Consider the following 55740-nt stretch of genomic DNA (forward strand, 5'->3'; position numbering starts at 1 on the left):
ATGAGATCGCCCCGGCCCGCTCCCAGGCCGCTCAGAAGCGGGCGGCCTAGGCTCGCACGGGACAGCAGCCCGATGGAAGCCGAGGGGACGCCAGCAGATGACGACCGAATCGACGGCCGCCGACGGATCCTGGCTGGGCTGGCTGATCGATGCCGTCGTGTCGTTGATGGATGTCATCGGTCCGGTCGGCGCGGGGATCGCGATCGCATTGGAGAACCTGTTCCCGCCGCTGCCCAGCGAGGCGATCCTGCCCATGGCGGGACTTGCGGCCCATCAGGGCGCCTTCGCGCTCTGGGAGGCGATCGTGTGGACGACGCTCGGGTCCCTCGTCGGCGCGATGGCGCTGTACGGCCTGGGGGCCTGGCTCGGCCTTACCCGGTTGCGTCGCATCGCGGATCGGATGCCGCTGATCTCAGTCGGAGACGTGGATCGGACGGTCGCCTGGTTTCAGCGACACGGCGGCAAGGCGGTGTTCCTCGGCCGGTTCATCCCCATCTTCCGCAGTCTTATCTCGATCCCAGCCGGGGTCCTGAGGATGCCGCTGCCCCGATTCGCACTGCTCACCGTCGCGGGCAGCCTGATCTGGAACACCGTGTTCATCCTGTGCGGATGGTTCCTCGGCAGCGGCTGGCACGTGGTCGAGCAATATGTGGACGTAGCGCAGAACGTCGTGATCGGCGCGGTAGCCATCGCCGTGACGGTCTTCATCGTGCTCCGTCTCCGACGCCCCCGTACCGAGCGGACAGCGCGACATGCGTCCGCGTCGGACGCCCGGACGGGCGAGGTCCCGCTGTCCAGCGAGCTCTGACCGGGCGGTTCGCTCAGCCGTCGAGCAGGTCGGGACGTCGGGCGCGGGTCCGCTCGATCTGCTGCTCGCGCCGCCAGGCGGCGATGGCGCCGTGGTTGCCGCTGAGCAGGATGTCGGGCACCGACCGCTCACGCCAGATCGACGGCTTGGTGTACGACGGGTACTCGAGAAGCCCGTCCTCGTGCGACTCCTCGACCAGGCTCTCTGGGTTGCCGACGACGCCGGGGATGAGCCGACCGATCGCCTCGGTCATCGCCATGACAGCGACTTCGCCGCCGTTGAGCACGTAGTCGCCGAGGCTGATCAGACGCACTTCGCCGAGCGAGGCGGCGTACTCGAAGACCCGCTCGTCGATGCCCTCGTAGCGGCCGCAGCCGAAGATCAGGTGCTCGCGCGTGGCGAGATCGCGGGCGGTCGCCTGCGTGAACACCTCGCCCGCCGGTGAGGGGAAGATGATGGTCGGCCGCTCAGCGGTTCCTGAGCCAGCGGAGCGAGACGAAGGGCGCTCAGGAACCGAGGAAGAAGCGAGCTCATCGAGCGCAGCACCCCAGGGCTCCGGCTTCATGACCATGCCCGCTCCCCCGCCGTACGGAGTGTCATCCACGGTGCGGTGCCGGTCGTGCGTCCAATCGCGCAGGTCGTGCACCTGAAGGTCGAGGATGCCGGCATCCTGCGCCTTGCCGAGCAGTGAGAGCGTCAGGCCGTCGAAGTACGACGGGAAGATCGAGACGACGTCGATGCGCATGATCGCGTCACTCGGCGGCGGAGCCGCCGTCAGCGTTCGTCTCGGCGGCCGCATCCGCGGTCGGGAGCTCCTCGAAGAGTCCGGGCGGCGGGGTGACGACGATGCGCCCGGCGGCGACGTCGACGGTCGGCACGATCGCCTTGACGAACGGCACCATGACCTCGCGGTCCGCTGCCTTGACGATCAGCAGGTCCTGCGCGGGCATGTGCTCGATGCGCACGACGCGGCCGATGACCTGGTCATCACGCACGACGTCGAGACCGGCGAGCTGGTGGTCGTACCAGGCGTCGTCCTCGACCTCGTCGGGGTCCTGATCGATCCAGAGAATGGCACGCACGAGCGATTCGGCGGCGTCACGGTCCTCGACATCGTCGAAGAAGACGACGGAGCTGCCGTTCATGACGCGGTACTCGCGCACAGTGAGGGTCTTGCCGTGCCAGACGGAGGCCTCCGGCACCTGCAGGGTGAACTCGGCGCCGCGGACGAAGCGGCGGGCCGGGTCATCGGTGTAGAGCTCGAGCTTGAGCCCGCCCTTGAGACCGTGGGCCTTCAGCAGGCGTCCGACGCGGAGCTGATTGCGTTCCTGAGCCACGTCAGTCGTCCGCGACGTCGACGCGGACACGACGGCCGTCGGCGAGAGCTGCGATCAGCGTACGCAGCGCCTTGGCGGTGCGGCCGCCGCGCCCGATCACGCGACCACGGTCATCCGGGTGCACGTGCACCTCGAGGAGGTCGCCACGGGACGACGCGGATGCGGTGATGCGGACATCGTCCGGGTGATCGACGATCCCCTTGACGACGTGTTCGAGCGCGGCGGCGAGCACAGCGGATTACTCTGCGTCGGCAGCGGCCTCGGCCGCGTCCTCGGCGGGAGCCTCAGCGGGCTCCTCGGCCTTCTTCTCGGCCTTGGGCTTGATGACCGACTTCTTGGAGGAGTCGGCCTCGAAGGCCTTCTTCTCGTCGGCGACCTTGAGGGTGGACTTCGCGTCCTTGTCACCCTTGAACTTGCCCCAGTCACCGGTGATCTTGAGGATGGCGGCGACCTGCTCGGTCGGCTGAGCGCCGACGGAGAGCCAGTACTGCGCACGCTCGGAGTCGACCTCGATGAACGAGGGCTCCTCGGTGGGGTGGTACTTGCCGATCTCCTCGATCACGCGACCGTCGCGCTTGGTGCGCGAGTCGGCGACGACGATGCGGTAGTACGGCGCACGGATCTTGCCGAAGCGCTTGAGACGAATCTTGACAGACACGATTCTCCTGAATGGTGTGGAAGGAAGACGAACCGGTCACCTGGAGCGTGGGGTGCACACCCGGTGGAAGCTCTGAATGGGGGATGGCGCGCTGGATAGAGGGTCGAGCACGTCGTCCGACCCTCTATTCTGCCAGATCACGGCGCCTGTCGCGAACCGTCACAGAGGCGCGTGTCGGAGCATCCCTGCATGTCAGACTGTGCTCGTGACGATCGCCTTCGCCGATTCCGCACGCTCGACGGTCGGTGTCGAGTGGGAGGTCATGCTCGCCGACCCGAACACCGGCGATCTGGTGGGCCGCGCGCCCGAACTGCTCGACGCCCTCGAGGCAGCGACCGCCACCAGCCGGCACACCGTCACCGGCGAGCTGCTCACGAACACCGTCGAAGTGACCAGCGGTGTCGGCGCCACGGTCGCCGAGGCCATCGGCGACATCTCGGCTGCCATCCGCGAGGTCCGTGCGGCCACGGATCCGGCCGGCATCGAGCTGCTCTCCGCCGGGAGCCACCCGTTCGCGCAGTGGTACGACCAGCGGGTGACGGACAAGACGCGGTACCACTCGCTCATCGAGCGCACCCAGTGGTGGGGTCGCAACATGATGATCTGGGGCATCCATGTGCACGTCGGCGTCGAGGATCGCGACAAGGTTCTGCCGCTCGTGGGCGCGCTGAGCGCCTATCTGCCGCACATGCAGGCGCTGGCGGCCTCCAGTCCGTTCTGGGCGGGCGAGCGCACCGGCTACGCCTCCAATCGCGCCCTCGTCTTCCAGCAGCTGCCGACTGCGGGGCTCCCCTGGCCGCTGCGCACCTGGGCCGAGTACGAGGGATACCTCGACGACATGGTGCGCACCGGCGTCATGTCGGACGCGACCGAGGTGCGATGGGACATCAGACCCGCGCCGCGCTGGGGCACGATCGAGGTGCGCGCCTGCGATGGCATGTCCACGCTGCGCGAGCTCGCCGCCATCGCCGCGCTCACCCAGGTGCTGGTCGAGCACCTCTCCCGCCGGCTGGACGACGGCGAGACGCTGCCCGTGCTGCAGCCCTGGTACCACCGCGAGAACAAGTGGCGCACGGCACGATACGGACTGGATGCCACGGTCATCGTCGATGCTTCAGGGGCGCAACGCCCGGTGCGCGAGCATCTGGTCGAGCTGCTCGAAACACTCGCGCCGGTCGCCGTCGATCTGCGCTGCGGCGCGGAGTTCGCGCGGGTCGGCTCGATCCTCGACACAGGGGCGAGCTACCAGCGGCAGCTCGCCGTCGCTGACAGGACCGGCGGAGACCTCCGGAAGGTGGTCCAACACCTGATCGACGAGTTCCGCATCGGACCGCACCACCACCTGAGCTGAAGGAGCACCCCCATGCCCGACCACGTGATCGCGATCGATCAGGGCACGACGTCGAGCCGCGCCATCATCTTCGATCGTGCCGGACGGATCGTCTCGTCCGGCCAGAAGGAGCACCGGCAGATCCTCCCCCAGGCAGGCTGGGTGGAGCACGATCCCGCGGAGATCTGGCACAACGTGCAGGAGGTCATCGGACTCGCGCTCACGCGGGCGCACCTGACCCGACACGATATCGCGGGTGTCGGCATCACCAACCAGCGCGAGACCGCGGTGGTGTGGGACCGCACCACCGGCAAGCCGGTGTACAACGCGATCGTCTGGCAGGACACCCGAACGCAGGACATCGTCGAACGTCTCGCGGGCTCCGTGGGCGTCGATCGGTTCAAGCAGATCGTCGGCCTGCCTCTCGCCACCTACTTCTCCGGCACGAAGATCGTCTGGATCCTGGAGAACGTCGAGGGCGCACGGGCCAGGGCCGAAGCCGGCGACCTGCTGTTCGGCACGACCGACACCTGGGTGCTGTGGAACCTCACCGGCGGCGTCAACGGCGGCGTGCACGCGACGGATGTCACCAACGCGTCCCGCACCTTGTTCATGGACCTCGAGACCCTGGACTGGAGCGACGACATCCTCGCCGAGTTCGGCGTGCCGCGGTCGATGCTGCCGAGCATCCGCTCCTCCTCCGAGGTGTACGGCACAGCCGAGACGCACTCGCTGCTGCGTGAGACGCCGATCTCGGGCATCCTCGGAGACCAGCAGGCCGCCACGTTCGGCCAGGCCGCGTTCGCGACAGGTGAGAGCAAGAACACCTACGGCACCGGCTGCTTCCTGATCGTCAACACCGGCGAGGAGATCGTGCACTCGTCGAACGGGCTGCTCACCACCGTGGGCTACAAGCTCGGCGATGCGCCCGCCCACTACGCCCTCGAGGGGTCCATCGCGGTGACCGGGTCGCTCATCCAGTGGCTGCGCGATCAGCTCGGCATCATCAAGTCGGCCGCGGAGGTCGAGACTCTCGCGGCGGCCGTCGAGGACAACGGCGGTGTGCACATCGTGCCGGCGTTCTCGGGGCTGTTCGCACCCTATTGGCGGCCCGATGCCCGCGGCGCGATCGTGGGCCTCACCCGCTTCTCGAACAGGAACCACTTCGCCCGCGCCGCCCTCGAGTCCGTGGCGTTCCAGACGCGCGACGTGCTCGACGCGGTGAACAGCGACACCGACGCCGCTTTGAGGGAGTTGAAGGTCGACGGAGGCATGGTCGCCAATGACGCCCTCATGCAGTTCCAGGCCGACATCCTCGGCGTGCCGGTCGTGCGTCCCGTGATCGCCGAGACGACGGCCCTCGGCGCAGCCTATGCCGCAGGTCTGGCCGTCGGCTTCTGGAACGGACTCGACGACCTCACCGCGAACTGGCGCGAGGACAGGCGCTGGAGCCCGGCGATGGATGAAGCCGAGCGCGAGCGGAGGCTGCGACTCTGGCACAAGGCCGTCGAGAAGTCGATGGACTGGGTGGACGACGACGTGCGCTGAGTGATCCGCGCCGACGTCGGCCCCGGATGCGAGGATGGAGGAGACGAATCCGGGGAGGGACCGCCGTGGCCACGAGCGAGCGCACAGATGTCCGAGCAGCACGAGAGGCCGGGCGTGCGAGCGTCCTGATAATCGGCGGCGGCATAAACGGCATCTCCACCTTCCGCGACCTCGCCCTGCAGGGTGTCGACACGCTGCTCGTGGAGCGTGAGGACTTCGCATCGGGGGCGTCCTCGGCGTCCAGCCACATGATCCACGGCGGCATCCGCTATCTCGAGAACGGCGAGTTCCGACTCGTGAAGGAGTCGGTGCAGGAGCGCAACGACCTGCTCAAGACCGCTCCGCACTATGTGAGACCGCTCGAGACGACGATCCCCATCTACTCGACGTTCTCCGGCATCCTCACGGCGCCGTTCCGGTTCCTCTTCCATGGTTCCGGTAAGCCGCGCGAGCGCGGCGCGCTCCTGATCAAGACGGGGCTGACGATCTACGACACGTTCTCGAGGGACGGCGGCACGGTGCCGAGGCACCGGTTCCACGGGCGCCGAAAGTCGCTGGCGGCACTCCCCCATCTGAATCCCCGGGTGAAGTACACGGCGACCTATTACGACGCCTCCGCCCACGACCCGGAGCGACTCGCGCTGGATGTGCTGCGCGACGGCGAGAAGGCCGGTGGCCGCGCCCTGAACCACGTCGAGGCGATCGGCCTGGACTCCGACGGCGTGCTGCTGCGCGACCGGGAGTCCGGCGAGCAGTTCCGCATCATCGCCGACGTGGTGGTGAACGCCTCAGGACCGTGGACCGACCTCACCAACGCCGCCCTCGGCACGGACACGGCGTTCATGGGTGGCACGAAGGGCTCGCACATCGTTCTCGACCACCCCGAACTGATGGCCGCCACCGGTGGACGGGAGATCTTCTTCGAGCACTCGGACGGCCGCATCGTGCTGATCTATCCGCTCAAGGGCAAGGTGCTCGTCGGCACCACCGACATCGAAGCCGACCCTCGAGAGCCGGCCGTGTGCACTGAGGAGGAGATCGACTACTTCTTCGATCTGATCGGACATGTGTTCCCGACGATTCCCGTGGATCGCTCCCAGATCGTCTATCGGTTCTCCGGCATCCGCCCGCTGCCGCACCACGATGACACCGCTCCCGGTTTCGTGTCGCGCGACTACCGGATCGAACGGCGCAGGGATGCCGGGCTCCCGCCGGTGCTCAGTCTGGTCGGCGGCAAGTGGACCACGTTCCGCGCCCTCGGGGAGTCGCTTGCCGATCGTGTGCTCGCCGAGCTCGGCCGCCCGAGGGTGACCAGGACCAAGGGTGTGCGCATCGGCGGTGGCAACGGGTATCCCCGCACGCCGCGGCGCACCGTGGAATGGCTCCGGCAGAACGTCGGCGACACCGCACGGGGGCGGGTGCTGTTCGTCCGGTACGGCACGCGCGCGGCGAACGTCGCCGCGTACCTCGCCGACGGGCATGACGAGCCGTTGCTCGGCGACCAGCTGTCCACGCGCGAGCTGCTCTGGATGATCGAGAAGGAGCACGCCCGCCGTGTCTCCGACGTGCTGTTCCGCCGCACGAACCTGGTGTTCACGGGCGACGCGGATGCCGCGACCGTGCGCACCGTCGCAGAGGCGATGGCCGCCGTGCTCGGCTGGGATGCCGAGAAGACGGACGTCGAGGTCGAGGAGACGATCAGGTCGCTTCGAGAGCAGCACGGTGTCGATCTCGATGCGGGCGCGGCGGTCGCCGACCGCTGAGCGAGAAGGACAAGACGAAACGCCCCGCGTGTCCGCGGGGCGTTTCGTGTCCTGGCTGAGACTCAGCCCTTTCCGAACAGCTTCTGGATCTCGGCCATGTCGGCCTCGCTCGGCGCCTTCTGGCCGCCGAGGCCGAAGCCGGAACCGGTCGCCTCGGCGGGTGCGACGCCCACGCCGGCGTTCTCGGCGGCGCGCTTGGCGGGGTTGCCCGACCGCGATCCGCTCTTTCCCTTGGCGCTCTTCTTACCGCGCTTGGCGGATGCACCGGGCTTGCCCATCGGGCCCATGCCGGGAATCTGCGGGGTTCCGCCGCGGGCGACCGTCTTCATCATCTTCGCGGCCTGCTCGAAGCGCTGCACGAGCTGATTGACGTCGGTCACGGTCATGCCGGAACCGCGCGCGATGCGCAGGCGACGCGAGCCGTTGAGCAGCTTGGTGTTGCGGCGCTCGGCGGGAGTCATCGAGCGGATGATCGCCTCGGTGCGGTCGATCTCGCGCTCGTCGAAGTCGTCGAGCTGCTGCTTCATCTGCCCCATACCCGGCAGCATGCCGAGCATCTTCTTCATCGAGCCCATCTTGCGCATCTGCTGCATCTGCTCGAGGAAGTCCTCGAGCGTGAAGGCCTCGTTCGCGAGCTTCTCGGCGACCTTCATCGCCTCGGCCTCGTCGAATGCGGACTGCGCCTGCTCGATCAGGGTGAGGATGTCACCGAGATCGAGGATGCGGCTCGCCATGCGGTCGGGGTGGAACTGCTCGAGGTCGTCGAGGTTCTCGCCGGTGGAGGCGAAGATGATCGGGCGGCCGGTGATCGAGGCTACCGAGAGCGCGGCGCCGCCTCGAGCGTCGCCGTCGAGCTTGGAGAGCACGACGCCGGTGAAGTCGACACCGTCCTGGAAGGCCTTCGCGGTGTTCACCGCGTCCTGACCGATCATCGCGTCGATGACGAACAGCACCTCGTCGGGATTCGTCGCCTTGCGGATGTCGCCGGCCTGCTTCATCAGCTCGGCATCGACACCGAGGCGGCCGGCGGTGTCGATGATCACCACGTCGTGCTGAGTGCGGCGGGCGTGCTCCACGCCGTCCTTCGCGACCTTCACCGGGTCGCCGATGCCGTTGCCCGGCTCCGGCGCATAGATCGCCGCTCCGGCCTGCTCGGCCACGACGGTCAGCTGGGTCACCGCGTTCGGGCGCTGCAGGTCGCACGCGACCAGGAGCGGGGTGTGGCCCTCGCCCTGCAGCTGCTTGGCCAGCTTGCCCGCGAACGTCGTCTTGCCCGAACCCTGCAGGCCCGCGAGCATGATCACGGTCGGCGGAGTCTTCGCGAACTCGAGCCGGCGCTGCTGACCACCGAGGATCGCGATGAGCTCCTCGTTGACGATCTGAACCACCTGCTGGGCGGGGTTCAGCGCCTTGTTCACCTCATCGCCGAGGGCGCGCTCGCGCACCTTCGCCGTGAAGTCCTTGACGACGGGGAGCGCGACATCGGCGTCGAGCAGGGCGCGACGGATCTCGCGGACGGTGCCGTCGACGTCGGCGGGGCTGAGCTTGCCCTTCGTGCGCAGGTTGCGGAAGGTCTCGGTCAGCCGATCGGAGAGCGTGCCAAAGGTAGCCATGATGCCTCAAGTTTACGGGAGCGGAGGGGTCCTTCTCGGCGCGTGGGAAGACCGCAAGTCCAGACCGGGAACATCTCACAAAGGAGATAAACTCCTTTGCGATCAGAATCAGAACACCATAAACGAGCCACTCGCATCTCACGACCGGTATATTCGCTCTCATGACGATCGCAGACCTTCCCGCCGGAACGACGACCAGCGACGATTCCGGCACGGGCGAGCCGCTTCAGTACACCGCCGCCCGCCTGATCCGCGATGCACGGCAGACGCAGGACCTCACCCAGGCGCAGCTCGCCGCTCGCGTCGGCACGAGCCAGAGTGCGATCAACCGCATCGAACGGGGAGGCCAGAACCTCACCCTCGAACTGCTCGCACGGATCAACGCGGCGCTCGGCAACGAGATCCTCACGCTCGGCCAACCGCGCACGGCGGAGCACATCCGCGTCGACGGCGGGCGTCGACTCTCGGGCTCGATCGCCGTGAAGTCGAGCAAGAACGGCGCGGTCGCACTCCTCTGTGCGAGTCTGCTGAACAGGGGTCGCACGACCCTGCACGGCGTGGCGCGCATCGTCGAGGTCGATCGCATCATCGATGTCCTGCGCAGCATGGGCGTCTCCGCAGTCTGGTCCGAGAACGGCGAGGATCTCGAGATCCGCGCGCCTCGCGATCTCGACCTGCGATCCATCGACGAGGATGCCGGGCGTCGCACCCGCAGTGTGCTCATGTTCCTCGGTCCTCTGATCGGACGTCACGAGTCGTTCTCACTCCCCTACGCCGGCGGATGCGACCTCGGCACACGCTCGGTGGAACCGCACATGATCGCGCTGCGTCATTTCGGCCTCTCCGTCGAGGCGACGTCCGGGTGGTACGCCGCCAGGGTGTCGGACGTCGACGAGTCGGAGCTGCGGATCGTCCTCACCGAGCGCGGCGACACCGTCACGGAGAATGCCATCATGGCGGCGGCAGGGCGGGACGGCATCACCGTGATCCGCAACGCGAGCCCCAACTACATGGTCCAGGACCTCTGCTTCTACCTCGAGCTGCTCGGCATCCGGATCGAGGGGATCGGCACGACCACGCTCCGCATCCATGGCCGACGCGATGTGGACGCCGACGTCGACTACTGGCCGAGTGAGGACCCGGTCGAGGCGATGACGCTGATCACCGCCGGCGTTGTCACCGGGTCCGAGATCACCGTCTCGCGCGTTCCGATCGAGTTCATGGAGATCGAGCTGAGCGTCCTCGGCGAAATGGGACTCCGCTACGACGTCTCCCCTGAGTACGCCGCCGCCAACGGCCGCACTCGCCTCGTGGACATCACCGTCCATCCCTCAGCACTGCGTGCGCCGGCCGACAAGATCCACTCGATGCCGTTCCCCGGGATCAACATCGACAATCTCCCGTTCTTCACCGTCATCGGCGCCTGCGCGACCGGGACCACGCTGATCCACGACTGGGTGTATGAGGGGCGCGCGATCCACCTGACCGACCTCACCCGGCTGGGCGCCGACATCCGACTGCGCGATCCGCATCGTCTCGACGTCACGGGACCGACGCACTGGTCGGCCGCCGATGTCATCTGCCCGCCCGCGCTGCGCCCGGCCGTCGTGATCCTGCTGGCCATGCTGGCCTCCAAGGGCACGAGCGTCCTGCGCAACATCGCCGTCATCGAGCGCGGCTACGAGGACCTGTGGTCGCGGCTGAACTCGATCGGCGCCTCGATCACACCGTTCCGGGACTGACCTCCGTCACGGGAGCCCAGCCTCGGGGCGCGGTGCCGCGCAACCGCTCCTTCGCGCGCCGGTGACGCGCACGCGGCGCACTCCCGCTATGCCCAGGGCAGATCGTGGATGCACCGCAGTGCGGCGTCGAACTGCGCTTCGAGCGATGCCTGCCCTGCTCCCTGCTCGGCCCAGACCCTGATCGAGGACAGCACCGCGGCGGCGCAGGCTGCGCCGAGGATGTCGGCCGGGATCTCCTCGACGCCGGATGCGCGTGCCGCCGACGCGACCGCAGACGCGAGCCGGCCGTGCCGGACTCCGCGGTCACGCTGCAGCTCGGCCTCGAGCCCCATGGCCGCCTCGTTGCGGATGGCGAGTGCCAGCGGGTCAGGGGCGAAGTCCTTGATCACGTGCCTCAGTGCCTCCCGGACGGTCGGCCCCGTGGCATCCGTTCCCAGCGCCGCCAGGGCGACGAGCGCGTCGTCGATGCGCGCGTCGAGGCCGGACCACAGCACGTCGCTCTTGGACGAGAAGTAGTTGAAGAAGCTGGAGCGGCTCACGCCGGCGCGCTGGGTGATGTCGGCCACCGAGGTCGCGTCATATCCCTGCTCGAGGAACAGCTCGCATGCGGCCTCCGCAAGCGTCTCCCTCGAAGATGCCCGAGGGCGGCCTGCTCGCGACGGTGAATCCATGTGCCACAGCGTATCGGTGCGCCCGGCTCACCGAACGGCTGTATTCTTGGACGCGATCCAATAACCGTGACCCGATGGAGCGCACACATGCTCGACATCCAGATCGCCGGACTCGACCCCGAGTTCGTCCCCTACCTCGACGGATGGGAGCTGCAGCGCAGCGTGCACCATGACGTCGTCGCGGGCGACCGGCCAGACACCCTGCTCCTGCTCGAGCACGAGGCGGTCTACACCGCCGGCAAGCGCACCGAGCCGCAGGAGCGTCCGCAGGACGGCACCCCTGTGGTCGACGTCGACCGCGGCGGCAAGATCACCTGGCACGGTCCAGGTCAGCTGGTCGGCTACCCGATCGTGCGTCTGCCCGAGCCGATGGACGTCGTCGCGCACGTGCGCCGCATGGAGCGTCTGCTGATCAGCATCCTGCAGCCGCTCGGCGTGGACGGCTACCAGGTCGAGGGCCGGAGCGGCGTGTGGGTGCGCCGCCCGCTCAGCGAGGACAAGGTCGCCGCGATCGGCGTGCGCGTCCAGCAGGGCGTGACGATGCATGGCTTCGCGATCAACTGCGACAACACGCTCGCCGGCTTCCGCGGCATCATCCCGTGCGGGATCACGGATGCCGGGGTCACGACCGTCAGCGAGGTCACGGGGCGCGACGTGTCGCCGGCCGACATCGTGCACGCCGTCTCCGACGCCTTCGCCGCCGAGTACGCGACGGAGGTCGCCGCATGAGCGCCGCGCCGGAGGGACGCAAGCTGCTTCGTCTCGAGGTCCGCAACGCCGAGACCCCCATCGAGCGGAAGCCGGAATGGATCCGCACCAAGGCGAAGATGGGCCCGGAGTACCAGGCGCTGCAGTCGCTGGTGAAGACCGAGGATCTGCACACCGTCTGCCAGGAGGCCGGCTGCCCGAACATCTTCGAATGCTGGGAGGACCGCGAGGCCACCTTCCTCATCGGTGGCTCGCAGTGCACGCGCCGGTGCGACTTCTGCCAGATCGACACGGGCAAGCCCGACGACTACGACACCGACGAGCCCCGCCGCGTCGCGGAGAGCGTGCAGCGGATGGGCCTGCGTTACGCCACCGTCACCAGCGTCGCGCGTGACGACCTGCCCGACACCGGCGCATGGCTGAACGCCGAGACCGTGCGGCAGATCCACGCAATGAACCCGAACACCGGCGTCGAGCTGCTCGCCAACGAGCACAACGCCGACCCGGCATTCCTCGGCCAGATCTTCGACGCCCGCCCCGAGGTGTTCGCGCACAACGTCGAGACCGTGCCGCGCATCTTCAAGCGCATCCGCCCCGCGTTCAAGTACGAGCGCTCGCTGAACGTGATCACGCAGGGACACGAGGCGGGCCTCATCACGAAGTCGAACCTCATCCTCGGCATGGGTGAGGAGCCGGAGGAGGTGGTGCAGGCTCTGCAGGACCTGCACGACGCCGGATGCGACATCATCACGATCACGCAGTATCTGCGCCCCTCGCCCCGTCACCTGCCCGTGGCGCGCTGGGTCAAGCCCGACGAGTTCGTCGAGTTCAAGGCCGAGGCCGAGCGGATCGGGTTCCTGGGCATCCTCGCCGGTCCGCTGGTGCGCTCGTCGTACCGCGCCGGACGCCTGTGGGCGCAGTCGATGATCTCGAAGGGCCGGGAGATCCCGCCGCACCTCGCGCACATCGCGGAGAGCGCCGACCTGGGCTTCGCGCAGGCGGTCTAGGAAGGCGCCGCGTCGCCCCGGAACGGACGCGCTCGGGGGGGGGGGCACTCGCCCGGAGGCTCGGGGCGGCGCGGAGCGACGGCCGGAGTGGGCGTGGGGATCAGTCGCCGCTCATCACCGACAGCACCGAGCCGTCGGAGGCGAGGTTCACCAGCAGTACGTCATCCGCGCCGCCGGCGTCGAGCATGTACTCCAGCACGGCGAACGGATCATTGCCGCCGTGCTCGTCGACGAGCAGCGTCATGCTGACCAGCGTGAGCGAACGGATGATGTCGACCGCATCATCGCCCGAGACGTCGACGAGCACCTCGGCGAGCTGATCGCCGAACTCCTCCTGTTGCTGCAGGATGTACTCGGTCACCTCGCTGGTGCGGTCGTCCAGTTCGGAGAGCATCGAGCGGCGCGCGGTGGCATCCACATCCTCGAGCCCGCTGATGAGTGCCGCGGCGATGTCCAGGGCGTCGATCGACACGTCGTCCTGGTCCGGTGCAGTGAGATCGACGGTGACCGACTGGTCGCCGAGGTCGACTCGCTCCGACCAGAAGATCGACCCGTCCGGCCCCGAGGACAGCAGTCCGAAGTAGTCGTGTTCGATCGCCATATCGCTATGCAACCAGCCTTGTGCGTGTTGCGCCAGCCCGACGCGCCAGTGTTGCGGCTGAGTTCGGATCAGGCGCCGACGAGCGACTGCACGAACACGTGCGGGGTGAAGCCAGTGAGGTCATCGATGCCCTCGCCCTGACCGAGCAGCTTCACTGGGATGCCGGTGCGTTCCTGCACAGCGAGCACGAACCCGCCCTTCGCGGAGCCGTCCAGCTTGGTGATCACGAGCCCGGTGACGCCGGCGTGCTGCAGGAACGACTCGGCCTGCATCACGCCGTTCTGTCCGGTCGTGGCGTCCAGCACGAGCAGCACCTCGCTGATCGGCGCCTGCTTCTCGACGACGCGCTTGATCTTGCCCAGCTCGTCCATCAGGCCGCCCTTGGTGTGCAGGCGGCCCGCGGTGTCGATGATCGCGATCTCGATGCCGTTCTGCTTCGCGTAGTCGACGGTCTGGAAGGCGACCGACGCCGGGTCCTGCCCCTGCTGCTCCGGCCGCACGATCGCCGCGCCGGCGCGCTGCGCCCACGTCGCGAGCTGATCCACCGCCGCCGCGCGGAAAGTGTCGGCAGCTCCGACCACCACGCTGCGCTGGTAGCCGCGCAGGAACTTGGTGAACTTGCCGATCGTCGTCGTCTTGCCGACGCCGTTCACGCCGACGACCAGCACCACCGCCGGGCGTTCGGAGAGCTTCAGGGTGGTGTCGAACTTCGCGAAGTGCTCCTCGAGCGTTTCGCGCAGCATCCGCTGCAGGTCCTTCGGGTCGGTCGTGCGGTAGCGCTCGACCTTCGCACGCAGCTCGTCGACGATGCGCTCGGTGATGTCAGGGCCGAAGTCGGCCCCGATCAGCGCGGTCTCGAGGTCGTCCCACGTCGTCTCATCGATCGTGGGCTTGACGAACATGCCACGCAGCGCGCGACCGAGGGACCAGGACTTCTCCGCCATGACTCCAGGCTATCCGGTCGGAGCTCAGCCCTTCTCGCAGGCGATGCCGTCCTTGTCACGGTCGAGCTTCCGGTTCGCGTTGTACAGCGCCGTGTTGATCATCGGCTTCACCTTGAATGCGCGGTTCTTGCCGTTGACCTTGTTGTACTTCACGCCGGCCTTCGCGACGCCGCCCTTGTAGACCTTGTTCAGCGCGGTGCAGTTCTTGTACCCGACCACGCGCACGGCTGCACTCGACACGCCGCCCGGCGCTGCCGCGGCCGCCGCGCTCGCTGTGGCGACCGGCGCGATCAGAAGCGCGCCGGCGACGACGACGGCGCCGAATGCGCGCGACCCCAGAATTCTCTTCCCCATGGCACGGAGAGTAACAGAGAAATGACGACTCAGACAGCCGCCGCTGCACGGTCGCCGACGCGCTGGCCGACGACCGCGGAGACGCCGTCCTGGCGCATCGACACGCCGTACAGGGCGTCGGCGATCTCCATGGTGCGCTTCTGGTGCGTGATGATCAGCAGCTGCGAGTTCTCGCGCAGTTGCTCGAACACCGCCAGGAGCCGGCCGAGGTTCGCGTCGTCGAGCGCCGCCTCCACCTCGTCGAGGATGTAGAACGGGCTCGGACGCGCCTTGAAGATCGCGACCAGCAGTGCCACCGCGGCCAATGATCGTTCGCCGCCGGAGAGCAGCGACAGCCGTTCGATCTTCTTGCCGACCGGTCGCACAGCGACCTCGATGCCTGTGGTGAGCATGTCATCGGGCTTGGTCAGCGAGATGCTGCCGGCGCCGCCGGGGAACAGCACCGGGAACACCTCGGTGAAGGCCTGCCTGGTGTCTTCGAACGCGGCGGCGAAGATCGTCTGCATCCGCTCGTCGAGCTCGGCGATGATCGTCAGCAGATCCTGGCGGGTCTTCGTCAGGTCGGACAGCTGCTCAGTCAGGAACGCGTGCCGCTGTTCGAGCGCAGCGAATTCCTCGAGCGCGAGCGGATTGACCCTGCCGAGCTGTCCCAGCTTGCGCTCGGCATCCTTCAGACGGCGTTCCTGGATCCGGCGGTCGAACGGGATGGCGGCATCCTCGTCCTGCTCCTCGGCACCCGGATCGCGGGGAACCAGTTGATCGGGACCATATTCCGCAACGAGAATATCTTCATCGAGCGCCAGCTCCGACGACACCCGCTCCAGCAGGCTGCTCAGGTGCAGCTTCTTCTCGTGGATCTGCAGCTCGAGGCCGTGCACGCTCTCGGTGAGGCCGGCAAGACGCTCGCGCAGCGCAGTCTCCTGGGCGCGCAGCGCGCTGAGCTCCTCGTTCTGCGCTGAGCGCTCCGCCTCGGCCTCGGCCAGCGCCATCCGAGCCTCGGTGACCGACCGATCGATCGAGTCGAGCACCCGCGGCAGCTCGTCGGCGACACCGCTCGCGGCCTCCCGCTGGGCACGCCTGATGACAGCCCGCCGGGCAGCCTCCTCGGCTGCGGCGCGCTCGGACTCGCGCTGGCGCTCGAGCGTCGCGACCCTGGTCTGCGCGGCGCGCACCCGCTCGCGCAGAGTCTCGATCTCGAGCCGCGCCCGCACCTCGCCCTCACGCGCCGTCTCGAGCGCCTCGAGAAGGCCGTCGCGCGCCGACGCGTCGAGCACGGGTCGAGGTTCGCCCTCAGCTGCCTCGAGCTCGGCCTTCGCCGTCGCCATGGCCTTCTCCGCGTCCGTCACCGCCGACTGCGCCTGTCCGAACCCGGACTCCAGCCGATCGCACTCGGCGACCGCCGCCTCGTGCTGCACGGTCACCCGGTTCAGCTGCTCGGCGTGCGTGGCCAGCGCGGCGTCGTGCTCGCGCAGCCGCTGCAGCGCCTCCTTGGCTTCGCGCCGCGTCGTCTCGACGCGATCCGTGGCCTCTGCTCGCTGCGCGCGCAGCTCCTCGACGGTCGCCCGGACCTCGTCCAGGCGCTCTGCCGCCGCATCCCGTTCGGCCGCCAGCTCCAGTCGCGAGCGCTCCCCCGAACCTGCCCGCAGCGTGTGCGCGGTGAGAATCTCGCCGCCACGGGTCACGATCGTCGTCGTGGTGTCGCTCAGCGCGTCCAGCGCGGCCCTCGCACTGCGCGCCGAGTCGAGGTCATCCACGATGAGCACGTGCCCGAGGACTCCCAGCACGCCGGCCGGTGCGGTCACCACCTCGGCAGCCGACACTGCTCCGGCGACGACGGCTGCCGAACCGGCGGATCGTTCCGACCCGGCCGACCCGATCACGATGTCGATGGCTCCGCGTCCCTGTGTGTGCGGCACCAGCGCGAATGCGTCGTCGGCAGCATCCACCAGCACGCCCTCGGCGAGCGGACCGAGCACCGCGGCGATCGCCGCCTCGAATCCGGCCGTGACCTGCACCGAGTCGCCGACGAGACCCCGCACGCCGGGTACACCTTCAGCGACCAGATCCGCGGCACCGCCCGAGAACGAAAGCGCGCTGGTCAGCGCCGCCGCCTTCGCGGTCAGCGCGTCGGCCTCGCGCTCCGCCTCATGAAGGCGCTCACGCAGTCCGTCACGCTCGGCCTCCGCCGAGGTCGCCGCCTGCTGCGCCGTCTCGTAGGCCGCGGCGTGCTCGGCAGCCGAACCCTCCGGCGCCTCGCCCTCCTCGAACGCCTCGAGAGCCTCGGCCGCCTCTCGGCGGCGCGTCTGCGCGGCCTCGAGCGCGTTCTCCTGTCGCAGCACTGCGCCACGCACGGCGGCCAGGGCCGATGCCGCGGCATCCGCGTTACCGCGCAACGTGGTGAGCCGCATGTCGTAGGCCGACACGAGCGCGCTCTGCTCCGCGATGTCGACATCCAGAGTGTCCAGCTCGGCACGGGCCTGCACGACCTCACGGCTCGCGGCGGCCGCGGCGTCCTGCGCGTCGCCGAGCCCCTCGGAGATGCGGGTGATCTCGTCCTTGGCCTCGTCGATGGTGGTCTGCGTGACGGTGATCGCGGTCACCGCGTCGTCGTCCTCGCTGCCGAGCAGCGCCAGACGCTGGTTCGCGAGCGTGAACAGCCCGCGCATGCGCTCCTGCACCTGCTCCAGGCCGAACGCCACACGCCGGGCCTCGTCGACGGCTGCGGAGTTCTGCTCGGCCTCCAGGCGCAGGATGCCCGTGTGCGCGGCATCGACCTGCTCGGAGAGCACCAGGCGCTCCGTGTGCCGCTCGTTCTCGGTGCGGGTGTGGTCGGCGAGCGTCGTCCGCAGCGCGACGACGTCATCGGCGAACAGACGTGCCTTCGCATCGCGCACCACCGCGGCGATCGTCTGCGCCTCGCGCGCGATCTCGGCCTGGCGGCCGAGCGGCTTCAGCTGCCGTCGGATCTCCCCCGCCAGGTCACTGAGACGGGTGAGGTTGGTCTCCATCGCATCGAGCTTGCGAAGGGTCTTCTCCTTGCGACGGCGGTGCTTGAGAATGCCGGCGGCCTCCTCGATGAATCCACGGCGGTCCTCCGGCGAGGCCTGCAGCACGGTGTCGAGGCGCCCCTGGCCGACGATGACGTGCATCTCGCGGCCGAGGCCCGAGTCGCTGAGCAGCTCCTGCACGTCCAGCAGTCGGCATCCGGTGCCGTTGATCGCGTACTCGCTCGACCCGTTGCGGAACAGGGTGCGGCTGATCGTGACCTCGGCGTACTCGATCGGAAGCGCGCCGTCGGAGTTGTCGATCGTGAGCTGCACCTCTGCGCGGCCGAGGGGCCCGCGTGTGGAGGTGCCGGCGAAGATGACGTCCTCCATCTTGCCGCCGCGCAGGGTCTTCGCGCCCTGCTCCCCCATCACCCAGGCCAGGGCGTCGACGACGTTCGACTTGCCGGATCCGTTCGGGCCGACGATGCAGGTGACGCCCGGCTCGAAGACGAAGGTCGTCGGCTGCGCGAACGACTTGAAGCCTTTGAGCGTGAGGCTCTTCAGATGCATGCAGGCGCCTTCGGGGTCGGGGGAATCACGCCCATACGCTACCGGAATCACGCGGCTCTTCAGGGGATTCCGCGCCGTCCCGCGACCGATCCGCCCATACGCGACACGCCGAGGACACACCCGAACGCTTGACTCGGCTGTGAATTTCCCGCTAGCGTGACTCACCGATCGCTTGAAGGAAAGGAGAGACCGATGATGATCACGAAGTTTGATGCCCGCCTCAATGGCCCAGCCGCGCGTTCGTTCGCGTGCTTCGCGCACTCGGTTTCTCCCGTCGGAGTCTCCGGGCTGAGTTAACAGGCGCCCCGCCCTCCTCGATCCTCCCGGCACCTCTGTGCCGGTATCCGATCGCCGCGTCCCTGTCGTCGCATCGACGCCACAGGTCTGACGCCTCCCGCGCAACTCGCCGACCATCGGCAGCGCATCACCGGCATCCGCCGGCCTCTCCGGCCGGCAGACCGCCGGCTTCCGTGGATCCGTCCGCCGCTGAGCGCGCGACGACCACCCCAGATCGTCCCATCGATCGACCTTTAAGGAACCAATCACCGTGAATACCTCTTTGCTCACCCCCGGCACCCTGCAGCGTCAGGGGCACCCGCCGGATACCGAGGATCGCCAGATCCTCACCCTCCCCGACGCCGCTGAGCGTCAGTACCTGACTCCGGCCGATCGGCTGAGGCTGCGCATCGGCCTCTGGCTGCTGGAGCGGACACTGCGGCACGACGACCGCATCACCGAACAGGAGCGTCGCGAGCGTCTCGCCCTCGAGCGCGCGCGTCCCACCATCGAGGACGCCCAGGCGCCCATCTACGACCTGCAGCTCCGGCTGCGCTGAATCGAGATCATCATGACCGCCACCCCGCCTGTGTACGCGCTCCCCGCCGGCGCGACCCTGCGTCCGCTCGTTCTTCCGGAACGGGCGGACGCGGGGCCCACCCCGCTGATCCGCGAGTACGCGGAGGTGCGGAACCGCAGCATCCTCGAGAGCACGGGCCGCGACGACGACTCCCTCTCGGCGGAATCGCTGCTGCCGATGCTCTACAGCACGCCCGACAGGACGCGCCGCCAGTGGTACGTCGAGTCGGAGGGCCGGATCGTCGGATGCTGCGCCCTCGACATCCTGCAGGACGACGGCGGGCGCACGGCGTTCATCATCGTCGCGCTGCTGAAGGAGGCGCAGGACCGGGGCATCGGCCGCGCCGCCTACGAACAGCTCGAGACCGCTGCGCGTGCTGCGGGCGTGCGCAAGCTCGTGCACTTCGCCGAACATCATGACGACGGCTCTGGCCTCGACACCGTGCCGTCACCGACCGGCTTCGGATCGGTGCCCGCCGACCGCGCCGCGCGATTCCTGACACGCAACGGCTACTCGCTCGAGACCGTCGAGCGCGCCAGCCGCTATCTCTGGACCGACGACAGCGTCGCCCGGCTGGAGGCGCAGGCCGCGGAGGCGGCCGACCACGCATCCGCCTACCGCATCGTGCAGTGGATGCTGCCGACACCCGCAGAGTACGTGGACGGCTATGCGTGGATGAAGTCGCGCATGTCGACCGACGTGCCGGAAGGCGAGCTCGGCCTTCCCGAGGAGACTTGGGACGCCGCCCGCGTGGCGCAGCAGGACGAGCGCACCGCCGCACGCGGCTACCACCAGTTCGTCACCGCCGCACAGCACATCGAGACCGGTGAGCTCAGCGCGTTCAACGAGCTGGCGATCGGTCCCGACGCCGCGGGCGTCACTCATCAGTACGACACCCTCGTGCTCGCGCACCATCGCGGGCACCGGCTCGGCATGCTCGTCAAGACCGCAGGTCTGCTCGCCTGGCGCGAGCGGTACCCCGATTCGCCTCGGGTCATCACCTACAACTCCGAACAGAACCGCCCGATGCTCTCGATCAACGAGGACATCGGATTCACTGCCTTCGCCCACGAGGGCGCCTGGAAGAAGGAACTCCGATGAGCGACACGCTCACCATCGAACAGCTCGTCCTGCCCGCATCCGCCGAGGGCCCCGAAGCGGCGGATCTGCGCGCGCTGACCGAACTGAACAACGCGGTCTGCCGCGAGGACGCCGATCTCACCGACCTCGACTTCACGCCTGTGGAGATGCTGGCGGACCTGCGAGATGACGCCGACACCGTGCACCGAGTCTTCGTCGTCCGTGAGGGAACCAGGATCGCCGGCGCCTGCATCCTCAACCACGCTCTCGCGGAGCCGACCAGCACCGACTTCGATCTGATGGTGCTGCGGGCCGACCGCGGTCACGGCATCGAGGACGCGCTCCTCGCACGTGTCGAGGCGGAGACCAGAGCGCTGGACCGCAGCATCATGCAGGCCTGGACACTGCACCGTGTCACGACCACAGGCGAGACCCTCGTACCTGCGACAGGTTGGGGCGCGATCGCGCGGTCCCCGCAGAGCGACCTCTTCCTGGCCAACGGATTCGTGCTCGAGCAGGTCGAGCGCAACAGCGCCTTCGACCTGACGGGGCCGATCGACGACGTACAGCGGGCGCTCGATGAGTCGCTGTCCGCTGCGGGACCGGACTACCGTCTCGTTCTCTGGACGATCCCGACACCGCCCGAGCTCCGCGACGGGTACGCCTGGGCCCTGTCGAGGATGTCGACGGATGCCCCGGCCGGTGCCATGGAGATCGACGAGGAGATCTGGGACGCCGCACGCGTCGCGCGCCGGGAGCAGAAGATCATCGACAGCGAGCAGACGCTGTCGGTCGCCGCGGTCGTGCACGAGCCGAGCGGGCAGGTCGCGGCGTTCAACGAACTCGTCATCGGCGCCGACCGGACGGAGCCGACGCACCAGTACAACACGCTGGTGCTCAAGGAGCATCGCGGTCACCGGCTCGGGATGCTGGTCAAGTGCGCGAACATCCTGCACTGGCGCGAGGTCGCTCCGGAGTCGCCCAGGATCACGACTTTCAACGTCGAGGAGAACAGGCCGATGCTCGACATCAACGAGGCGATCGGTTTCGTGCCGGTCGCATACGCCGGAGCGTGGCAGAAGCGCCTGGTCTGATCGTCGATCATCCCAGCGGATGATCCCCCGAGAGGTGGATCATCCGCTGGGCCGACGACGAGCGCCGGCGATCCGCGGATGCTGGAATCATGAGCACTCCGATCCTGCGCGCCAGCGCCCTCCAGAAGTCCTACGGTCCCACGCGTGCCCTCGCCGGCGTCGATCTGACCGTCCAGCGCGGCGAATCCGTGGCGATCATGGGCGCCTCGGGCTCGGGGAAGACGACCCTGCTGCACGTGCTCGCCGGCATCATCACGCCCGACAGCGGATCGGTGCAGTTCGCCCCTTCCACCGGTGAGGCCGTCGATGTGACCGCGCTCGGTGAGTCGGCGCGGTCGAGACTGCGGCGCGAGCGGTTCGGCTTCGTGTTCCAGCAGGGACTGCTGATCCCCGAACTCACCGCGATCGAGAACGTCGCGCTCGCCCTCATGATCAACGGGATGAAGCGCTCCGACGCTCTGCCGCATGCGGCCGCGTGGCTGCAGTCCCTGGGACTCGCCGGCATGGAGGAGCGCCGGATCGGCGAGCTCTCCGGCGGCCAGGCGCAGCGCGTCGCGATCGCACGCTCACAGGTGACCGGCGCCGAGCTGATCTTCGCCGATGAACCCACCGGTGCCCTCGATTCCCGTACCTCGTCCGAGGTGATGGACGCCCTGCTGTGGTCGACGACCGGTCAGGGACACACGCTGGTCGTCGTCACGCACGACCCCGGAGTGGCTGCGCGCTGCTCCCGCACGGTCGCGATGCGCGACGGTCTGATCGTCCCGGCGGAGGTGTCGGCATGAACGCCGGCGTGCTGCGCATGCTGATGCGCCCCGCGCCCGGGTCGCTCGGCGTGATCGCGATCCCCGCCGTCGCGTTCGGGATCGTCACGGCGCTGGTGCTCACTGTGCTCGGCGGCGCCCAGTCGTTCTGGACCTGGGACGACGACTACGGCTACCTCTACAAGGTGCTAGCTTCGGTCGCGCTGGTGCTGCTGATCGTGCCCCTGATGACGCTGGGCGGTGCTGCCGCACGGCTCTCCGCACGGCGCCGCGACGAGCGGCTGTCCACTCTGCGCCTGCTCGGGGTGACACCGGCGGGCGTCTCCTTCGCCACTGTCGTGGAGTCGGCGCTGATCGCCGCGGTCGGTGCGGTCGCCGGCATCCTGCTGTACTTCGCGATCACGCCCCTGATCGGGTTGATCCCCTTCCGGGGCGCGCCGCTCGGCGTGCTCGCGGTCATCCTTCCGGCCTGGCAGATCCTCGCTGTCCTCGGCGGAGTGATCCTGCTCGCCGTGCTCAGCGCAGTGATCGGTCTTCGCCGGGTCAACATCTCGCCGCTCGGAGTGCGGATGCGCTCCGACGCGCCGCGCATGGGCGTGCTGCGTGCAGTGATCGTCGCTGTCGCCGTGGCAGCGGCATTCGTCGCGATCAAGGTCCTGCCGAGCATCGCCGGCGCGCTGTTCGTCACCGTCGGCATCGCCGCCGTGTTCGCCGTCGTTCTCGGCCTGCTGAACCTCATCGGTCCGTGGGTGCTGGGTGTGCGCGCCCGTCGTCAGCTGCGGAGGGCCGAGACGCCCGAGCGGATGCTCGCCGCCCGCATGGTGCTGGATGCGCCGAAGGCCGCATGGCGGCAGGTGAGCGGCATCGCGATGGCGAGCTTCATGGCCGTGTTCGCCGGGACCGGCGTCGCGCTCATGGATGTGATGAGCACGGGCGACGTACGGGCCGAGGATCTCGCACTCGTGACCGACATGCGCACCGGGCTGGTCATCACCCTCATCGGCTCGTTCATCATGGTCGCGGCATCCGTCGGCGTGAACCAGGCATCTGCGATCGCGGACCAGCGTGAGCTGCACGCAAGTCTGCATCGGCTGGGCGTGCCGATGGAGACGGTGGATGCTGCGCGCACCCGCGCGATCATGTCGCCGCTGATGCTCACCGCGATCGGCTCCGCGCTCTGCGCGGCGATCATGATCCTTCCGCTTCTCGGCCTGACCATGATCGTCGCGCCGCTCTCGCTGGTGACCATCCTCGCCGTGCTCGCTGTCGGCATCCTGACGGTATGGGCGGCGACCCGCGTCACGCGCCCGCTGCTCGCGAACTCCTTCACGCTGGCGGCATGACCCTGATCGAAGCGATCAGCGATGGGACGGCAGGACGCGCTTCAGCTGCTCCAGCCGTCCCATCCGTCCGCTGCAGATGCGGTGACGCGGTCTGAGGCGCACGCGCGGGTTCAGCGACGCCGTTGGCACTTCGGACAGTAGTGGCTGGACCGATTCATGAACGCCTCACGGCGGATCGGCCCGCCGCAGCGCGGGCAGGACTGCCCGGTGCGCCCATAGGCGTTGAGCGAGTGCGCGAAATACCCCGCCTGCCCGTTGACGTTCACGTACTGCGCGTCGAAGCTCGTCCCGCCCTCGGCGAGAGCCTTCTCGAGCACGAGGCGCACCTCTCCGAGCAGCCTGCGCAGCGCCTGTGCCGAGAGCGCCCGCCCCTCGGTCTCCGGGTGGATGCGGGCGGCCCAGAGCGATTCGTCGGCATAGATGTTGCCGATCCCGCTGATCAGATTCTGGTCGAGCAGGATGCGCTTGATCGCGCTCGACCTCCGCCGGACGGCGGCGATGAATGCCGCATCATCGAAAGCCGGATCAAGCGCATCTCGCGCGATGTGCGCCACCTGCGACGGCACCAGCGCCAGGTCGCTGCCCAGTCCCCCGGGACTCGAATCCGGCGTGTCGAACAGGTCGTCGACCGCCAGGGACCCGAAAGTACGCTGGTCCGAGAAGACGACGGCCAGCCGGCCGTGTGCCGGATGCTCGATGTGCAGCCGCACGCGTTCATGCCGCTCCGGCACGGCATCGGGCGTGCGCAGCAGCATCTGCCCGCTCATGCCGAGATGCGCGACCAGCGCCCGGCGGCGATCTGCCAGCGGCAGCCAGAGGAACTTGCCGCGACGCACTGCGGCGATGACGTTGGTGCCCTCGAGCTGCGCGACGAAATCAGCAGCGCCGCGCGCATGGCGCGTCAGCGCGCGCTCGTCGAGTACCGAGACCGATGCAACGGCGGCGCCGACGACTGCGGGCGCGAGACCGGCTCTGACGACCTCGACCTCAGGCAGCTCGGGCATCGACGAACTCAGGCGCGGTCGCTGAGCAGCCGCCAGGCGCTGAGCGCGGCGGCCATCTCGGCGGTCTTCTTGCTGGTGCCCTCGCCGGTCTGCGCGAGCTCGCCGACCAGCACCGTCGCCGTGAAGCGGCGGTCGTGGTCGGGGCCGGTGGCCTTCACCGAGTAGCTCGGTGGCGTGGCGCCCAACCGAGCGGCGAGCTCCTGAAGACTGGTCTTCGGATCCATCGCCGCGCCGTACCGCTCAGGGTCGGCGAGAAGTGGTTCCGTGAGGCGCAGTACGAGTGCCGTGGCCGCATCGGGGCCAGCCGAGATGTACGTCGCCCCGATCACCGCCTCCATCGTGTCGGCGAGGATGGAGTCCTTGTCGCGACCGCCGGTCTGCTCTTCGCCCCGGCCGAGCAGCAGGTGCTCGCCCAGGCCGATGCCACGGGCGACCTCAGCGAGGGCCACGGTCGACACGACGCTTGCGCGACGCTTGGCCAGCTCTCCCTCGTCGAGATCGGGATGCGTGGTGAAGAGCATCACCGTGACGGCGAGACCCAGCACCGAGTCGCCGAGGAACTCGAGACGCTCGTTGTGCGGCGACCCGCCGTGCTCATACGCGTAGGAGCGATGCGTGAGGGCGCGCGTGAGGAGCTGGGGGTCGATGTCGACCCCCAGCGTCTCACTCAGAGGCGCCGTCCCCCGCACCACCCCGGTCACGATCTGCCGATCGCGATCAGATGTCTGCGACCTTGCGGCCCTTGTACTCAAGGAACAGCTCGGTGCCCTGCGAGTCGGTGACGACCTTCGCCTGGTGCGGACGGCTGTAGACGGTCTTGCCGTTCTCGACGGTCTTCACCAGAGCGGTGGGCGTCGCCTTCCACTGCGCGCGGCGCGAGCGGGTGTTCGAACGGGAGACCTTGCGCTTCGGGGGGTTACCGGCCATGACTAGCTCTCTTCTTTCTCGGCGGCGCGGCTCTCTGCCGCACCGTCCTGGTCTGTGATCTGCTGGAGCGCGCTCCACCGAGGATCGATGGGAGCGGTGCTCTCTGCGCCGGTGCTCGCGGTCAGCCTCTCACCCGTGTTCGGGTCGAGACCCGGGCAGTCCGGCTGACACACCGGCTGGAAGGGAAGCGACAAAACGACCGCATCCCTGACCAGAGTTTCAAGATCCACGTGGTCGTCTTGAACCTCGAAGTCAGTTTCTTCCTCTCCAGGATACGCGAAAAGCTCCTGGAACTCGACTTCGACAGGCGCAGAGATGTCAGTCAGGCATCGCCCGCACACGCCGACGTACTCGGCATCCGCTGTTCCGGACACCAGAATGCCCTCGTGCACGGACTCCAGACGCACGTCGAGGTCGACGATCTCGCCGGCCTCGACCGACACGATCCCCTCTCCCCAGCGCTCCGCCAGGGTCACCTCGAACGCATGCTCGCGCATCTCTCCCGGGCGGCGCGTGATGTCGCGCACGGGCAGGACGAAAGGACCGTTCAGTCGGGATTTCACCCAGCCATGCTACCCGGTGCAGACCCGGCAGAGGCCGAAGGGGCTCAGATGCCGCGCGAACCCGTGTCGAGGAACTCGGCCACGGACGGCGGCACGAACGGCGAGACATCGCCGCCGAGCGACGCCACCTGCCGCACCAGAGAGCTCGACACCAGCGCATGCGCGGGGTCCGGAAGCAGGAAGACGGTCTCGATGTCGGCGAGGTGCCTGTTCACGATCGCCATGGGCGATTCATAGGCGACGTCGACCTGAGAGCGGATGCCCTTGACCAGCACGCCGGCATTGACGTCGCGCGCGTAGTCGACCAGCAGGCCCATGCTCCAGGAGCCCACGATGATGGTGCCCTCGAGCCCTGCGTCCGCGATGGACTGCTCGAGCAGCGCGAGGCGCTGCGCGATCGGCAGCATCGCCTCTTTGCCGGGGTTGTGCACGACCAGCACATGGAGTTCGTCGTACAGCCGCGCAGCGCGCTTGATGACGTCGAGATGTCCGAGGGTCGGCGGGTCGAAGGAACCAGGGACGACGGCGATCCTGCTGTTCATGATTGCCACTGTAGAGGACGCCGCTCCTAGTTCTTGCTGAGAGCGGCCCTGTCCTCCTCGGTCACCCGGCGCGCGATCGTGTCGCGCAGCCCCGGATGCCTCTCCAGCGCCGGGTCCTCTGCGAGGATCTCCTCCGCGATCTCGCGGGCCCGTCCGATGAGCCCCGAGTCCTTCACGACGCGCAGCAGCCGCAGCGACGACTTCACGCCGGACTGCGTCGAGCCCAGCACATCGCCCTCGCCGCGCAGTTCGAGATCGACTTCGGCCAGCGCGAAGCCGTCCAGCGTCGCGGCCACGGCATCCACGCGTTCCCGCGCGACCGTGCCCTCCTCCGCCTCGGTGACGAGCAGGCACAGCCCCGGAACCCCGCCGCGACCGACGCGGCCGCGAAGCTGGTGCAGCTGCGAGACGCCGAACCGGTCGGCGTCGAGGATCACCATGGTCGACGCGTTCGGAACGTCGACGCCGACCTCGATCACCGTCGTCGCGATCAGGAGGTCGATGTCGCCCCTGGCGAACGCCTGCATGATGGCGTCCTTCTCGTCTGAGGGCATCTTGCCGTGCAGCACTGCGCGGCGAACCTTCGACAGCGCCGGATGCGTGGACAGCGCCTCCTCCAGCTGCACGACGCCCCAGCGCGGCCCCTTCGCCGCGCCGTCGAACAGGGCGCTTCCGGCATCCGCTTCTGCCGTGTCCTTGGTCGTGTCGATCGCCGCGCACACGGCGAACACCTGACGGCCCTGCGCTATCTCCTCGGCCGAGCGCTCCCAGACGCGCTGCCACCACGCAGGGTGCTCGGCGAGCGGCGCGACGAACGTCTGGATGCCTGCGCGGCCTGCCGGCATCGTGCGGATAACGGAGGTGTCCAGGTCGCCGAACACCGTCATCGCGACGGTGCGCGGAATCGGCGTGGCGGTCAGGACCAGCGCGTGCGGGCTGGATCCCTTCGCGCGCAGCGTCTCGCGCTGCTCGACGCCGAACCTGTGCTGCTCGTCCACGACCACGAGGCCCAGGTCGGCGAAGGTGGTCTTCTCGGACAGCAGCGCGTGCGTTCCGACCACGATGAGTGCCTGACCGGATGCAACGCGCAGCGCGGCCTTGCGGCGCAGCGGCGCGGACATCTGCCCTGTCAGCAGGGTGGGCATGAGGAGCGGGGCGAGTTCAGGGCCCAGCATCTTCGTGATCGAGCGCAGATGCTGCCCGGCGAGAACTTCGGTCGGAGCGATCAGTGCCGCCTGTCCCCCGGACTCCGCCACCTGCAGCATCGCGCGCAGCGCGACGAGCGTCTTGCCCGAGCCGACCTCGCCCTGCACCAGCCTGTTCATCGGCCACTGCGCTACCAGATCCTGCTGGATCGATGCCCCGACCTCCTGCTGGTCGCGCGTGAGGGTGAAGGGAAGATTCGCATCGAACCGCTCCAGCAGCCCGCCCTGCCGCGCGGGCCGAGGTATGGCGCTGAGCTCGCGCACCGCGGCTCGCTGCTGCAGCAGCGCGGTCTGCAGAGTCAGCGCCTCGTGCATCCGCAGGGTGCGCACGGCAGGATCGATGTCGTTGCGGGTGGGCGGTCGGTGCACGTTCTCGAGCGCGGTGCGCGCGTCGAGCAGCCCCTCCGCCACGCGCAGGTGCTCCGGCAGCGGATCAGGGATCGGCCCGAGATCGTTCAGCACACGGCCGACGAGATCGGCGATCTTCATGCTCGCCATCGACGCAGTCGCCGGGTAGATCGGGATCGGCACGGTGACGCTGGTGTCGGCGTGCTGACGCGCCTCGGCCTCGTCATCGAACATCTGGTACTCGGGATGCGAGAACTGCAGACTGTCCCGATACTCGGCGACCTTGCCGGAGAACACGCCTCGGCGGCCGACCCGCAGCTCGTTCTGCCGCCACTCGAGCTGCCCCGGACCCTTTCCGAAGAAGGTCAGCGACATCCGACCGATGCCGTCGCCGATCGTCACCTCGAGCATGGCCCCCTGACGGTTGCGCATGCGCCGGATGCCGGTGGAGAGCACCTCGGCGACGATCGTGACCGTCTCGCCGATCGGAAGGTCGAGGATCGGCGTGAGTTCGCCGCGATCGGCGTACCGGCGCGGATAGTGCGCCACGAGGTCGCCGACCGTCTTCAGCCCGAACGCCTTGTCGAGGGCCTTCGCGGTCGCACCGCCGACGGCGACATCGAGGGGCGTTTCCAGCGTGGACGGCATGCTCACGAGTCTAGAGAAGGGCTGCGACGTCACGTGTCGTATCGTGAACGGGTGACGAGGATCATCGCCGGGGCCGCCCGAGGTCTGCGACTGGACGTCCCTTCCGCGGGGACGCGGCCCACAAGCGACCGCGTGCGCGAGTCGCTGTTCGGCTCGCTGGAGTCGATGGATGTCATCGACGGTGCACGTGTTCTCGACCTGTACGCCGGCAGCGGAGCCCTGGGCCTGGAGGCATGGAGCCGCGGCGCGGCATCCGTGGACCTCGTGGAGAAGTCCCACTCGGCAGCCGGGATCGTGCGACGCAACATCGCGACGGTCGCGAAGGCGCTCGGCGCACGTCCCACGGACGCCAGAGTCCACCAGAACGCCGTGCACGGTTACCTGCAGCACACCGCCGGGCCGTTCGACCTGGTGTTCACCGACCCGCCGTACGACCTGGACGACGGGTCCATGACAGCGGATCTGGCAGCGCTGACCCCGCTGCTCTCCCCCGACGCGATCGTCGTGATCGAGCGGGCCAAGCGCTCGTCAGCACCCGAACTGGACGCTGCGGGTCTGGCGCTCGTCCGCGAGAAGACCTACGGCGACACCCGCATCTGGTGGGCCGAGCCTGCCCCGCGCTGACGTCAGCCGACCGCCAGGCTCATCAGATCCTCTCCGACTGTCACTCGCCCGTCGTAGCCCCGTCGAGCAAGCTTCCGCCATTCACTCGGCTTCACAGGCCCTGAGAAATCCCCGATGTGCGACAGTACGAGGTGTCCTGCCTGCGCTTCCTGCGCCACCTCGCCGACCTCCTCGACGAGGACGTGGCTCGCGAGCATCGACGCTCGGAACTGCGGATTCACGTCATCCGTCAGCTTGATCGCCTCGTGCACGAGGATGTCGCTGCCCTTCGCGAGCCGGACGAGGTTCGCGCTCCGAGCCGTGTCACCCGAGAAGGTCACCGAGCCATGATCGGTGTCGAAGCGGAAGGCGAACGAGGGGAACACCGTGCCGTGCGGAACCAGCGTCGCCGTCACCCGCACGCGATCGTCCTCCATCACCGAGAACGGCTCCATCGGAGGCGCCGTCGGGCCGAGCGCCGTCGCGCCGACGTCCGGGAGGTCGATCTCGTGAACGTCGGGCACGGTCTCGATGTCGCGTGCGGTGCGCGGCGACGCTCTCAGCGAGATGTTGTTCGCATAGGCGAAGGCGGCATGCATCGCTTCGGTCATCGCCTTCGTGCCCGGCACCGGCGCCTCCGGTCTGAGCGTGGGGACTTCGGCCCCGCCGGCAGCAGGGGGCAGCGCCCCCGCCGAGCCGGGCCCGTGGACACCGATCGGTGGAAGCACCGCGTCGCCCCCGGAGCTGCTGCTGCCCGCCAGGACGAAGAAGTTGTAGTAGTCGGCGATGTGATCGGCGTGCAGGTGCGTGAGGAAGATGCTCTGCAGGTCAGCGAACCGAAGGCCTGCCCGCTGGTACTGGGTCACGGAACTTCGCCCGCAATCCACGAGATACACCTTGCCGTCGACGACCAGCGCCGTGGAGATTCCGGCCCGCGCCGGGTCCGGGGGCGGTCCGGCCTGCGTCCCGAGAAGGACGATTCCCGTGCCACTCCTCGGCAGCTTCGATGCCGGGTACACGGCGGCCTCCGCCGGCGCGGGGCCTGCCAACCCGATGCCGGCTGCGACGCCGCCTGCAGCCAGCGCACCGAGCAGACCTCGTCTGCTCACCTCGTGCTCCGCCGGCCCGCCGCTCTCGGAATCCACTGCGCACACGTCGGCTCTCCGTCTCCCCGGCTCGCCGTCGAGCCGGATCCGCAGCCAGGTTAGCCCGGTGGTGCAGACGGCCTCCAATGCTCATCGGCGCCGGCGCCATGCCCGCACCGGCATGCCTGCGCGGGTCAGAGCGCGGCGTGCCCGTCCCAGTCCCGATAGGGGTCCCACCCCAGGGCGCCGACCGGTTCGCCGTCGCAGAGCACCGGATGCTCGGATCGCGCGAGGACCGTGCCGATCGCGCGGAAACCCGGAGGGAGCGCGTCACCGGGGAAGGTCGCGAGCAGGGCATGGTCCTCGCCCCCGGCCAGTGCACGATCCGGGTGGGTGCCGAGGGCGGCACGTTCCAGCCCGATCGTCACTTCCGAGGCATCCGCCAGCCGCGCAGCGTCGAGCGCCAGGCCGTCCGAGACGTCCATCATCGCCGTGGCACCGGCCACGGCGGCAACCGGGCCCAGACCGATCGGCGGCGACGGGCGCAGCTGCGCGGTGATCGCCGAGCGCTCCTCGGCGCTCAGCCCGGACGCATCCACCGGAACCGGCGTCTCGCCGTCCCGGAACCTTCCGAACAGCAGGCCGAGTCCCTGCGCGGCCAGCCCCATCTCACCGGCGATGGCGACGACGTCGCCGGGACGTGCTCCCGAGCGTGTGACCGCACGGACACTGCCGAGGTCGCCGAGGGCCGTCACCGCGATGGTGAGCACGTCGGAGACGGTCAGGTCGCCCCCGACGACCGCGCACCCCGGCGCGAGTGCGTCGCAGGCGGCGCGGAACCCGTCCGCCAGCTGCTCCACGAACGACAGCCGCAGATCTCTCGGGACCGCCAGCGCGACGAGCAGCGCCGTCGGCGTCGCGCCCATCGCCGCGACATCCGCAAGATTGACCGCCGCCGCCTTCCAGCCCAGGTCGAACCCGCCCGACCAGGCCAGCCGGAAGTCCGGGCCGTCCACGAGTGTGTCGGTCGTCGCGACGACGGCGCCGGACGGCGCGGAGATCACGGCCGCGTCGTCGCCGGGTCCGATGATCGTCGCCGCCGCGGGGTTCGTCCTGGACAGGATGCTGCGGAGGATCGTGCCCTCCGAGACATCGCCCAGGCGCGGATCATCGAAGGCGTGACGAGCGGGCATGAACTCAAAGGTAGCCTGGAAGCATGCCCTTCCGCCGTCTCGCCGCCGCCGCCTGCGTGCTCACGGCACTCGTCCTCAGTGGATGCTCGTCGACCGTGTCGATGACCCCGGCGAAGGACGCGAACAACCCGCTCTGCGCCGAGGTGACTGTCCGCCTGCCCGACGCGGTCGCCGGTCAGGATCGTCGCTGGACCGACGCCCAGGCCACCGGAGCCTGGGGCGACCCGACCACCGTGCTGCTCTCCTGCGGCGTCGCCGTTCCCGGTCCGACCGCCGAGTTGCAGTGCGTCACGCTCGAGGGGATCGACTGGCTCGTGGACCCCAAACAGGAGCCGTGGATGCGGATGACCACCTACGGACGGGACCCCGCCGTGCAGGTCTTCGTCGACACCACGAAGGTGAGCGCCGACGCCGTGCTCGCGAACACGGGTATCGTCAGCGGCGTGCAGTCGATCCCGAAGACGAGCGAGTGCGTCGCACCGGACGTCGAGCCGAAGGACTTCGTCAAGTAGGACGTTCCGCCCGCGGGTCCTGAGCGAGTGAAGCGAGCCCCGTGGGTCCTGAGCGAGCGAAGCGAGACGAAGGGCGCTCAGGACCGGTGAGGAGCGAGCAAGCTCAGCGCTCGAGACCCTTCTCGATCAGCTCGGTGATCAGCTCGCCGTACGACAGGCCGGAGGCGATCCAGCACTTCGGGAACATCGAGATCGGCGTGAAGCCGGGCATCGTATTCAGCTCGTTCACCACGAGCTCGCCGGCCGGGGTGACGAAGAAGTCCACGCGGGCGAGGCCCTTGCCGTCCACGGCCTCGAAGGCGCGCACGGCGGCGTCGCGGAGGCGGTCGATCAGTTCGGCGTCCACGTCGGCGGGGCAGACGATCTCGACACCGTCGCCACCGAGGTACTTGCCCTCGAAATCGTAGAAGCTGCGCGAGGTCAGCACGACCTCGCCGGGCAGCGACGCCCGCGCGCGAGCGCCCTGGCGGCCGGCCAGCACGCCGACCTCGATCTCACGGCCCTCGACGCGCGATTCGACGAGCACCTTCGAGTCTTCGGCGAATGCGATCCGCAGCGCCTCGTCAAGACCCTCGCCATCGTCCACGCGCGAGACGCCGACGCTCGAGCCGGCGCTCGCAGGCTTGACGAACACCACGGAGCCGAGGTCGGCGATCGCCGCGCGGATGCTCTCCTGGTCGCTCTCCCACTGCGAGCTGCGCACGGTGATTCCTGGCGAGACCGCGATGCCAGCGGCCCGCAGGGCGAGCTTCGTGTAGTGCTTGTCCAAGCTCACCGCGGAGTCGAGGATGCCGCATCCGGCATAGGGCACCTCGAGGACGTCGAAGAAGCCCTGGATCGCGCCGTCCTCGCCGTGCAGGCCGTGCAGCAGGGGCAGCACCACGTCGATCGGACCGAGGTCGTCCACCGAGCCGTCGGCGCGGACCACCCGCAGCGACCGGTCGCCGTCCGGCTCGGGCCAACGAACCCGCGTGCCGTTGTCGACGACCTCAGGCAGCTTCGCGGCATCCAGCTGGAACTTCGCCGGATCGTCGTCCTCGAGGACGAAGGCGCCGTCGCGGGTGATGCCGACCGGGATCACCCGGTAGCGGTCACGATCGATCGCCGCCAGCACCCCGCCCGCCGTGGCGGAACTGATCGAATGCTCGCTGGAACGCCCGCCGAAGAGCACCGCCACCGTCTGCTTGTCCATGTTCGGTCCTCTCCCCCTGCGGGGTGTCGTCGTCCGTCGTGAGGTGAGGTGCGATGTCACGAGGATCCATCTTCCCGTCCAGCACCATCTTCACCTGCTCGACGATGGGCATGTGCACCTCGGCCTCGTGGGCGAGCTGCAGAACAGGGGCCACCGAGGCCAGTCCCTCTGCGGTCTGGTTCATCTGCTTGACCACGTCCTGGAACTTGTACCCCTGGCCGAGCAGGCGACCGGCCGTGTTGTTGCGGCTCAGCGGCGACTGGCAGGTCGCGATCAGGTCGCCGAGACCGGCGAGGCCCTGCAGCGTACTGGGCTGCGCGCCGTTCGCGACCGCGAAGTCGGTCATCTCGACCAGGCCGCGGGTGATGATCGACGCCTTGGTGTTCTCGCCGTAGCCGACCCCGTCGACGATGCCGATCGCCACGGCGATGAGGTTCTTCAGCACGCCGCCGAACTCGGTGCCGATCACGTCGGTGTTCACGAAGGACCGGAAGTACCGGTTGCGCGCCGTGCGCGCCACCATGTCTGCGGTCTCCTCGCTGAGCGACGCGATCACCGCCGCCGTGGGCTGCTCACGGGCGATCTCGAGAGCGAGGTTCGGGCCGGATGCCACGGCGATCCGCGCGGGGTCGCAGTGCAGCTCCTGCTCGATCACCTGACTCATCCGCAGCGTCGTCGAGCGCTCGACGCCCTTCATCAGGCTGATCAGGGGCATCTCCGTGCCCTCGAGCAGCGGACGCAGCTCCTTCAGGTTCTCGCGGAGCGTCTGGCTGGGCACGGACAGGTAGACCTGCTGGGCGCCGTCCAGCGCCCTGGCCAGATCATGCGTGGCATCCATCGTGCGCGGCAGGTTGATGCCCGGCAGGTACTTGGAGTTGCGCTTGGCCTCGGCGATCTCGTGTGCGAGCTCGGGGCGCCGGGCCCACATCGTCACGTGGGCGCCGCCGTCGGCGAGGATCTTGCCGAAGGTCGTGCCCCAACTGCCGGCGCCGATGACGGCGACGCGCGGGCCGGTGCCCGCCGGGTTGCGCTTAGGAGTCAAGGCGACCGGTCTCCTTCTGGCCGTGGTCGGCGGGGTTCCAGCGCTCGGCGGGAGCCTTCTCGCCGCGGAGCTCTTCGAGGAGCGCCGCGATCGCGTCCATCAGCCGGCGGGTCGCCTCGGTGAGCGCTGCCTGCTCGCCCGCACGGTCGCGCAGATCCGACAGGTCGACCGGGTCGCCGATGATGATCTGCACGCGCTTGCGCGGTGGCCAGAAGCTGATCTTCTTGCCGTACCGCGGCATGATCTCCTGTGCACCCCAGTGCGCCATCGGGATCAGCGGGATGTCGCCGGCCAGTGCCAGCCGCACGGCACCGGTCTTGCCACGCATCGGCCACAGTTCGGGATCGCGGGTGAGCGTGCCCTCGGGGTAGACGATGACGCCGCGACCGTGCTCGACGAGCTCCTTGGACTGCAGCATCGTCTGCCTCGCGGCGGAGGCCGACGAGGTGCGCGCGACCGGGACCATACCGGTGTTCTTGAGCACCCAGCCCACCACCGGCACGCGGAACAGGCTCTCCTTCGCCATGAACCGCGGCAGGCGGTGCAGCCGCCAGACCGCGAGAGCGACGATGATCGGGTCGAACTCCGTGTAGTGGTTCGGCGCGAGCACGAACGCACCCTCACGCGGCAGCTTCTCCCGGCCGATGAACGTGAGCTTCGCCAGGTACGAAGCGATGGGGACGACGACCGCCGCCAGCGGCCAGAACAGGCTCGGCCTGCCCTTCTCAGAGGCAGCCATCAGCTCACCGGATGACGTCGAAGTCGGCACCCAGCGCGGTCAGCTTGTCGAGGAACTTCTCGTAGCCGCGGCTGAGGATGTCGACTCCGGAGACCCGGGACTCGCCCTGCGCGGTCAGCGCCGCGATCACATGGCTGTAGCCGCCGCGCAGATCGGGCACGACGATGTCGGCTCCGTGCAGCGGGGTCGGCCCGGTGATCACCGCGGCCTGCTCGAGCTCGCGGCGCGCGACGCGACGCGGCCCGTCCTGCAGACCGTGCGGGTGCACCACGATGTCCGCGCCCATCTTCACGAGCGCGTCGGTGAAGCCCATCCGGTTCTCGTACACGGTCTCGTGCACGATCGAGCGGCCCTTCGCCTGGGTCAGTGCCACGACGAGCGGCTGCTGCCAGTCGGTCATGAAGCCCGGGTGGACGTCGGTCTCGACGACGACGGGCTTGAGCTCGCCGTCGCGGCGGAACAGGATGCCGTCCTCCTGGATGTCGAACCAGCCGCCCGCCTTCCGGAACACGTTCAGGAACGTCAGCATCTCCTGCTGCCGGGCGCCGCCGACGAAGATCTCGCCGTCGGTGGCCAGTGCGGCGCTCGCCCAGGAGGCGGCCTCGTTACGGTCGAAGATCGACCGGTGGTCGTACCCGCGCAGCGTGTCGACGCCCTCGATGAAGATGACCCGGTTGGGCTCGTAGGAGATGATCGCGCCCATCTTCTGCAGCACCGCGATGAGATCCATGATCTCCGGCTCGATGGCCGCATTGCGCAGCTCGGTCGTGCCCTTCGCGCGCACCGCGGTCAGCAGCACCTGCTCGGTCGCCCCGACGCTCGGGTACGGCAGGTGGATGCTTGCGCCGCGCAGTCCCTCCGGAGCGGAGAGACGGATGCCGCTGGGCAGCTTCTCCACGACGGCGCCGAATTTGCGCAGCGCATCGAGGTGGAAGTCGATCGGCCGATCGCCGATCCGGCATCCGCCCAGGTCGGGGATGAACGCCTGGCCGAGCCGGTGCAGCAGCGGGCCGCAGAACAGGATCGGGATGCGGGAGGCACCGGCGTGCGCGTCGATCTCCTCCATGTGGGCCGACTCGACGCCGCTCGGGTCGAAGGTGAGCGCGCCGGGCTCGTCGCCCGCTTCGACGCGCACCCCGTGCACCTCGAGCAGCGAGCGGACGACAGCCACGTCGCTCAGGTCCGGGACGTCGCGCAACGTGCTGGGCGTCTCACCGAGGAGAGTGGCGACCATCGCCTTGGTGGCGAGGTTCTTCGCGCCCTTCACATCCACCCGGCCCCGCAGGGGCCGTCCCCCGCGGATCGCGAGCTCGGATACGGTCACGCTCGTTCCTTCTCCAGCGACTGCACGCACAGGTGTCGACATTCGGGCCTCATCCTTCTTCGTTCGGAACGCGGGCTTGTGGCCCTGGCCCCACGGACCTCCCGGCGTCAGCGTACGGGGAGCGTGCGTGGCCGCCACGATTCGCGGCGGGCCTCGAACTGCGCGATCTTGTCTTCGTTGCGCAGGGTGAGCCCGATGTCATCGAGCCCTTCGAGGAGCCGCCATCTAGTGTAATCGTCGATCCCGATGGCGGTCTGGAAGTCGCCGATCGTGGCGGTTCGCGCCTCGAGGTCGACCGTGATCTCACGACCAGGATCCTCGTCGATCAGCGCCCAGATGCGCTCGATGTCGGCCTCGTCGACCGTCGCCGCGAGCAGGCCCTGCTTGCCGGAGTTGCCGCGGAAGATGTCGGCGAAACGGGGGCTCAGCACGACCTTGAAGCCGTAGTCGCGCAGCGCCCACACCGCGTGCTCACGGCTGGAGCCGGTGCCGAAGTCGGGCCCGGCGACGAGCACGGACGCCTTCTGGAACGGCTCCTGGTTGAGCACGAACTCCGGGTCCTGCCGCCAGGCGTGGAACAGCGCGTCGTCGAAGCCGGTCTTGGTGACGCGCTTCAGGAACACGGCGGGGATGATCTGGTCGGTGTCGACGTTGGAGCGCTTCAGGGGCGCGGCGACACCGGTGTGCGTGGTGAACTTCTCCATGATTCAGACCTCCTCCTCGGCGACCAGGTCGCTCGGGCTCGACAGCGTGCCGCGGATGGCGGTGGCCGCGGCCACCAGGGGTGACACCAGGTGGGTGCGACCGCCCTTGCCCTGCCTGCCCTCGAAGTTGCGGTTGGACGTCGATGCGCACCGCTCGCCGGGGGCGAGCTGGTCGGGGTTCATGCCCAGGCACATCGAGCACCCGGCGAAGCGCCACTCGGCGCCGAAGTCCTCGACGATCCTGTCGATGCCCTCGGCCTCGGCCTCGAGGCGGACACGGGCCGAGCCGGGCACGACCATGACGCGCACGCCGTCGGCCTTCTTCTTGCCCTTGATGACCGAGGCGAACGCGCGCAGATCCTCGATGCGGCTGTTGGTGCACGAGCCCATGAACACGGCATCCACCTGCACGTCCTTCAGCGGCGTGCCGGGTGTGAGGTCCATGTACTCGAGCGCGCGCTCAGCAGCGGCGCGGGCGTTCGGGTCGGCGATCTCGGCCGGGTCGGGGACGGCCGACGACAGCGAGCTGCCCTGGCCGGGGTTGGTGCCCCAGGTGACGAACGGCTCGAGCTCGTTCGCATCGATGAACACCTCGGCGTCGAACTCGGCGCCCTGATCGGTGGGCAGCGTGCGCCAGTAGGCGACCGCGTCTTCCCAGTCCTGGCCCTCGGGCGCGTGCGGGCGGCCCTTGACGTACTCGAACGTGGTCTCGTCGGGTGCGACCATGCCGGCGCGCGCACCGGCCTCGATCGACATGTTGCAGATCGTCATGCGGCCCTCCATGGAGAGCGCGCGGATCGCGCTGCCGCGGTACTCGAGCACGTAACCCTGTCCGCCGCCGGTGCCGATCTTGGCGATCACGGCGAGGATGATGTCCTTCGCAGTGACGCCGGGGCGCAGCGTGCCCTCGACGTTGATCGCCATCGTCTTGAACGGCTTCAGTGGCAGCGTCTGCGTGGCCATGACGTGCTCGACCTCGCTGGTGCCGATACCGAAGGCCATCGCCCCGAACGCGCCGTGCGTGGAGGTGTGCGAATCGCCGCAGACGACCGTGATCCCCGGCATGGTCAGGCCCAGCTGGGGACCCACCACGTGCACGATGCCCTGCTCGGCGTCGCCCAGCGAGTGCAGGCGCACCCCGAACTCCTCGGCGTTGCGCCGCAGCGTCTCGATCTGGGTGCGGCTGGTGAGGTCGGCGATCGGCTTGTCGATCGCGAGCGTCGGGGTGTTGTGGTCCTCGGTCGCGATGGTCAGGTCGAGACGGCGCAGCGGGCGCCCCTCCGCCCGCAGCCCGTCGAAGGCCTGCGGACTGGTGACCTCGTGCACCAGGTGCAGGTCGATGTAGATGAGGTCGGGCTCGCCGTTCTCGCCCTTGACCACGAGATGGTCGTCCCAGACCTTCTCGGCCAGGGTGCGGGGGCGGGCGGATGCGTCTGTCATGCGATTACTTCTCCACTGGGTTCAGGTGCGGCCCACGCGAGACACCGCGGCGAGAGAGGCCTAGATCGAGGTCTCGCCGCGGCTGCTAAGGAGAAGCTGCACCGCCTGCATGCGGGCAAGTCTACATGCGGCGCATCCGCCCGACGCCGCCGGGGTCACTGTGTGACAGCGGCCTTGCGCTTGTCGCGAGCCGCCGCGATGAGGCTGGCCACGGTCGCGACGGTCATCGAGACCAGGATGACGCCGAGCGACATCCAGGTGCTGATGTCGGGGGCCCACTCGATCGGCTTGCCGCCATTGATGAACGGCAGCGAGTTCTCGTGCATGGCGTGCAGGATCAGCTTCACGCCGATGAAGCCGAGGATCACGGCGATGCCGTAGTGCAGGTAGCGCAGCTTGTCGAGCAGGTCGCCGAGCAGGAAGTAGAGCTGACGCAGACCCATCAGGGCGAAGATGTTCGCGGTGAACACGATGAAGCCGTTCGAGGTGATCGAGAAGATCGCCGGGATCGAGTCGATCGCGAACATGAGGTCGGTCACGCCGATCACGACGAACACGAGCACCATCGGGGTGAACATGCGCTTGCCGTCGACCTCGGTGCGCAGCTTGTTGTCGTCGTAGTGATCGCTGATGTCGACGAAGCGACGCACCAGGCGCACCATGAAGCCCTCGCGCTTCACGTCGTCGTCGTGGTCGCCCTCGGGCATGGCCTGCTTGATGGCGGTGTAGATCAGGTACGCGCCGAACAGGTAGAAGACCGGTGCGAAGTTCTCGATCACCGCGACGCCCAGCATGATGAAGATGCCGCGCAGCACGAGCGCGATGATGATGCCGACCATCAGCACCTGCTGCTGCAGACGCCTCGGCACGGCGAACTGGGCCATGATCAGCACGAAGACGAACAGGTTGTCGATCGAGAGGCTGTACTCCAGCGCCCATCCGGTGACGAAGTGCGCCGCGGTCTCTCCGTCGGAGACGATCCAGAGCAGGCCGGCGAAGGCCAGTGCGAGGGTGACGTAGAACACCACCCAGAGCGTGGACTCCTTCGTGCTGGGGATGTGCGGGCGCAGCCGCACCAGCAGGAGGTCGCCGATGAGGATGAGGACGAGGACCACCATGGCGGTGATCTCGAACCAGACGGGGATGAAGTCCACGGGCAGGACGCCTTTCGAGAGGGTTCGGTGAGGACCGAAAGTCTCTCCCCCGCATTCTCATGCGGTGCGTGCCCGGAGCAGCGATGGCGATGCTCGTGATGACGGACGCGCGGTGGACGGGATACTCCCTCTCGCGGAGTCAATACTACCGGACACGCGGCCGGTCGGATGCCATGCGACTTCCCTGACTTCCTTGATTTTCCGAGGTATACAAGACCTCTTGTGAGATTCGCGGATCGCGCTTACGTTTACCTGCGTGGAACAGATCGACGTCATCACCGCCATCTCGCACCCCCTGCGACGGCGCATCATCGACCGCCTGCTGCTGCACGGCCCGACGCAGGTGGGCACGTTCGCGCGCGCCTTCGACGTCCAGGTCGGCAGCATCAGTCATCACCTCCGTATGCTCCAGAAGGCGGGTGTCGTGGAACAGGTCGACGACCCCTCCGGCGACAGACGCACCAGTTGGTGGCAGTTGAGCAGGCGATCGTTCTCCTGGTCGTCGGAGGACTTCGACTCGCCCTCCGATGCGCTGCTGGCGCGTGAGGCACAGCGTGCGAACCTGCGCAACCAGCTCGAGCGGCTGAAGCGCTGGTACCGGGTCTCCGACAGCAGCGACTGGTCGGGGTTCAACACCGACACGCTCGCCTGGGCCACGCAGGACGAGCTGCTCGATCTGCAGGAGCGGCTGCTGCGGATGCTCGAGGAGTGGCGATCCGACATCGACGGCGACGACGGGCAGGCGCGCACGCCTGTCTACTTCTTCGCCCACGGCTTCCCGACGGAGGTATGACATGACGACCGCAGAACCCACGATGCTGCGCACGCCGCCGGCATTCGCACGCGACAGGATGGTGCAGGCGTGGCTGGTCATCAAGGCGCTGTCGGATGCCGGAGACGCGATCTTCACGATCGCCTTCGCCTGGACCGCGGTGCAGATCGCCTCCCCTGCTGTCGCCGGCCTCGTCGTCGCGGCCGGCACGATCCCCCGCGCAGTGGTGCTCCTGATCGGCGGCGCATACGCGGACAGGGCGGATGCCAGGCGGCTCATGATCCTGTTCAACGCGCTGCGCGTGGTCGTGCTGGTCACGGTCGCCATCTGGTGCCTGGCCGCACAGCCGACCGTCGCCCTGCTGCTGATCGCGAGCATCGCATTCGGTCTGTGCGATGCGTTCTTCGAGCCCGCGGCGGGAACCATGCCCCGTCAGCTCGTCGCCCCCGCGGATCTGCCGGCCTACGCCGCCCTCAGCCAGACCCTCTCGCGTCTGGGCACGATGGCGGGCTCCGCCGCGGGCGGGTTCCTCGTCGCGGCATACGGCATCACCGGCAGCGCCGGACTGAACACCCTGACCTACATCGTCGTGATCGTGTTCATCGTGCTGTGGCTGCGTCCGCGTTTCGCACTCCCCCGGGCCTCCAGCGAGCAGAGCGTGCTGCGCGGTGTCGCCGACGGGTTCCGGCACCTCGGCCGGGAGCGTGCGACACGCACCCTGGTGATCGCGCTGTCGGGCCTGAACCTCGCCGTGGGGCCGGCACTCGCCATCGGACTGCCGCTGCTGGCCACGTCGCGCGGCTGGGGCGCGGGCGCCGTCGGCGTCTTCGACGCGCTCGTCGGGGGCGGCGCCATGGCCGGCGCCCTGACGGTGGTGCGCTGGCGCCCGCGCCACGAGGCGATCGGCGGGTTCGCCGCGCTGATGGTTCAGGGAGCAGGCATCATCAGCCTGGGGCTCGGGAACCAGTTCGTCGTCGGCGCCGGATGCCTGGCGATCGGATTCACCGCCGGGTACGCCTCGTCCCTCCTCAGTGCGACCTTCGCCGCGACCGCCGCCCCGGACTATCTGGGCCGCCTCGGTTCGATTCTCCGGCTCGGCGACGACTGCCTCATGCCTGCGGGCATGGCGGTCTTCGGCGCGCTGGCGGGCATCCTCCCACTGTGGGTGCCGTTCGCGATCTTCGGCGGTTCCATGGCGCTGCTGATGATCATCCCGCTGCGCAACCCGCAGCTGCGCAGCCTGTCGCTGCAGAGGGAGAAGGAACCCGAAGCCGAGCCTGTGCCCGAGCCGGAGTCCGCCCCGGAGGTCTGAGCCGTCCGGGCCGGCGCGGTGCGAGAACGTACCGCGGGCGGGTTCGGCTCACGGGATACGGCCGTATCCTGACCGGATGCGGATCCTGATCGCGGAGGACGACGCGCGACTGCGCTCCCTGCTCGAGCGCGCGCTGCGCGAGAGCGGATACGCCGTGAGCTCGCACGCCGACAGCGATTCGGCGCTGTTCGAGATAGAGACGGATGCCTCCGACCTGCTGGTCCTCGACATCATGCTGCCCGGGTCGATGGACGGCGTCGCCCTGTGCCGCCGCGTACGCGAACGCGACACGGCAACGCCGATCCTGCTGCTGACGGCGCTGGATGCGCCCGCGCACCGCGTCGCCGGGCTGGACTCCGGCGCAGATGACTACTTGACCAAGCCGTTCCATCTGTCTGAGCTGCTGGCTCGCGTGCGCGCACTGCTGCGTCGCGCTCCTCTCGCGGTGTCCCCCGTGCTGGAGGTCGCCGGTGTGTCGCTCGACCCGGCCAGTCGCACCGTGACGAGGGACGACAGGTCGATAGACCTGACGGCCCGCGAGTTCGCCGTCCTGGAGCTCTTGATGCGCAACCCCGGACGGGTGGTCTCGACCTCGGAGTTCATCGATCACGCCTGGGATGCCCACTACGACGGGTACAGCAACGTCGTCGCGTCGACGATCCGACATCTCCGGGGGAAGCTCTCCTCCCCCGGCAGGCCCGACCCGATCACCACGCGCCGAGGCAGCGGATACGTCCTGCACGCCGAGGGCGATCCGCGATGATCATCCGCCGCGCGACGCTGCGCCTGACTGTGCTCTACTCGGCGATCATCATCGGGGTCGTCGCCGTGTTCGCGATCGGGGTCGCGGTCTACGCCACGATCGCCTTCGACGTGGAGATCCCCGGCGCAACCGAAGAGGCGCTCGATCGCGCCGACGTGACGCTGCGCGCCGCGCTACTGATCTGCTTCGGGGCGGTCGTCGTGCTCGCCCCGCCGGTCAGTTACCTGCTCGCCCGGAGTGCGCTGCGACCGGTGCGCGCGAGCCTGGAGGCCCAGCAGGCCTTCGTCGACGACGCCTCGCACGAACTGCGCACGCCGATCGCCGTCGCCCAGGGCGAGCTCGAGCTGGCGCTGCTGCGCCCGCGTGAGGGCGCGGCGTACCGGACAGCGATCGGCACCGCACTAGACGCGCTGGGCGAGCTGGACGCGCTGACCGGCGACCTTCTGCTGCTCGCCCGCGACGAGCACCTGTCAGACCCCGGGCCGGAGACCACACCTGACGCGCTCGGGCAGCAGCTGCTGCAGGCACTCCCCGAAGAGATGCTCCGCCGCGTACGGCTGCGCACCGAGGGCCTGTCGATCCGGCTCGCTCAGCCCGAGCTGGTCACCCGGGCTGCCGTGAATCTGGTCGAGAACGCCGCGAAGTACTCGCCGACGGAGCATCCGATCGACGTATCGTACACGCGGGATCATGACGGCCTGCGCATCGCTGTTACCGACGACGGGCCCGGGATGGCGCCAGAGGATGCCGCACGCGCCTTCGATCGGTTCTGGCGGGCGGATGCCGCACGAAGCACGCCTGGACACGGCATCGGCCTCTCTCTGGTGCGCAGGATCGCAGAGCTCCACAGTGGGCGGGCCCGTCTGCAGAGCACGCCCGGTGCCGGGACGACCGCCACGATCACGCTGCCGGACCGCGACGCATAGTCGCGTCACAGCTTCCCGTCACGCTCCCGTCACGAACCCCTCTCTAGCGTGAGCTCTGCGGTCGTCCGAAGCGGACACCCGAGAAGGGAGCATTCCAATGATGGACAGCACGCAACGCCGGATGCTGAACAAAGTGCCAGAGGTCACTCTGCTGTTCTGGCTGGTGAAGATGATGTCGACGACCGTGGGCGAGACGGGCGCTGATCTGCTCTCCGGAACACTCGGCTGGGGAATGGGCGTCACCACTGTGGTCGTCGGCGCACTCCTGGCCGTCGCGCTCGTCGCTCAGTTCCGTGCCAGGGCGTACTCGCCGGTCCGGTACTGGATCGTGGTCGTCCTGATATCGGTCGCCGGCACCCTGGCCAGCGACATGCTCACCGACGTCGTCGGTGTGCCGCTGGGCGTGACCACCACTGTCTTCGCCGTCGTCCTGGCCGCCGTCTTCTTGATCTGGTGGCTGCAGGAGCGCACTCTGTCGATCCATTCCATCGACACCCCGAAGCGCGAGGCGTTCTACTGGGCGGCGATCCTGGTGACCTTCGCTCTCGGCACCGCCGGCGGCGACCTTCTCGGCGAGGCGCTGAACCTCGGCTACGCCCTCTCCGCCGCGGTGTTCCTGGCCGCCCTGCTGCTCGTCGCGCTGGCCAGGTTCACGTTCGGGCTGAACGCCGTGCTCGCCTTCTGGACCGCGTACGTGCTCACCCGCCCGCTCGGCGCCTCACTGGGCGATCTGCTGTCGCAGCCGGTCGCCGACGGCGGGCTCGGGTTCGGGACGATCCCGGTCAGTATCGTGTTCACCGTCTGCATCGTCGCCGCCGTCGCCTGGTTCGTGCGCGAACAGGGCCGGGTCGTCGCGCCGAAGGTCATCACCGCGTCGCTCGCGGCGGACCGGATGCCCGCGTGAGCACACGCACCGAACACCACGTGCGGTCGCGACCCGATGCGGCCGCACGGGGGCGCGCATCCGGGCTGCTCTGGCCAGGGACCGCGCACTCGCTGCACCCTGCGGCATCCGTCGCCGTGGCGGGCATCCTGCTCGCGCTGATCGGCGGACTGCTGCTGCGCGGCAGCACCGCCGAGTTCGGAGCCGTGCTCACGTTGAACGGAATCCGCATCCCGGGCGCCGACGGACTCTCGGAGACCGTGGGCACCGGCCTGGGCCCGGCATCGGCGATCGGGATCGGCGTGACGTTCGCGGTCTTCGTCTCGACATGGTCTCGGAGCGTGGCGACGGCGGTCGCCGCGGCACTCGCCGTCGGGCTGAGTTGGGGTGGGGTGGGCGTGCTGAAGCTCATCGTCGCTCGGCCTCGGCCGGACTGGCAGTCGCTCCCTCAGCATCTGGGTGTCGCCGAGACGGATCCGTCCTACCCCAGCGCACACGTGGCGTTCATCGGGGCGCTCTCGACGGCGTGCGTGCTCCTCGCCTGGCGCACGCGAGCACGATGGTGGGTTCTCGCGGCAGGCGCAGCGGCCACGGTCACGGTCGCTCTCGCGCGCCTGCACGCGGGCGTGCACTATCCCTCGGACGTCGTCGCGGGGGCGCTGTGCGGAGCATGCGGCGTCATCCTCGCGTTCGTGCTCGTCGACCTCGTCGACGCGCGCACCGGTCTCTCGGCGCGGGTCGACGATCTGCTTCCGCTCGCCCGCCGCGCCTGACACCGACGCCGGATACGCAGAAGGCCCCCGGAATGAACCGGGGGCCTTCTGCGGTTGTCCGTGACCCCAGCGGGATTCGAACCCGCGTTACCGCCGTGAGAGGGCGGCGTACTAGGCCGCTATACGATGGGGCCGTCTTGCGGAACTTTTCCGTCCCGCGACAACTGTTCAAGTATGACATGACGATTCGCACGCATCCAAATCGGAGCGCCCGGGAAGCGGATCACGGGCGTGTCGCGATCCGTTTGCGCGCGCGGGCCCGCAGGAGTTGACTCGACCCATGCGCGTCACGAAATTCGAACATGCCGCCCTCCGCATCGACGAGGGAAGCGACACCCTGATCATCGACCCGGGCTCGTTCACCGCGCCGTTGGACGACCTGCGAAAGGTCGTCGCGGTCGTGATCACCCACGAGCATCCCGACCACTGGACTCCGGAACACCTCGACCGCATCCTGCTCGCCGCTCCGGGCACCCCTGTGTTCGCCCCCGCCGGTGTCGCGGCCGCCGCCGACGGCTACGAGATCACGGTCGTCGCCCCGGGAGACACGGTGACCGCGGGTTCCTTCACGCTGCGGTTCTTCGGCGGCGAGCACGCGGTGATCCATTCGTCGCTCCCGGTCGTCGAGAACGTCGGCGTGCTCGTGAACGACGAGCTGTACTACCCCGGCGACTCCTACACCGTGCCCGACGGCGTCGAGGTCTCCACTCTTGCCGCGCCCGTAGGTGCGCCGTGGCTGAAGATCGGCGAGGCGATGGACTTCGTCCTGGCGGTCGCACCTCGCCGAGCGTTCGGCGTGCACGACATGACGCTCTCCGTGATCGGCAAGAACATGCATCGTGGGCGCCTGCAGTGGTCGACGGAGCAGGGCGGCGGCGAGTTCTTCACGCTCGAGCCCGGCGACTCGCTCGATCTCTGAGCATGGCGGACTCCCCCGCCGCGGAGCACTCCCTCGAGGAGGACGGCGTCCGCTCGCTGCTGCGCGCCGACGCTCCTCACCTCGCCGACCTGCCCCTGACCCTCGTCGCGGACGGCTGGGACAACGCGATCTGGCGCCTCGGCGACGACCTCGCCGTGCGTGTTCCGCGCCGCGAACTCGCGGTCCCGCTCATTGCGCACGAGCAGCGCGCGCTGCCGGAGATCGGCCCGCGTCTGGCGGCCGCCGGCGTCCTCACTCCGGTCCCGGTGATCGCGGGGCGCGCAACCGCGACATTCCCCTGGCCCTGGTCGGTGATCCCGTGGATCGAGGGAACCCACGCCCTGGGTGTCGCGCGGGCCGCGAACTCGGAATGGGCACCATCGCTCGCGTCGGCGCTATCGGCGCTGCACGTTCCCGCACCCGCGGATGCGCCGCGCAATCCCGTCCGTGGCGTGCCACTCGTCTCCCGCGACGAGGCCATGCGTGAGCGCCTGGCGCTCACGGCGACCCCCGGCTCACTCGTGGCCGCGTGGGAGGCGGGACTGAAGGCTCCGCACGTCGATCGGTCCACCTGGATCCACGGAGACCTTCATCCCGGCAACATCCTGCTGCGGAACGGCGGGCTTGCGGCGCTCATCGACTTCGGAGACGTGAGCGCCGGCGATCCCGCCTGCGACCTCGCCGCAGGGTGGCTGCTCTTCGACGACGCCGGACGGCACCGGTTCCGGAGCGCCACAGGCAGCCGCTACGACGATGCGACCTGGGTGAGAGCGCGGGCGTGGGCGGCGTACTTCGCGCTCATGTTCCTGACCCTCAGCGACGATCGTCCCGCTCATCGCGCGCTGGGCGTCAGCACCGTCGCCGAGCTGACGTCGGCCGACTGACCGCCGAACCGCGACGGCCCCCTGCACCGCGAAAGTGCAGGGGGCCGTCTGTGCACTGACGTCAGTCCGCGACCGGCTGTGCGGCGCGCACCCGCAGGTCGCGAGCGAGATGGTCGCGCTGCTCGATGACGATCCGGCGCAGCGAGGCCGGTGCGTCCTCGTGAGCGGCGAGCCAGGCATCCACTGGCTCCAGCGAATCGGATGCAGGGAACAGCCCCGCCACGAGTCGCTTGGCCAGTTCGATGCTGCGCTCGGCCCACGCGGGGGCGATCCGGTCGAAGTACTCGCCGTCGAACGCGGCGATGAGGTCGCGCCGTCCGCCTGCACGGAAGCCCTGGATCTCGGCATCCAGGTGATCGTTCGTGAGCGTGTGGTCGTTCCAGGCGGCATCCCAGTCCGCGGCGCGCACCTCGGCCGTCGGACGCGAGGCCAGAGCACGCCTGCCGGCCGTGCGACCGGATGCCGTGTCGTCGCGACTCAGCTCGGACTCGACCTCCTCCGGGCCCGCTGCCCCGGTGGTGGTGAGCGCGGTCAGCAGTTCCCAGCGCAGGTCGGGGTCGAGAGTGAGCCCCTCGGGCGCAGCGCCGTCCAGCATCCGCCGCACGTCCTCTCCGTGCCCGTCGTCGTAGGCGGCCGCCTCGGCGAACGCGCGTGCCCAGGCCAGCTGCGCGTCGCTGCCGGCCTCCGCCGCCTGCAGCGCCTTCCAGGTCAGCTCCAGCCATGCGCTCTGCTCGGCCGCGCGGGAATCGCCCGGGACGTAGTGCCGCACGGCGAACTGCGCGTTCATCAGCACGCCGGGGAGCAGCAGGATGCTGCCCTCGGCCTGCGCGTGACGACGGACGATCGCGAGGTACTGCTGAGCCGACAGTTCGCCGTCGCGGGTCGCATTCCACAGCGACGCCCAGATCAGACCGCGCGCGAGCGCGTCGTCGATCTTCGAGAGCGCCTCCGCCACCGTCGCGAGAGAACGCTCGTCGAGGCGAGCCTTGGCGTAGGTGAGGTCCTCGTCGTTGATCAGCACCAGGTCGGCGTCGGCACGGTCGAACGGGGTGCGCTCATCGGCGACATCCAGTTCGGCCCGATCCCGCAGCACCGGCGTCCCGTCCTTCACGTCGTAGCGGCCGACCCGCAGGCGGTGCGGGCGGGCATCGGTCTGCACGATGACGCTCCGACCGTCGGCATCCTCTTCCAGCGACAGCGTCGAGACACCGGAGGTCTCCAGCCACGCGGCGGACCAGGAGCGCACGTCGCGTCCCGAGGTCTCCTCGAGCTGCACGAGCAGGTCGTCGAGCGTGGTGTTGCCGTAGGCGTGCGCGGCGAAGTACCGGCGGGCGCCCTCGAAGAACGCGTCCTCGCCGACGTAGGCGACCAGCTGCTTCAGCACGGAGGCGCCCTTCGCGTAGGTGATGCCGTCGAAGTTCAGCTTCGCCGCCTCGAGGTCGGGGATGTCGGCGACGATCGGGTGCGTGGTCGGCAGCTGGTCCTGCTGGTACGCCCACGCCTTGCGGCGGTTGGCGAAGGAAACCCACGCGTCCGTGAAGCGGGTCGCCGCGACCAGGGCGTGCGCGCCCATGTAGTCGGCGAACGACTCCTTGAGCCACAGGTCGTCCCACCAGCGCATCGTGACGAGGTCGCCGAACCACATGTGCGCCATCTCATGCAGGATCGTGTTCGCCCGCCCGGCGCGCTGCGCGTCGGTGGACGCGCCACGACTGATGTAGGCCTCCGTGAAGGTCACCAGACCGGGGTTCTCCATCGCACCGAGGTTGTACTCGGGCACCAGGATCTGATCGTACTTGCCCCACGGGTACGGGAACGCGAACGCGTCGGTGAAGAAGTCCAGTCCCTGCTTGGTGACGGTGAGGAACTCCTCGGACTCGAGGTGCTGCAGCAGTGACGCACGGCAGAACAGGCCGAGCTCCACCACCTGATCGTCGCGGTGCCACTCGTCGTCGATGCGCGCGTAGGGGCCGGCCGCGACCGAGGTGATGTAGCTCGAGATCGGCAGCGTCGGGGCGAACTGCACGGTCTGCACGCCGATTCCCTCGACGGTGTGCTCGGGCCGCTGGTTCGAGAGCACCTGCCAGCCGGCCGGCGCGGACACGACGAAGGTGTAGGAGGCCTTCATATCGGGCTGCTCGAAGCTCGCCATGACGCGACGCGAGTCGGCGGGCTCGCACTGGGTGTACAGGTAGGTCTCGTTGTCGACCGGGTCATGGAAACGGTGCATTCCCTCGCCGGAACGGCTGTATGCGGCGACGCCCTCGACGGTCAGGGTGTTCTGCGCCGCGAGACCGGTCACGCGGATGCGCGCGCCGTCCCACTCCACGTCCTGCTCGACGTCGTTGAGGACCACGCGGTCCACGCTCTCGCCGATGAAGTCGACCCATGTCTCGGATGCCGAGGCGTCGAACTCCAGCGTCGTCGCGGTCGGGAATCCGGTGCGGGTGCGCTCGGGGGCGCCGGTGAGATCGAGTTCGACGCGGACTCGGTGCAGGGTGATGCCCGCGGCCCGCTCGGCGGTCTCTTCCCTCGTGAGGTTCGCGGTGGCGTTCGGAGAGTTCATGGCTCCATCGTTCCATGGATCACAGTTGCGAAGAGTTCTTCGCAACATTAGCCTGACCGACATGGCAGCCGAAGAACTCAGCACCGCCCAGCTGCGGGTGCTCTCGCATCCGACCCGGCTGGCCTTCCTGCGCCGACTGCGCGAGAACGGTCCCGCGACGTCCCGCTCGCTCGGTCGCGAGTTCGACCTCGACTCCGGCGCCGCGAGCTATCACCTGCGCCGTCTGGCGGCAGGCGGGCTCATCGTCGAGGACCCCGCGCTCGGCACGCAGCGGGAGCGGTGGTGGCGGGCGGCCGAGGACTTCTCCCAGTTCGATCCCGCTCGACACGACGACGGATCTGCTCGCAGGTACATGCAGTCCGTCATACTCGCCGCGGCGGACGAGCTGCAGAGGGTGGCCTCCGCTGTCCCCGGCGCCGAGCCGGAGTGGCTGACGGAATCCGCATTCGTCGACCAGCGGATCGCCCTCGACGGGGAACGACGGCAGCAGCTCCGCGCCGAGCTCATGGCCGTCATCGACCGGTATCGCTCGGCCGCAGCCGCACCGGCCGGCCCGCTGACGCAGGTGCGGTTCCAGATCTACGAGCAGCGATGAGCATCGGCATCCGGCACGACGCAGTGCGCTGGGTATTCGCGTACACCCTCGCCGTTCTCGGAGACGTCTCGTACTACCTCGTCCTCACCTGGGCGGCGTCGGAGGCCGGCGGAGCATCCTGGTCCGGCCTCATCCTCGCCGCAGGGTCGGTCCCGCGACTGCTGCTCCTGCTCGCCGGCGGGATGCTGGCCGATCGGGTCGATCCGCGCAGGATCGCCATCTGGACCGACGCGGCCAGGGCAGTGACGCTCATCGCCGCAGCGCTGCTCACCGTCACCCTGGGGCTTCTCCCCTGGTGGCTGATGATCATCGCGGTGCTCTTCGGCATCGTCGACGCCTGCTTCATACCTGCTGTGGGGGCGATGCCGGCGCGCCTCGTGCCGCAGCAGGAACTCACACGCCTGCAGGCGTGGCGGATCACCGGGCTCCGGATCGCGAACACCGTCGGTCCGGCGCTCGGCGCGGTGCTGCTGCTCGCCGGCGCCGCCGCCGCGTTCGCCGTCCTCGCACTGCTCTTCGCCGGCTCAGTGCTGCTGCTGCGCACCATCCGCCCCAGGCCGGCAGTCTCCGCGCGGAAGGATGTCGCGGCAGGCGTCTCGGGCTGGCAGACCGTGCGGCGGCTGCGGATCGCGCCTCTCGTGATCGGCACCGCCCTGTCGGAGCTGCCGTTCTCCGGACCCGTCGCCGCCGGCATGGTCCTGCTCGTGCAGGACCGCGGATGGCCGGCTGCGGCGGCCGGTGCGGTGCTCGCCGCGTTCAGCGTCGGCGGGCTGGCGACGAGCGTGCTGCTCTCGATCCTGCCGCGCACGGGAGGGCGGTCAGCCGTGCTCCTGTCCGTCGTCGCGACCGCCGCGCTGCTTCTGGTGTTCGGGTCGGTGACGGAAGTGATGCCGGCCGTGCTCTGCGGAGCGGGCATGGGCATCACCAGTGGCGTGACGATGGTGCTCTGCCAGGGACAGGTGCAGCGGTCCACGCCTCCGGCGATGCTCGGCAGAGTGACCGCCGTGCTCACCCTGCTCACACTCGGCCTGACTCCGTTGGCCTACGCGGGAGTCGGCCTGATCGCGGAGGCCGTCGGGCTGCCGGCGTTCTTCTCCGCAGCGGCGATCATCGTCGCGATCTCCGCTGCGCTGCTGGCCCTCGCACGCTTCGGCCCGGCCGGCGAATCCGCCGGCTCGGGCCTCGGCTCACCGAGCGTCAGTTGACGTTCGCGGCGTAGAACAGGCTGCCGATGATCAGCAGGACGATCAGGATCAGGTACGCCGCGCACGCCAGGTAGCCGAGCACCAGACCGATGATGGCGAACACCTTGCCGCCCTCGGCGGTGCGCTTGATCTGACTGAGCGAGATGTGTCCCAGGATCACGGGGACGATCGCGAAGCCGAGCAGACCCAGCACGAAAGTGACGATCGCGAGGACGTTGGTCTTCGGCGCGACCGGCGCCGCCGCGTAGCCGGCGTACGGTGCCGGGTACCCGGCCTGGGGCGGTGCCGGGTACCCGGCCTGGGGCGGTGCCTGGTATCCGCCCTGGGGGGCGGGGGCGGCCTGCGCGTCCGCCGGCTGCGGGGTGTACCCCGGCTGCGGGGTGTAGCCGGACTGCTGCGTCGGGTCGGTGCTGTCGCTCATGCCTCCACCGTAGACGGTGCCGCCGCGTCAGCGCACCGTCTGCGTGGCCGAGGCGTCCGCCTTCGTCAGCGCCTGATCCAGATCGGCGCGCAGGTCGTCGACGTTCTCCAGACCGATCGAGAGCCGCACGATGTCGGCGCCGGGCCTCGCCTCCGCCGCCACCGGTCGATGCGTGAGTGCCGCGGGATGCTGGATCAGCGAGTCCACACCGCCCAGCGACACCGCATGCGTGAACAGGCGGACGGCACCGGTGAGCGCCTCGGCCGCGGCGTATCCGCCGCGCAGACGCACGGCGATCATCGCGCCGGGACCGCGCATCTGCCGTTCGACCAGCTCCCGCTCCGCCGGGTTCGTCCCGGGGAAGAACACCTCGGCGACCGCGGGCTGCTCGGCGAGCCATGCGGCGAGCTCGACGGCGCCCGCCTGCTGCGCGGCCAGCCGCACCGGCAGGGTCGCGAGCCCGCGGTGCAGCAGGTACGCACCGAGCGGATGCAGCAGCGCCCCGGTGATCGCTCGCACCTGACGCAGTGCGACAGCGGTGGACTCCGAGCAGGCGATGACGCCGGCGATCACGTCGCCGTGCCCACCGATGTACTTGGTCGCGCTGTGCAGCGACATCGCGGCGCCGAGGTCGAGCGGATTCTGCAGCAGCGGCGTCGCGAAGGTGTTGTCCACGAGCACCGGCACCTCACCGGCCTGCGCCACGACCGCGGCGATGTCGACGAGGTCGAGGGTGGGGTTGGCCGGGGTCTCGAGCACGACGAGTCCGGTCTCGGCCGTCACGGCGCCGGCCACCTCATGCGCATCGCAGAACGTGACGCGGGTGCCGAGCAGCGCCGAGTCGAGAAGATGGTCGGTGCCGCCGTAGAGCGGACGCACGGCGACGACATGATGCTTGCCGGTCGGCTGCGTGTGCGAGAGGATCGCGGCGGTCATCGCGGCCATCCCGGACGCGAACGCGACCGAGGCCTCGGCGTGCTCGAGCTCGGCGAGCGCCTCCTCGAAGCGGGCCACCGTCGGGTTCCAGAGGCGCGCGTACACATTGCCGCCTTCCGGCACCGGATGCCCGCCGGTCGCCATCGCCTCGTACGAGTCGCCGCCGTGCAGGATGTCGGGCAGCGGGTTGGTCGTGGAGAGGTCGATCGGCGCCGCATGCACGCCGAGGGCGGCGAAGTCGGTGCGTCCGGCGTGGACGGCGATGGTCTCGGGATGCAGCGGCAGATCGGACATGCCTCCAGAATGCTCCGAGGCACAGAATCAGTCCACAGTGCTTGTTTCAGAGCACGACTTCGGTCCATGATCTTGTTGTCGCAGCAAGATTCCAGGAGAAGGCAGGTGCCCGGATTGGCCACCACACAGGCATCCGCGATCGACCCGCTCGACCTGCGCATCCTCGGCGCGCTCGCCGAGCAGCCCGAGGCGACCGTCCGCGATCTCGCCCAGGGACTCAGCATCCCTGCATCCACCTGCGCGTTCCGGTTGCGCTCACTGCGCGCACGCGGCGTGCTGCTCGGTGCGCGACTGCGCGTCGACCCGGCCTCGCTCGGCTACCCGGTGCAGGCCGTCATCCGTGTGCGGCTCGGCAGCCACAGCAAGTCCGGCGTCGACGCGCTCTTCGATGCGCTGGTGGCGACGCCCGGCGTGCTGCAGGTGTTCCACATCGCGGGTGCCGACGACTTCCTCGTGCACGTCGCGGTGACCGATGCCGCATCGCTGCGCGACATCGTGCTCGAGCACATCACCGTGCATGACGTGGTGCGCGCGACGGAGACCCAGCTGGTCTTCGAGCTGCGCGAGGGCGCCGGCGTGCTGCCGTCAGCCCGCCCGCGTGGCTGACGCCCGCGCCGGCGCCGGCACGGTGCCGAGGCCGGTGCCCTTCGGCGGCCGCAGCGCCCGCAGCGCGTAGAGGATCGTCGCCAGGTCGACGAGCTCCTGGATCAGTGCTCCGGCGACGGCGGGGATCACGCCGGTGGTGGCGATGAGCATCAGGCCGACGCTGAGCACGATGCCGATCACGATCGCCGTGGTCGCGACGGTCAGCGTGTGCCGGCCGATGCGCATGGCGTCGACCAGCCGGCTCAGCGAGTCGGCGACGATCACAGCATCCGCGGCCTCCCCCGCTGCGGTCGCGCCCTTGGCGCCCATCGCCACGCCGACGTCAGCAGCGGCGAGCACGGGGGCGTCGTTGACCCCGTCGCCCACCATCAGCATCGGGCGCGGGGCGATCTCGCCCGCCAGGCGAACCTTGTCGGCGGGCAGCAGCTCGGCATGCACCTCGGTCACCCCGATCGCAGCGGCCACCGACTCCGCCGTCGGCCGGGCGTCGCCGGTGAGCATCGCGATGCGCTCCACGCCGTGCTCGCGCAGCCAGCCGACGACCGCACCGGACTCCGGCCTCAGCTCGTCCGACAGGATCAGCGCTCCTGCGTACCGTCCGTCGATCGCGACGTAGGCGGCGGCTTCCCCGGGCTGCAGGTCCTCCCGCACGAGATCGGGCGTGAGCGAGGCGATGTAGGCCGGTTTGCCGACGACGACCGTACGGCCGTCGATCACGGCGGTGACACCGTTGGTCGCCGCCTCCTGCGCGCGCGATCCGGGCTGCAGGGTCAGGCCGCGAGCCTCGGCCGCGGCGCGGATGCCGTCGGCCAGCGCATGCGTCGAGTACTGCTCGGCGGATGCCGCATCGCGAAGAACCTCCGCCGCTGCGAAACCGGTCGCCGGGCGCACGTCGATGAGCGCCGGGCGGCCCCGCGTCAGAGTTCCCGTCTTGTCGAAGGCCGCGGACCGGATCCGGCCGAACTGCTCCAGCACAGCACCACCCTTCACGATGACACCGCGTCGAGAGGTCTGCGACAGGCCGCCGAGGAACGCCACAGGAGCGGCGATCAACAGCGGGCACGGTGTCGCCAGCACGAGCACCTCCGCGAAGCGGGCTGCATCCCCCGCCACCGCCCATGCGACACCCGCGATCAGCAGGGAGACGATCGTGAACGGCACCGCGTACCGGTCGGCGAGCCGCACCACCGGCGCGCGAGAGTCCTCGGCCGCCGCGACCAGCTTCACGATCTGCTGGTACTGGCTCTGCTCGGCCGGGCGGAGCACACGCAGTCGCACAGCGTCGTCGCCGTTCACCGACCCGGACATCACCTCGTCGCCCGCGGACTTCGTCACCGGAAGGCTCTCACCGGTCAGCGAGGACTCGTCGAACTCCGCACTGTCATCGAGCAGCGCGGCATCCGCCGGCACGATCTCCGACGGACGCACCAGTAGCACGTCCCCCACGCCGACCCGGTCGATCGGAACATCCTGCAGCGAACCGTCGGCGGCGAGCAGATGCGCGCGCTGCGGCGAGCGCTCCAGCAGTGCGTTCAGATCTCGGCGCGCACGGTACGACGCGAAGTCCTCGAGGGCTTCACCGCCGGAGAGCATCAGCACGACGATCAGTGAGGCGAGGTACTCCCCCACCGCCAGAGTCGCCCCCATGGCCACCACCGCGAGGATGTCGAGGCCGAACTGTCCCTTGAGCAGCGAGCGGATCATGCCGACGATCGTCCACAGCATGAACGCGGCGACGTACACGGTGGCGATGACCTGGGCGGCCAGGGCGAGCCCTGCCGCATGCATCACGAGCACGATGATCGCGACCAGCACGGTGAGCGGGACGACCGGGTAGCGCCTGATGAAGCGGATGACGGTGCGCATGCCCCTCATTCTGGCG

The 55740-nt window shown here is 69.1% G+C and carries 54 protein-coding genes and 1 tRNA gene; 25 read left to right on the forward strand and 30 right to left on the reverse strand.

Annotation, left to right across the window (positions count from 1 at the left end; all coding sequences use genetic code 11):
• The first annotated feature begins 97 nt into the window (after positions 1 to 97).
• On the forward strand, positions 98 to 808 hold the full coding sequence (locus ACFVAE_RS03135; protein WP_378887779.1) for a DedA family protein: 711 nt from the start codon (positions 98 to 100) through the stop codon (positions 806 to 808).
• A gap of 13 nt (positions 809 to 821) precedes the next feature.
• Here the strand turns inward: ACFVAE_RS03135 and trmD are convergent, their stop codons facing one another.
• From trmD to rpsP, 4 genes are read right to left on the reverse strand one after another with little or no spacing between them, the layout of a single operon-like run.
• Complete coding sequence (gene trmD / locus ACFVAE_RS03140) at positions 822 to 1553, reverse strand: tRNA (guanosine(37)-N1)-methyltransferase TrmD (RefSeq protein ID WP_378887781.1); 732 nt, start codon at positions 1551 to 1553, stop codon at positions 822 to 824.
• A gap of 7 nt (positions 1554 to 1560) precedes the next feature.
• Positions 1561 to 2145, reverse strand: coding sequence for a ribosome maturation factor RimM (rimM, locus tag ACFVAE_RS03145; protein WP_378887783.1), 585 nt, complete (start codon positions 2143 to 2145; stop codon positions 1561 to 1563).
• 1 nt (position 2146) lies between these two features.
• Positions 2147 to 2377, reverse strand: a complete 231-nt coding sequence (locus ACFVAE_RS03150; protein WP_116242719.1) for an RNA-binding protein — start codon at positions 2375 to 2377, stop codon at positions 2147 to 2149.
• Between the two features lie 6 nt (positions 2378 to 2383).
• Positions 2384 to 2803: a 30S ribosomal protein S16 gene (rpsP, locus tag ACFVAE_RS03155; protein ID WP_378887785.1), complete on the reverse strand. Its 420-nt coding sequence runs from the start codon at positions 2801 to 2803 to the stop codon at positions 2384 to 2386.
• Positions 2804 to 3008: 205 nt separating this feature from the next.
• Here rpsP and ACFVAE_RS03160 point away from each other — a divergent pair, with 205 nt between their 5' ends.
• The 3 genes from ACFVAE_RS03160 to ACFVAE_RS03170 are packed head-to-tail and all read left to right on the forward strand — an operon-like array spanning position 3009 to position 7444.
• Entirely contained in the window at positions 3009 to 4154 is a 1146-nt protein-coding gene (locus ACFVAE_RS03160) for a glutamate--cysteine ligase (RefSeq protein WP_378887787.1), read from the forward strand.
• A 12-nt stretch (positions 4155 to 4166) separates the two neighbouring features.
• The gene (gene glpK, locus ACFVAE_RS03165) at positions 4167 to 5681 is read left to right on the forward strand and encodes a glycerol kinase GlpK (protein WP_378887789.1); all 1515 of its coding nucleotides are present in this window, start codon (positions 4167 to 4169) and stop codon (positions 5679 to 5681) included.
• Between the two features lie 26 nt (positions 5682 to 5707).
• Positions 5708 to 7444 (forward strand): glycerol-3-phosphate dehydrogenase/oxidase, encoded by a 1737-nt coding sequence (locus tag ACFVAE_RS03170; protein WP_378887791.1) that lies wholly within the window; start codon positions 5708 to 5710, stop codon positions 7442 to 7444.
• 62 nt (positions 7445 to 7506) lie between these two features.
• Here ACFVAE_RS03170 and ffh read toward each other — a convergent pair whose 3' ends face one another.
• Positions 7507 to 9057 (reverse strand): signal recognition particle protein, encoded by a 1551-nt coding sequence (ffh, locus tag ACFVAE_RS03175; RefSeq protein WP_378887793.1) that lies wholly within the window; start codon positions 9055 to 9057, stop codon positions 7507 to 7509.
• Between the two features lie 161 nt (positions 9058 to 9218).
• Here ffh and ACFVAE_RS03180 point away from each other — a divergent pair, with 161 nt between their 5' ends.
• Positions 9219 to 10799 carry a helix-turn-helix domain-containing protein gene (locus ACFVAE_RS03180; RefSeq protein WP_378887795.1) on the forward strand — a complete coding sequence of 527 codons (1581 nt, stop codon included), beginning with the start codon at positions 9219 to 9221 and terminating at the stop codon, positions 10797 to 10799.
• 86 nt (positions 10800 to 10885) lie between these two features.
• On the opposite strand, the gene ACFVAE_RS03185 is transcribed toward ACFVAE_RS03180, so the two are convergent.
• Complete coding sequence (locus ACFVAE_RS03185; RefSeq protein WP_378887797.1) at positions 10886 to 11470, reverse strand: TetR/AcrR family transcriptional regulator; 585 nt, start codon at positions 11468 to 11470, stop codon at positions 10886 to 10888.
• Between the two features lie 66 nt (positions 11471 to 11536).
• Between ACFVAE_RS03185 and lipB the strand changes: the two genes are divergently transcribed.
• Positions 11537 to 12199, forward strand: coding sequence for a lipoyl(octanoyl) transferase LipB (gene lipB / locus ACFVAE_RS03190; RefSeq protein ID WP_378887799.1), 663 nt, complete (start codon positions 11537 to 11539; stop codon positions 12197 to 12199).
• Positions 12196 to 13185, forward strand: a complete 990-nt coding sequence (gene lipA / locus ACFVAE_RS03195; RefSeq protein ID WP_378887801.1) for a lipoyl synthase — start codon at positions 12196 to 12198, stop codon at positions 13183 to 13185. The genes lipB and lipA overlap by 4 nt, the downstream gene beginning before the upstream one ends.
• 100 nt (positions 13186 to 13285) lie before the next feature.
• Here lipA and ACFVAE_RS03200 read toward each other — a convergent pair whose 3' ends face one another.
• The 4 genes from ACFVAE_RS03200 to smc form a co-directional block, all read right to left on the reverse strand.
• Positions 13286 to 13786 carry a DUF2004 domain-containing protein gene (locus ACFVAE_RS03200; protein WP_378887803.1) on the reverse strand — a complete coding sequence of 167 codons (501 nt, stop codon included), beginning with the start codon at positions 13784 to 13786 and terminating at the stop codon, positions 13286 to 13288.
• Positions 13787 to 13854: 68 nt separating this feature from the next.
• A complete protein-coding gene (gene ftsY / locus ACFVAE_RS03205) occupies positions 13855 to 14730 on the reverse strand; it encodes a signal recognition particle-docking protein FtsY (protein ID WP_378887805.1) in 876 nt (291 codons plus the stop codon).
• Between the two features lie 24 nt (positions 14731 to 14754).
• Positions 14755 to 15084, reverse strand: coding sequence for an excalibur calcium-binding domain-containing protein (locus ACFVAE_RS03210; protein ID WP_378887807.1), 330 nt, complete (start codon positions 15082 to 15084; stop codon positions 14755 to 14757).
• 29 nt (positions 15085 to 15113) lie between these two features.
• The gene (smc, locus tag ACFVAE_RS03215; protein WP_378887809.1) at positions 15114 to 18641 is read right to left on the reverse strand and encodes a chromosome segregation protein SMC; all 3528 of its coding nucleotides are present in this window, start codon (positions 18639 to 18641) and stop codon (positions 15114 to 15116) included.
• A 547-nt stretch (positions 18642 to 19188) separates the two neighbouring features.
• Here smc and ACFVAE_RS03220 point away from each other — a divergent pair.
• From ACFVAE_RS03220 to ACFVAE_RS03240, 5 genes are all read left to right on the forward strand, one after another.
• Positions 19189 to 19476: a hypothetical protein gene (locus tag ACFVAE_RS03220; protein WP_378857646.1), complete on the forward strand. Its 288-nt coding sequence runs from the start codon at positions 19189 to 19191 to the stop codon at positions 19474 to 19476.
• 12 nt (positions 19477 to 19488) lie between these two features.
• Positions 19489 to 20598 carry a GNAT family N-acetyltransferase gene (locus tag ACFVAE_RS03225; RefSeq protein ID WP_378887811.1) on the forward strand — a complete coding sequence of 370 codons (1110 nt, stop codon included), beginning with the start codon at positions 19489 to 19491 and terminating at the stop codon, positions 20596 to 20598.
• Positions 20595 to 21671, forward strand: a complete 1077-nt coding sequence (locus tag ACFVAE_RS03230) for a GNAT family N-acetyltransferase (RefSeq protein WP_378887813.1) — start codon at positions 20595 to 20597, stop codon at positions 21669 to 21671. The genes ACFVAE_RS03225 and ACFVAE_RS03230 overlap by 4 nt, the downstream gene beginning before the upstream one ends.
• A gap of 89 nt (positions 21672 to 21760) precedes the next feature.
• A complete protein-coding gene (locus tag ACFVAE_RS03235; protein WP_378887815.1) occupies positions 21761 to 22456 on the forward strand; it encodes an ABC transporter ATP-binding protein in 696 nt (231 codons plus the stop codon).
• Entirely contained in the window at positions 22453 to 23778 is a 1326-nt protein-coding gene (locus ACFVAE_RS03240) for an FtsX-like permease family protein (RefSeq protein WP_378887817.1), read from the forward strand. The genes ACFVAE_RS03235 and ACFVAE_RS03240 overlap by 4 nt, the downstream gene beginning before the upstream one ends.
• 110 nt (positions 23779 to 23888) lie before the next feature.
• Here ACFVAE_RS03240 and mutM read toward each other — a convergent pair whose 3' ends face one another.
• The 6 genes from mutM to ACFVAE_RS03270 are packed head-to-tail and all read right to left on the reverse strand — an operon-like array spanning position 23889 to position 29015.
• Positions 23889 to 24782, reverse strand: coding sequence for a bifunctional DNA-formamidopyrimidine glycosylase/DNA-(apurinic or apyrimidinic site) lyase (mutM, locus tag ACFVAE_RS03245; RefSeq protein WP_378887818.1), 894 nt, complete (start codon positions 24780 to 24782; stop codon positions 23889 to 23891).
• An 8-nt stretch (positions 24783 to 24790) separates the two neighbouring features.
• Positions 24791 to 25483 carry a ribonuclease III gene (gene rnc, locus ACFVAE_RS03250; protein ID WP_378887820.1) on the reverse strand — a complete coding sequence of 231 codons (693 nt, stop codon included), beginning with the start codon at positions 25481 to 25483 and terminating at the stop codon, positions 24791 to 24793.
• A gap of 16 nt (positions 25484 to 25499) precedes the next feature.
• On the reverse strand, positions 25500 to 25709 hold the full coding sequence (rpmF, locus tag ACFVAE_RS03255) for a 50S ribosomal protein L32 (protein WP_378857671.1): 210 nt from the start codon (positions 25707 to 25709) through the stop codon (positions 25500 to 25502).
• Between the two features lie 2 nt (positions 25710 to 25711).
• Complete coding sequence (locus tag ACFVAE_RS03260; RefSeq protein ID WP_378890465.1) at positions 25712 to 26260, reverse strand: YceD family protein; 549 nt, start codon at positions 26258 to 26260, stop codon at positions 25712 to 25714.
• Between the two features lie 56 nt (positions 26261 to 26316).
• Positions 26317 to 26814: a pantetheine-phosphate adenylyltransferase gene (gene coaD / locus ACFVAE_RS03265; protein ID WP_378887822.1), complete on the reverse strand. Its 498-nt coding sequence runs from the start codon at positions 26812 to 26814 to the stop codon at positions 26317 to 26319.
• 26 nt (positions 26815 to 26840) lie between these two features.
• Positions 26841 to 29015 (reverse strand): ATP-dependent DNA helicase RecG, encoded by a 2175-nt coding sequence (locus tag ACFVAE_RS03270; protein ID WP_378887824.1) that lies wholly within the window; start codon positions 29013 to 29015, stop codon positions 26841 to 26843.
• Positions 29016 to 29066: 51 nt separating this feature from the next.
• Here ACFVAE_RS03270 and rsmD point away from each other — a divergent pair, with 51 nt between their 5' ends.
• The gene (rsmD, locus tag ACFVAE_RS03275) at positions 29067 to 29639 is read left to right on the forward strand and encodes a 16S rRNA (guanine(966)-N(2))-methyltransferase RsmD (RefSeq protein WP_378887826.1); all 573 of its coding nucleotides are present in this window, start codon (positions 29067 to 29069) and stop codon (positions 29637 to 29639) included.
• Between the two features lie 2 nt (positions 29640 to 29641).
• On the opposite strand, the gene ACFVAE_RS03280 is transcribed toward rsmD, so the two are convergent.
• A complete protein-coding gene (locus ACFVAE_RS03280) occupies positions 29642 to 30763 on the reverse strand; it encodes an MBL fold metallo-hydrolase (RefSeq protein WP_378887828.1) in 1122 nt (373 codons plus the stop codon).
• A gap of 134 nt (positions 30764 to 30897) precedes the next feature.
• Positions 30898 to 31896: a thiamine-phosphate kinase gene (gene thiL / locus ACFVAE_RS03285; protein ID WP_378887830.1), complete on the reverse strand. Its 999-nt coding sequence runs from the start codon at positions 31894 to 31896 to the stop codon at positions 30898 to 30900.
• Positions 31897 to 31919: 23 nt separating this feature from the next.
• Between thiL and ACFVAE_RS03290 the strand changes: the two genes are divergently transcribed.
• Positions 31920 to 32408, forward strand: coding sequence for a DUF3515 family protein (locus ACFVAE_RS03290; RefSeq protein WP_378887832.1), 489 nt, complete (start codon positions 31920 to 31922; stop codon positions 32406 to 32408).
• A 103-nt stretch (positions 32409 to 32511) separates the two neighbouring features.
• Here ACFVAE_RS03290 and ACFVAE_RS03295 read toward each other — a convergent pair whose 3' ends face one another.
• The 7 genes from ACFVAE_RS03295 to ACFVAE_RS03325 all read right to left on the reverse strand — a co-directional run bounded on the left by ACFVAE_RS03295 (position 32512) and on the right by ACFVAE_RS03325 (position 40003).
• A complete protein-coding gene (locus tag ACFVAE_RS03295; protein WP_378887834.1) occupies positions 32512 to 33600 on the reverse strand; it encodes a D-alanine--D-alanine ligase family protein in 1089 nt (362 codons plus the stop codon).
• Complete coding sequence (locus tag ACFVAE_RS03300) at positions 33500 to 34642, reverse strand: NAD(P)H-dependent glycerol-3-phosphate dehydrogenase (protein ID WP_378887836.1); 1143 nt, start codon at positions 34640 to 34642, stop codon at positions 33500 to 33502. Before ACFVAE_RS03300 ends, ACFVAE_RS03295 begins: the two co-directional genes overlap by 101 nt.
• Positions 34632 to 35381, reverse strand: coding sequence for a lysophospholipid acyltransferase family protein (locus ACFVAE_RS03305; RefSeq protein ID WP_378887838.1), 750 nt, complete (start codon positions 35379 to 35381; stop codon positions 34632 to 34634). The genes ACFVAE_RS03300 and ACFVAE_RS03305 overlap by 11 nt, the downstream gene beginning before the upstream one ends.
• A gap of 4 nt (positions 35382 to 35385) precedes the next feature.
• The gene (gene murA / locus ACFVAE_RS03310; RefSeq protein WP_378887840.1) at positions 35386 to 36747 is read right to left on the reverse strand and encodes a UDP-N-acetylglucosamine 1-carboxyvinyltransferase; all 1362 of its coding nucleotides are present in this window, start codon (positions 36745 to 36747) and stop codon (positions 35386 to 35388) included.
• A 65-nt stretch (positions 36748 to 36812) separates the two neighbouring features.
• Positions 36813 to 37409 (reverse strand): 3-isopropylmalate dehydratase small subunit, encoded by a 597-nt coding sequence (gene leuD / locus ACFVAE_RS03315; protein ID WP_378857691.1) that lies wholly within the window; start codon positions 37407 to 37409, stop codon positions 36813 to 36815.
• A gap of 3 nt (positions 37410 to 37412) precedes the next feature.
• Positions 37413 to 38849: a 3-isopropylmalate dehydratase large subunit gene (gene leuC, locus ACFVAE_RS03320; protein ID WP_378887842.1), complete on the reverse strand. Its 1437-nt coding sequence runs from the start codon at positions 38847 to 38849 to the stop codon at positions 37413 to 37415.
• A 155-nt stretch (positions 38850 to 39004) separates the two neighbouring features.
• Positions 39005 to 40003, reverse strand: a complete 999-nt coding sequence (locus ACFVAE_RS03325; RefSeq protein WP_378887844.1) for a TerC/Alx family metal homeostasis membrane protein — start codon at positions 40001 to 40003, stop codon at positions 39005 to 39007.
• Positions 40004 to 40259: 256 nt separating this feature from the next.
• Here ACFVAE_RS03325 and ACFVAE_RS03330 point away from each other — a divergent pair, with 256 nt between their 5' ends.
• The 6 genes from ACFVAE_RS03330 to ACFVAE_RS03355 all read left to right on the forward strand — a co-directional run bounded on the left by ACFVAE_RS03330 (position 40260) and on the right by ACFVAE_RS03355 (position 45432).
• Positions 40260 to 40796 carry an ArsR/SmtB family transcription factor gene (locus ACFVAE_RS03330; RefSeq protein ID WP_378887846.1) on the forward strand — a complete coding sequence of 179 codons (537 nt, stop codon included), beginning with the start codon at positions 40260 to 40262 and terminating at the stop codon, positions 40794 to 40796.
• 1 nt (position 40797) lies between these two features.
• Positions 40798 to 42087: an MFS transporter gene (locus ACFVAE_RS03335; protein ID WP_378887848.1), complete on the forward strand. Its 1290-nt coding sequence runs from the start codon at positions 40798 to 40800 to the stop codon at positions 42085 to 42087.
• Positions 42088 to 42163: 76 nt separating this feature from the next.
• Positions 42164 to 42850 carry a response regulator transcription factor gene (locus tag ACFVAE_RS03340; protein ID WP_378887850.1) on the forward strand — a complete coding sequence of 229 codons (687 nt, stop codon included), beginning with the start codon at positions 42164 to 42166 and terminating at the stop codon, positions 42848 to 42850.
• Complete coding sequence (locus ACFVAE_RS03345) at positions 42847 to 43776, forward strand: sensor histidine kinase (RefSeq protein WP_378887852.1); 930 nt, start codon at positions 42847 to 42849, stop codon at positions 43774 to 43776. Before ACFVAE_RS03340 ends, ACFVAE_RS03345 begins: the two co-directional genes overlap by 4 nt.
• Before the next feature lie 100 nt (positions 43777 to 43876).
• Positions 43877 to 44680 carry a hypothetical protein gene (locus tag ACFVAE_RS03350; RefSeq protein WP_378887854.1) on the forward strand — a complete coding sequence of 268 codons (804 nt, stop codon included), beginning with the start codon at positions 43877 to 43879 and terminating at the stop codon, positions 44678 to 44680.
• Positions 44677 to 45432: a phosphatase PAP2 family protein gene (locus ACFVAE_RS03355; RefSeq protein WP_378887856.1), complete on the forward strand. Its 756-nt coding sequence runs from the start codon at positions 44677 to 44679 to the stop codon at positions 45430 to 45432. Before ACFVAE_RS03350 ends, ACFVAE_RS03355 begins: the two co-directional genes overlap by 4 nt.
• 61 nt (positions 45433 to 45493) lie before the next feature.
• Here ACFVAE_RS03355 and ACFVAE_RS03360 read toward each other — a convergent pair.
• Positions 45494 to 45566 (reverse strand) — tRNA-Glu (locus ACFVAE_RS03360).
• A 146-nt stretch (positions 45567 to 45712) separates the two neighbouring features.
• Here ACFVAE_RS03360 and ACFVAE_RS03365 point away from each other — a divergent pair.
• On the forward strand, positions 45713 to 46351 hold the full coding sequence (locus ACFVAE_RS03365; protein WP_378887858.1) for an MBL fold metallo-hydrolase: 639 nt from the start codon (positions 45713 to 45715) through the stop codon (positions 46349 to 46351).
• Between the two features lie 2 nt (positions 46352 to 46353).
• Entirely contained in the window at positions 46354 to 47235 is an 882-nt protein-coding gene (locus ACFVAE_RS03370) for an aminoglycoside phosphotransferase family protein (RefSeq protein ID WP_378887860.1), read from the forward strand.
• Between the two features lie 61 nt (positions 47236 to 47296).
• Here ACFVAE_RS03370 and pepN read toward each other — a convergent pair whose 3' ends face one another.
• Positions 47297 to 49801, reverse strand: a complete 2505-nt coding sequence (pepN, locus tag ACFVAE_RS03375; protein WP_378887862.1) for an aminopeptidase N — start codon at positions 49799 to 49801, stop codon at positions 47297 to 47299.
• A 61-nt stretch (positions 49802 to 49862) separates the two neighbouring features.
• Here pepN and ACFVAE_RS03380 point away from each other — a divergent pair, with 61 nt between their 5' ends.
• Together ACFVAE_RS03380 and ACFVAE_RS03385 are read left to right on the forward strand one after the other, a co-directional pair.
• A complete protein-coding gene (locus ACFVAE_RS03380; RefSeq protein WP_378887864.1) occupies positions 49863 to 50396 on the forward strand; it encodes a helix-turn-helix domain-containing protein in 534 nt (177 codons plus the stop codon).
• The gene (locus ACFVAE_RS03385) at positions 50393 to 51601 is read left to right on the forward strand and encodes an MFS transporter (protein WP_378887866.1); all 1209 of its coding nucleotides are present in this window, start codon (positions 50393 to 50395) and stop codon (positions 51599 to 51601) included. Before ACFVAE_RS03380 ends, ACFVAE_RS03385 begins: the two co-directional genes overlap by 4 nt.
• On the opposite strand, the gene ACFVAE_RS03390 is transcribed toward ACFVAE_RS03385, so the two are convergent.
• Together ACFVAE_RS03390 and ACFVAE_RS03395 are read right to left on the reverse strand one after the other, a co-directional pair.
• Positions 51594 to 52022, reverse strand: a complete 429-nt coding sequence (locus tag ACFVAE_RS03390) for a DUF4190 domain-containing protein (RefSeq protein ID WP_378887868.1) — start codon at positions 52020 to 52022, stop codon at positions 51594 to 51596. The genes ACFVAE_RS03385 and ACFVAE_RS03390 overlap by 8 nt on opposite strands.
• A gap of 27 nt (positions 52023 to 52049) precedes the next feature.
• Complete coding sequence (locus ACFVAE_RS03395; RefSeq protein WP_378887870.1) at positions 52050 to 53252, reverse strand: trans-sulfuration enzyme family protein; 1203 nt, start codon at positions 53250 to 53252, stop codon at positions 52050 to 52052.
• Between the two features lie 114 nt (positions 53253 to 53366).
• Here ACFVAE_RS03395 and ACFVAE_RS03400 point away from each other — a divergent pair, with 114 nt between their 5' ends.
• Entirely contained in the window at positions 53367 to 53858 is a 492-nt protein-coding gene (locus ACFVAE_RS03400) for an Lrp/AsnC family transcriptional regulator (protein WP_378887872.1), read from the forward strand.
• Here ACFVAE_RS03400 and ACFVAE_RS03405 read toward each other — a convergent pair.
• The gene (locus ACFVAE_RS03405; protein ID WP_378887874.1) at positions 53838 to 55724 is read right to left on the reverse strand and encodes a heavy metal translocating P-type ATPase; all 1887 of its coding nucleotides are present in this window, start codon (positions 55722 to 55724) and stop codon (positions 53838 to 53840) included. The genes ACFVAE_RS03400 and ACFVAE_RS03405 overlap by 21 nt on opposite strands.
• Positions 55725 to 55740: the final 16 nt, after the last annotated feature.

The sequence above is a fragment of the Microbacterium sp. NPDC057659 genome, assembly GCF_042799915.1.
Lineage (GTDB): Bacteria > Actinomycetota > Actinomycetes > Actinomycetales > Microbacteriaceae > Microbacterium.

Excerpts from the sequence above, each read along its gene's own strand:
- pepN (WP_378887862.1), bottom strand. The coding sequence starts at position 49,801 with ATGAACTCTCCGAACGCCACCGCGAACCTCACGAGGGAAGAGACCGCC.
- murA (WP_378887840.1), bottom strand. The coding sequence starts at position 36,747 with ATGTCGACACCTGTGCGTGCAGTCGCTGGAGAAGGAACGAGCGTGACC.
- ACFVAE_RS03230 (WP_378887813.1), top strand. The coding sequence starts at position 20,595 with ATGAGCGACACGCTCACCATCGAACAGCTCGTCCTGCCCGCATCCGCC.
- ftsY (WP_378887805.1), bottom strand. The coding sequence starts at position 14,730 with ATGGCGGAGAAGTCCTGGTCCCTCGGTCGCGCGCTGCGTGGCATGTTC.
- ACFVAE_RS03335 (WP_378887848.1), top strand. The coding sequence starts at position 40,798 with ATGACGACCGCAGAACCCACGATGCTGCGCACGCCGCCGGCATTCGCA.
- ACFVAE_RS03345 (WP_378887852.1), top strand. The coding sequence starts at position 42,847 with ATGATCATCCGCCGCGCGACGCTGCGCCTGACTGTGCTCTACTCGGCG.
- ACFVAE_RS03405 (WP_378887874.1), bottom strand. The coding sequence starts at position 55,724 with ATGCGCACCGTCATCCGCTTCATCAGGCGCTACCCGGTCGTCCCGCTC.
- ACFVAE_RS03180 (WP_378887795.1), top strand. The coding sequence starts at position 9,219 with ATGACGATCGCAGACCTTCCCGCCGGAACGACGACCAGCGACGATTCC.
- leuC (WP_378887842.1), bottom strand. The coding sequence starts at position 38,849 with ATGACAGACGCATCCGCCCGCCCCCGCACCCTGGCCGAGAAGGTCTGG.
- ACFVAE_RS03185 (WP_378887797.1), bottom strand. The coding sequence starts at position 11,470 with ATGGATTCACCGTCGCGAGCAGGCCGCCCTCGGGCATCTTCGAGGGAG.
- ACFVAE_RS03385 (WP_378887866.1), top strand. The coding sequence starts at position 50,393 with ATGAGCATCGGCATCCGGCACGACGCAGTGCGCTGGGTATTCGCGTAC.
- ACFVAE_RS03305 (WP_378887838.1), bottom strand. The coding sequence starts at position 35,381 with ATGGCTGCCTCTGAGAAGGGCAGGCCGAGCCTGTTCTGGCCGCTGGCG.
- rpmF (WP_378857671.1), bottom strand. The coding sequence starts at position 25,709 with ATGGCCGGTAACCCCCCGAAGCGCAAGGTCTCCCGTTCGAACACCCGC.
- ACFVAE_RS03340 (WP_378887850.1), top strand. The coding sequence starts at position 42,164 with ATGCGGATCCTGATCGCGGAGGACGACGCGCGACTGCGCTCCCTGCTC.
- ACFVAE_RS03200 (WP_378887803.1), bottom strand. The coding sequence starts at position 13,786 with ATGGCGATCGAACACGACTACTTCGGACTGCTGTCCTCGGGGCCGGAC.
- ffh (WP_378887793.1), bottom strand. The coding sequence starts at position 9,057 with ATGGCTACCTTTGGCACGCTCTCCGATCGGCTGACCGAGACCTTCCGC.
- ACFVAE_RS03170 (WP_378887791.1), top strand. The coding sequence starts at position 5,708 with ATGCGAGGATGGAGGAGACGAATCCGGGGAGGGACCGCCGTGGCCACG.
- leuD (WP_378857691.1), bottom strand. The coding sequence starts at position 37,409 with ATGGAGAAGTTCACCACGCACACCGGTGTCGCCGCGCCCCTGAAGCGC.
- trmD (WP_378887781.1), bottom strand. The coding sequence starts at position 1,553 with ATGCGCATCGACGTCGTCTCGATCTTCCCGTCGTACTTCGACGGCCTG.
- ACFVAE_RS03270 (WP_378887824.1), bottom strand. The coding sequence starts at position 29,015 with ATGCCGTCCACGCTGGAAACGCCCCTCGATGTCGCCGTCGGCGGTGCG.
- ACFVAE_RS03290 (WP_378887832.1), top strand. The coding sequence starts at position 31,920 with ATGCCCTTCCGCCGTCTCGCCGCCGCCGCCTGCGTGCTCACGGCACTC.
- ACFVAE_RS03395 (WP_378887870.1), bottom strand. The coding sequence starts at position 53,252 with ATGTCCGATCTGCCGCTGCATCCCGAGACCATCGCCGTCCACGCCGGA.
- ACFVAE_RS03380 (WP_378887864.1), top strand. The coding sequence starts at position 49,863 with ATGGCAGCCGAAGAACTCAGCACCGCCCAGCTGCGGGTGCTCTCGCAT.
- ACFVAE_RS03235 (WP_378887815.1), top strand. The coding sequence starts at position 21,761 with ATGAGCACTCCGATCCTGCGCGCCAGCGCCCTCCAGAAGTCCTACGGT.
- ACFVAE_RS03295 (WP_378887834.1), bottom strand. The coding sequence starts at position 33,600 with ATGGACAAGCAGACGGTGGCGGTGCTCTTCGGCGGGCGTTCCAGCGAG.
- ACFVAE_RS03370 (WP_378887860.1), top strand. The coding sequence starts at position 46,354 with ATGGCGGACTCCCCCGCCGCGGAGCACTCCCTCGAGGAGGACGGCGTC.
- ACFVAE_RS03350 (WP_378887854.1), top strand. The coding sequence starts at position 43,877 with ATGGACAGCACGCAACGCCGGATGCTGAACAAAGTGCCAGAGGTCACT.
- ACFVAE_RS03240 (WP_378887817.1), top strand. The coding sequence starts at position 22,453 with ATGAACGCCGGCGTGCTGCGCATGCTGATGCGCCCCGCGCCCGGGTCG.
- ACFVAE_RS03365 (WP_378887858.1), top strand. The coding sequence starts at position 45,713 with ATGCGCGTCACGAAATTCGAACATGCCGCCCTCCGCATCGACGAGGGA.
- coaD (WP_378887822.1), bottom strand. The coding sequence starts at position 26,814 with ATGAACAGCAGGATCGCCGTCGTCCCTGGTTCCTTCGACCCGCCGACC.
- ACFVAE_RS03390 (WP_378887868.1), bottom strand. The coding sequence starts at position 52,022 with ATGAGCGACAGCACCGACCCGACGCAGCAGTCCGGCTACACCCCGCAG.
- thiL (WP_378887830.1), bottom strand. The coding sequence starts at position 31,896 with ATGCCCGCTCGTCACGCCTTCGATGATCCGCGCCTGGGCGATGTCTCG.
- ACFVAE_RS03210 (WP_378887807.1), bottom strand. The coding sequence starts at position 15,084 with ATGGGGAAGAGAATTCTGGGGTCGCGCGCATTCGGCGCCGTCGTCGTC.
- glpK (WP_378887789.1), top strand. The coding sequence starts at position 4,167 with ATGCCCGACCACGTGATCGCGATCGATCAGGGCACGACGTCGAGCCGC.
- ACFVAE_RS03135 (WP_378887779.1), top strand. The coding sequence starts at position 98 with ATGACGACCGAATCGACGGCCGCCGACGGATCCTGGCTGGGCTGGCTG.
- mutM (WP_378887818.1), bottom strand. The coding sequence starts at position 24,782 with ATGCCCGAGCTGCCTGAGGTCGAGGTCGTCAGAGCCGGTCTCGCGCCC.
- ACFVAE_RS03225 (WP_378887811.1), top strand. The coding sequence starts at position 19,489 with ATGACCGCCACCCCGCCTGTGTACGCGCTCCCCGCCGGCGCGACCCTG.
- lipA (WP_378887801.1), top strand. The coding sequence starts at position 12,196 with ATGAGCGCCGCGCCGGAGGGACGCAAGCTGCTTCGTCTCGAGGTCCGC.
- smc (WP_378887809.1), bottom strand. The coding sequence starts at position 18,641 with ATGCATCTGAAGAGCCTCACGCTCAAAGGCTTCAAGTCGTTCGCGCAG.